This window comes from Micromonospora jinlongensis, from assembly GCF_013410645.1.
Classification (GTDB): Bacteria; Actinomycetota; Actinomycetes; order Mycobacteriales; family Micromonosporaceae; genus Micromonospora; species Micromonospora zamorensis.
Genome location: NZ_JACCHK010000001.1, coordinates 1424963 through 1481994, shown reverse-complemented (window position 1 = coordinate 1481994; position 57032 = coordinate 1424963). Strand labels below are relative to the sequence as shown.

Below are 57032 nucleotides of genomic sequence, written 5' to 3'. Positions count from 1 at the left end.
GCAGTCGGTCGGCCATCGACGCGACGTCGTCGTCGGGCAGCAGCGCGATGGCGACCGCCGCGCCGAGCTCCTCGGCGCGGGCCCGTGCCGAGGCAGAGCGGGCCACGGCGATGACCCGGCGGGCGCCGCCGAGCAGGGCCAGCTGGACTGCGGCCTGGCCGACCACACCGCCGGCCCCGAGCACGATGACCTGTTCGCCGGCCGCCAGGCCACCGCCGTGGGTCAGCGCCGCGTGGGCGGCCACCGCGGAGAGACCCAGGGCCGCGAGCAGGGTCAGCGGTACGCCGGACGGCAGCGCCACCACGTCGACGGAGGGCACCGCGACAGTGCTCGCCATGCTGCCGTCGACACCGGACCTCATCCCGGCCGACGTGCCGAACCAGACGGCCGCGCCGTCGGCGAGCCGGCCGACACCCTGCACACCCGGCACGTACGGGGTGCTCGGCGCGCCGAAGTAGCTGGTGCCGCTGGCGCAGAGCAGATCCAGCGGGGTGATCGGCACGGCCTCGACGGTGACCGCCACCTCGCCGTCGTTCGGCACGGGCGCCGGCCGCTCAGTGATCGTCGGCGGTGTGCCGCAGGCGTTGAGCACTGCCGCGCGGATCACGTCGCGATGTCCGGGTAGGGCATCGGAAAGTGCGCCAGCCGTGCGCCGTAGGACTTCTGGTACTCCAGCGGCTCGGTGTTGTCCCGTTCGAAGACGGCGATGAAGAGGGTCAGGGTGAGGAACGGGTGTGCCCCCAACTCGAACAGCTTCACGTGGTCGTGGGTGGCCAACGCCTCCCGCTCCACGTCGTCGAAGCGCAGCCAGGTGCTCGCCTCGCCGGTGTGGCAGTTCAGCACCGTGTTGGCGCACTCGGCCTCCCACCAGGTGACCAGCTCGCGCGGCTCGTTCCGGTAGCGCTCGACCAGCTCGGGGTCCCGGTCGACCATGAAGAGGAACTTGTTCAGCAGGTACCTGCTCATGCCGCCGGCGCTCCGTTCGGGTACCAGGTGAAGTACGCCTCCATGGTGTGGAACAGATCGAGGGTGTCGACGTGGTCGGCCTTCGCGCCGGCACCGGCTACGCCCATCATGAGCATGAAGTCCATGAAGCCGTGGGTGGCGTTGCCGGGGGAGTGCAGGCTGTCCAGGGTGACCTCGCGCAGGCACCCGTCCAGGTCACCGTTGGCGATCCACTCGACGGCCCGCTGGTCGAACTCCGGGTCCGGGCCGTGCGGGCCGAACTGCCGGGGGCCGCCCAGCTCCAGCGACAGGTGACCGGTGCCGATGACGGCCACCCGCAGGTGCGACGGCCACGACTCGACGATCTCCCGGATGGCCTCGCCGAGCTGCACGAAGCGCTTCGGCTGCGGCAGCGGCGGCGCGAAGATGTTCGTGTAGATCGGCACGATCGGCAGGTCGGCCTCGGGCCGCAGCGTGATGATCGGGCAGGTGATGCTGTGGTCGATGCGCAGCTCGTTGCTGAACGCGAGGTCGAAACCGGAGTCGAGCCCGGCCCGCAGGATGTGCCCGGACAGATCCTCCTGGCCCATGAGCAGCATCCGGGGCAGCCCGAACTCGCGTTCCTCGTTGTACCAGTTGGCGTCGTACATGGGTGCCTTGCCGACCAGGAACTGCGGCATGTTGTCCAGCCAGAGCTGGTGGAAGTGGTCGGAGCCGACCATCACCAGCACGTCGGGCCGGGCCCGGGTCAACGTCTCCCGGAAGGCCAGGATCTTGCTGGTCCACTCGTCGGCGAACGGCGGCCGATCATCGCCGGTGGCCGTGCTGGCCCGGTAGTAGAAGGGGTGGTGGGTGGAGGCGATGACCGCGACGACGGTGGCCATTGGGCTCCTTTCGCTGGCAACGGAGGGGGATCAGGGCTCGTAGACGGCGTTGCGGTCCACGGTGCGGTAGATGTCCATGCCGAGCGGGCGGCGCCGCTCCTCGGCGAGGTGTCCGAGCAGCCCCGCCGCGCGGGCCAGCAGGGCGAAGCCGCGCAGCATCTCGACGGGGAGCCCGAGGTCGGCGAGCGCCGCGCCGCAGACTCCGGCGCCGTTGAGGGGCAGGGTCCGGCCGAGCACCTGCGGGTGCACCCGCCCGATCGCCTCGAACAGCCGCAGGTGCGGGCCGTGCAGCCCTTCCTCGGTGGCGATCCGGATCAGCACGGGCGTGCGCGGGTCCTGCTCCTTGTGCACCGGATGCCCGAGCCCGGGGACCAGTCGGCGCTCCTGCTTGGCCCGGGTGACCGCGTCGAGCGCCAGCGCGTCGTAGTCGGTCACCTCGCCGGCCCCGGCGAGCGTGTCGGCGAGGAAGCGTCCACAGTCCTCGGTGACACCGAGGAAGCGGGAGCCGCCGCCGAGCAGGCCGGCGGCGAGCGCGCCCTGCAACGATTCCGGCGCCGACAGGTACGTCAGCCGGGCCGCGATCGCCGTCGGGGTGAAGCCGTGATCGGCGAGTGCCACCAGCACCGCCTCGAAGACCCGCACCTCACCCCGGGTGGGCCGGCGGCCGGCGACCAGCCAGTACGCCAGCTCGCCGAAGCCGACCTCGCCCATCAGGTCGCCGGCCAGGTCCTGCCCGAGCAGGGAGATGCTCGTCGGGTCGGACGTGCCGATCCCGGTCGGGAAGCTCAACTCTTCAGCCACGCGCGGATCTCCTCGCCGTGTTCGTCGAGCCCGGGCGGCGGCAGCTCGTAGCGCGCCGGGGTGTCGGAGAAGGTGATGGGGTTGCGGACGCCGGGCACGTCACCGACGGCCACGACCGGGTCGAGCCCCAGCTCCTCGGCGAGCGCCACGCCGCCGTCGATGGTGTTGATCGGCGCACAGGGGACGCCCGCGGCGAGCAGGTCCCGGAACCACTCGTCCTTGGTCCGCTGGGCGAGTCGTTGCACCAGCAGGGGTCGCAGCTCCTCGCGGTTGGCGGTGCGGTCCTGGTTGCGCCCGAAGCGCGGGTCGTCGGGCAGTTCGGGCAGGTCGAGCACCTGGCAGAGCTTGCGGAACTGCCCGTCGTTGCCGGCGATGACGATCAGCTCGCCGTCGGCGGTGGGCAGCGGCTCGTACGGGAAGAGGCTGGGGTGCGCGTTGCCCATCCGGAACGGGACGGTGCCGCCGGCGACGTAGCCGCTGGAGTGGTTGACCAGCCCGGACAGCGCCGAGCTGAGCAGGTTGACCTCGACGTGCTGACCCCGCCCGGTCTCGCCACGGTGGCGCAGCGCGGCGAGGATGCCGATGTTCGCGTGCAGCCCGGCCATCACGTCGAAGACGGAGATCCCGGCCCGGTACGGCGAGCCGTCCGGGTCGCCGGTGAGGCTCATCAGGCCCGAGATCGCCTGCACCATCAGGTCGTAGCCGGGAAAGTCCCTACCCGCGCCGGTGCCGAAACCGCTGATGCTCGCGTACACGATCCTGTTGTTGCTCGCGGCGACGCTGTCGTAGTCGAGGCCGAACCGGGCGAGGCCGCCCGGCCGGAAGTTCTCGATCATCACGTCGGCGCGGTGGGCCAGCTCCTGCGCGGCGGCCACGTCGTCCGGTTTCTTGAGGTCCAGGGCGACCGACCGCTTGTTGCGGTTGATGCCGAGGTAGTACGTCGAGACGCCGTCGCGGGTGGGCGGCATCCAGGTGCGGGTGTCGTCGCCACCGGGACTCTCCACTTTGATCACCTGTGCGCCCAGGTCGGCCAGGAGCATCGTCGCGTACGGCCCGGCGAGGATCCGGGAGAAGTCCGCGACGAGCAGGCCGGCCAGTGGCCCCGTCGATTGCTGCACCATGTTTCCGCCCGTCCTGCGGACACCTGTCCGCCCGCACAGCTTGCGATACCGCAGGGTGCGTGTCAACGGTGCGTTCATCGTGCGGAAACACATCCTTGACACGTCTCGTGACCGGGACCACACTTGCGCCACTCGGGCTGGCCGCACAGCGGACAACAGTCCGGACTCCCCTCGTACCCCGGAAAGGAATGGGTGGCGATGAGCGCAACCGACCGGCCGGTGGTCTTCCGAAACGGCCTGGTTCTCACCATGGACGACGCCCACACGGTGCTGCCCGGCGCCGACGTCCTGGTCGTCGGCGACCGGATCGCGGAGGTCGGCGTCGGCCTCACCGCGCCCGACGACGCCCTGGAGATCGACGCCACCGCCGGCATCCTCATGCCGGGCATGGTCGACACCCACCGGCACATGTGGCAGACCGCCATGCGCGGGTACGGCGCCGACTGGACCCTGACCCAGTACTTCGTCTGGTACTACCTCGAATCCGGCAAGCTGTTCCGCCCCGAGGACGTCTACGCCGGCAACCTGCTCGGTGCGATCGAGGCGATCGACGCGGGTGTCACCACCACGGTCGACTGGTCACACGGGCTCCAGACGCCCGAGCACGCCGACGCGGCAGTGGACGCCCTGGAGGCGGTCGACGGACGGTTCGTGCTCGCCTACGGCAACATCCAGCAGGGGCCCTGGCAGTGGGCCACCTCGCCGGAGTTCCGCGACTTCCACCGCCGCCGCATCGACGGCGGCAGGCTGGCCGGGTTCCAGATGGCGTTCGACGTCACCGGCGACCCGGCCTTCCCGGAACGGGCCGCCTTCGAGGTGGCCCGGGAGTTGGGTGCCGCGGTGACCACCCACGCCGGTGTCTGGGGCGCCACCAACGACGACGGCATCCGGCTGATGCACGAGAACGGGTTCATGACCCCGTCGACGGTCTACGTGCACGCGGCGACGCTCACCCACGACTCGTACAACCGGATCGCCGCGACCGGCGGCTCCGTCTCCGTCTCCACCGAGAGCGAGCAGAGCGCCGGTCAGGGCTACCCGCCCACCTGGCAGTTGCGCCACCACGACATCCCGGTGTCGCTGTCGATGGACACCAGCGTGTGGTGGAGCGGCGACCTCTTCTCGGCGATGCGGAGCACGCTCGGCGCGGACCGCTCCCGTGAGCACCTGGAGGCGCACGCCAAGCAGGAGACCGTCACCCACTGTCACCTGCGGGCCGAGCAGGTCGTCGAGTGGGCCACCCGAGGCGGCGCCCGCGCGCTCGGCATGGACTCCAGGATCGGCGCCCTCACCGCCGGCCGAAAGGCCGACGTGGTTCTGATCAAGAACGACGCCTCGCCGGTGATGTTCCCGATCCTGAACCCGCACGGTCACGTCGTCTTCCAGGCCCAGCGCGGCGACGTGCACACCGTGCTGGTCGGTGGGCGAATCGTCAAGCAGGACGGCCGCCTCGTCGGCGTCGACCTCGCCGCCGCGCGGGCCGCGGTGGCGTCGACCATCGACCACCTCCGCGAGACGATGGGGAAGGAGGCGTGGCAGCGGGGCATGAACCCGGACATCCCCGAGACCGCGATCCTGGAGAACCCGTACCAGTACACCGAGTGGGACGCCGGCTCGGCGCAATGGAAGCATTAGGACATGAGTGACAACGGAAGGGGCGCCGGGCCCGACTTCATCGAGGCTCTCGCCCGTGGCCTCGACGTCCTGCGCTCCTTCCGTCCGGCCTGCCCGTCGATGACGCTCAGCGAGATCGCCGCCGCCACCGGCCTCGCCCGGCCCACCGTCCGGCGCATCCTCATCACGCTCGAATCGCTGGGCTACGTCCGCGCGGTCGGCCGTGGCCACACCCTCACCCCGCGTGTCCTGGAGCTGGGGATGGCGTACGTCAACGCGTTGAACATGTGGGACGTTGCCCGCCCGCACATGGAGAAGCTGGTCGCGCAGACCAACGAGTCGACCTCGATGGCCCAGCTGGACGGCAGCGACATCGTCTACGTCGCCCGGGTGGCCGTCCCGAAGATCGTGACCCTCGGTGTCACCATCGGCACCCGCTTCCCGGCTCCCGCGACCTCGATGGGCAAGGTGCTGCTCGCGGCACTGCCACCGGAGACCCTGGCCGCCGTGCTCGCCGAGCCGACCCGCTCCGGCATCACACCCCGCTGGCAGCCCTCACCCGGTGAACTCGACGCCGTGCTGCGCGAGGTGCGGGCGAAGGGCTGGGCCCTCGCCGACCAGGACCTGGCCCCGGGAATCCGGTCCGTCGCGACCGGTGTACGCGACGGCGACGGGCGTGTCGTCGCCGCCATCAACGTGACAGTGCACGCGGCCGAGACCTCGCTGGAGACCCTGCGGGAAGAGCATCTGCCGAGGTTGCTGCGCGCCGCCGCCGACATCGGGCACGACTGGGCGCTGACCGCCGCCGTGCCGGTGGTCACCGTCTAGGGCATCCTGGTCTGCCGATCTTGTAGCGGTGGGTCGTTGACGATGTGCCGGTGGTGCGTCGTGGTGAGCTGACCGATGAGGCGTGGGCGGTGATCGCGCCGCTGCTTCCCGAGCCTGGTGGAGCGCGGGGGCGGTGGCGGGATCACCGCCAGGTCATCAGCGGGATTCTGTGGAAGCTGCGCACGGGGACACCGTTGCGTGACCTGCCGGAACGTTATGGGCCGTGGAAGACCTGCCACGAGCGGCTGCGCCGCTGGACCGCCGACGGCATGTGGGATCGGATCCTCGCCGCGGCGCAGGTCTACGACGACGGCACACCGGTGCAGTGGGCGATCAGCATCGACTCGTCGATCGTGCGGGCGCACCAGCGTGCCGCTGGCGCCCGCAAAAAAGGGGGCTCCCCGACAAGTTCGGCGACGCCTGGTGCGCAAGATGGCGAGGCAATCGGCCGATCACGCGGAGGACTGAGCAGGGAAATCCATCCCGCCGTCGACGGCCGCGGCCGGCCGCTGTCGATCCTGCTCACCCCCGGCCAGGCCGGCGACAACCCCCAGCTCCTCGCCCTGCTCGACGCGATCCGGGTCAACGAACTAGGACCCGGGCTGCCCCAAACGCCCTGAGGTGCTGATCGCGGACAAGGGCTACGCCCACGACTCCACCCGCCGAGCACTGCGGCAACGCGGGATCCGGCACGGGCTCAAGCAGTGGCGTGATCTGGCCACCCGCTACGCCAAACGGGCATCCCTCTACCGGTCGAGCCTGGCCCTCATCGCCGCTGTCATCCGGCTTCGATGATCAGCAAGGATGCACGTTAGTCGCCGGTCGTGCCGTCGATCTGCTCCCGGAGAACGTCGGCTTGGCCGCAGTGCCGTGCCAACTCACGGATCATGTGCACGTAGATGTAGCGCAGTGACACCCTGCCCAGGCGGGGATGAGGCACAGTGTCGTCGAGGGCGAAGCCGGCTGCGATCTGCCTCGATCGATCACAGACCGCGGCGTACTCCGCGATGACGTCTGCGACCGTCTCATCCGAGCCGACCTGCCAACTGGCGTCGTCACCGAACGAGTTACCAGTGATCTCTTCACGCGGCTGCTGTCCCAGGCAGTGCTGGAACCAGTTCCGCTCAACAGCGGCGGCGTGTTTGACGAGACCGATGAGCGTGGTGAGCGAGGGCACCAGGCTCCGGCGGGCGTCATCCTCCGACAACCCTCGGAGCTTGGCGATGATGACATCGCGGTACGCATCGATGAAGGCTTCCAGAAGCTCACGTTCCGGAGCCGTGCTCGCGAGTTCCTCGCTGTCGAGCGGCCGTGCAGTCGTCACATCGACACCCTAACCCTCTGAGGTTCCGTCTCGCCGCGCCAAGATCGGCAGAACACGCCTAGGCGTCCTGTCCTGCCGGGCATGAGCTCCGCGGATCGTCCGGGGCGGCGCCGACACCCGGCCGGATGCCATAGTGCCGCGATGAAGGCAGACCTGCACAGTTATTTGAGGGGCGGCCGCGACACGCTGCTGTGGAAGCTCGACGGGCTCGGCGAATACGATATTCGGCGTCCGTTGACCCCGACCGCGACCAACCTGCTCGGTCTGGTGAAGCACGCGGCGGCCATGGAGATCCTCTACTTCGGTGTCGTGTTCGGCCGACCGTCCGACCAGGAGCTGCCGTACGTCGGCGACGGAGCGGAGACCAATGCCGACATGTGGGCGACCGCGGATGAGACCCGCGAGGAGATCGTCGGGGTGTACCGTCGCGCTATCGCCCACGCCGACACCACCATCGAAGCCCTGGCACTGGACGACGTCGGCCGCGTGCCGTGGTGGGGTGACGCAGCGGTCACGTTGCACCACGTCCTGGTGCACGTCATCGCGGAAACACAACGGCACGCCGGGCACGCGGACATCGTGCGCGAACTCATCGACGGCGCGGCCGGGCTGCTGCCCAGCAACGACAATTTGCCCCCCGCGGACGAGTCGTGGTGGCTGGACCACCGCCAGCGAGTGGAGCAGGCGGCCCTCGACGTCAGCAAACGCAGCAACTAAGTCCTCTGTCGGTCATGGCAGCCAGACGGTGGCGGCGATGAGGGACCTGGCTGGGCCTGCTGTGGATCGATCATGATGACTGAAAGTGTCGTACACGTGTTCTAGATTCAGGTCATGGTCGAGGAGTTGCCGCAGGCTGAGGATGCCATCGCTGCCTGCGCCGACACGGCCATCTGGGCACTGCCCGAGGGCGAGCTGATCGCCGCGCTCGACACCGCGTACCGCATCGAGCAGCGTCTCGCGGCGGTGAAGCTGGCCCTGGTCCGTGAGCTCGACGGCCGGGGCACCGCCACCACGCAGGGTGCCTCATCCACCGCGGTCTGGCTCCGCGAACGGTTACGCCTCACCATCCCGGCCGCTCGCCGCCTCGTCGACCTCGCCGCCGTCCTGGACACCGGCAACCCTGGCGTACGCCACGCACTGGCCGATGGCCACATCACCGTGGAGCAGGCCCGGGTCATCACCGACACGATCGACACCGTGCAGACCGCCGCCGGTCCCGAGGCCGCTGACAAGGCCCTCGGAGTGCTCGTCGAGTGGGCCGGGCAATTCGACCCCACCCTTCTCCGCAAACTGAGCACCCGCATCCTCGACCACGTCGCACCCGACATCGCCGACGCCGCAGCCAAAGCCGCCCTGGACGCCGAAGCCCGCCGCGCCACCCGCGACCGCCACCTCACCCTCTCCACCCTCACCGACGGCCGCCTGCGACTCACCGGCATCCTCGACTCCGAGACCGCCGGGCTGCTCCGTGCCGCCATCGACCCCGTCAGCGCACCGTCGGGCCCTGATGACCAGCGCACTCCCGGGCAGCGTCGGCACGATGCCCTCAGCGACGTGTGCCGCCTCGCCCTGCGCACCGGCGAGCTGCCCGAGCACGGCGGTGATCCCGCCCAGGTCGTCGTCACCACCGGCTACGACGGGTTGACCCGGCAACTGGGCAGCGGAGCCCTCGACGCCGGCCTGCACCTCACCCCCGAGGCCGTGCGCCGACTCGCCTGCGACGCCGGCATCCTCCCCGCCGTCCTCAGCGGAGCCGGCCAGCCACTCGACCTCGGCCGGCAACGCCGCCTCATCACCGGCCCCCTCCGGCGAGCCCTGGTGCTGCGTGATCGTGGCTGCGCCTTCCCGGGCTGCGATCGACCACCGCGCTGGTGCGACGCACACCACATCCACCACTGGGCCGACGGCGGCGACACCAGCCTCACCAACGCCGTCCTGCTCTGCGGCCACCATCACCGGCACCTGCACCACAGTGACTGGACCGTGCGCCTGGCAGGCGACGGCCTCCCCGAATTCGTCCCACCGGCCTGGCTCGACCCCGAACAACTACCCCGCCGCAACCACTACCACCGACGAACGTGAGCACCACGAGCACAGAACGATCACCCCGGTCAGCAGGCTGACCGAGTGGCCAGCACAGCACGCCCTGGTTCCACCCGGCCACCGAGGTGAGGAGGGGCGCGGGACCAGGATCCGCACGCTGCTCTCGCCCTGACCCCGGCCGGCTCGTTGCTGCTGGTGGAAGGGTCGGGCTGCCCTCGACGCCGTCGACGCCGCCGTACCCGCCCGTACCCGCCCGTGCCGCCCGCGCCGCCGGTGCCGCCGGTGCCGCCGGTGCCCGCCCGTGCCGGCCGTGCCCGCCCGTGCCGCCGGTGCCCGCCCGTGCCGCCGGTGCCCGCCGGTGCCGCCGGTGCCCGCCGGTGCCGCCGGTGCCCGCCGGTGCCGCCGGTGCCCGCCGGTGCCGCCGGTGCCCGCCCGTGCCGCCGGTGCCCGCCCGTGCCGCCGGTGCCCGCCCGTGCCGCCGGTGCCCGCCCGTGCCGCCGGTGCCCGCCCGTGCCGCCGGTGCCCGCCCGTGCCGGCCGTGCCCGCCCGTGCCGCCGGTGCCCGCCCGTGCCGGCCGTGCCGCCGGTGCGCGCCTTGCCGCCTTCGCCGGTGCCGGTGGGGGTCGTGGCGATGGTGATCGCGTGGCCGCCGCACAGCCGATCCCTGGCCCTCGCCGGGCTGACCCGACCGCTGCCCGTCTGCTGGTGGTTCTGCTGTTGGTCGCCACCCCGACGAGTGGTTGTAAATGGACGGCCGTTCGGATACGCGGCCCGGCGGTCACGAAAACCGGCGGCGAATCGTCACAACCGGCAGTTAGTCTTCCTGCGCGCGTCGTCGTCCTGGCACGTCGCGCCCCGCGCCTGGTCGGCGCGGCATCGCCGCCACCGCCCACCATTGGCCGGCTCAATCGACTTCAGGAGAGTCAGTGACACAGCAATCCGTCGCGACAGCGGACAAACTCGACGCCGCAGTGCTCAAGGTGGCGGGCGTCGTCGTCCTCGGCGCGATCATGTCGATCCTCGACGTGACGGTGGTCAGCGTGGCGCTGCCCACCTTCCAGAGCGAGTTCGACGCGTCGTACGCCCGCGTCGCGTGGACGATGACCGCCTACACCCTGGCCCTGGCCACCGTGATCCCGCTCAGCGGCTGGGCGGCCGACCGGTTCGGCACGAAACGCCTCTACATGGTGGCGTTGGCCCTGTTCACCATCGGTTCGGGGCTCTGCGCCACGGCCGACACGATCGGCGAGCTGATCGGCTACCGCGTGCTTCAGGGCCTCGGCGGCGGCATGCTCATGCCGCTGGGCATGACCATCATGACCCGCGCGGCGGGGCCGCACCGGATCGGCCGACTGATGGCCGTCCTCGGCATCCCGATGCTGCTCGGGCCGATCGGTGGCCCGATCCTCGGTGGCTGGCTGATCGACACCGCGAGCTGGCACTGGATCTTCCTGATCAACCTGCCGATCGGCGTCGTCGCACTGATCTACGCGCAGATGGCGCTGCCGAAGGACGCCCCCGAGCCGTCCGAGTCGTTCGACTTCGTCGGCATGCTCATGCTCTCGCCGGGCCTGGCGCTCTTCCTCTACGGCGTCTCGTCGCTGCCGGAGGCGGGCACCTTCGCCGAGGCCAAGGTGTGGGCCCCGATGCTCGTCGGTGGCGCGCTGGTGGTGGCGTTCGTGCTCTACTCGTTCAAGCCCCGGCACCCGCTGCTCGACCTGCGGCTGTTCCGCAACCGCAGCCTGACCATCGCGTCGCTGACGCTGTTCGTGTTCATCATCGCGTTCATGGGCGCCGGCCTGCTGTTCCCGAGCTACTTCCTCCAGGTGCGCGGCGAGACGACGCTGGCCGCCGGTCTGCTGATGGCCCCGCAGGGCATCGGCGCGATGATCACCATGCCGATCGCCGGCACGTTGGCCGACCGGGTGCCGATCGGCCGTACCGTTCCGTTCGCGCTGGGGCTCATCGTCGTCGGGTTCTTCAGCTTCACCCAGGTCGACCCGCAGACCTCGTACTGGCTGCTCGGCGGGTCGCTGTTCGTGATGGGCCTGGGCATGGGCGGCACGATGATGCCGATCATGACGTCGGCGTTGCGGACGTTGCAGGCTCAGGAGGTGGCACGCGGTTCCACGCTGGTCAACATCCTCCAGCAGATCGGCGGGTCGGTCGGCGCCGCCGTGATGTCGGTGATCCTCACCAACGAGCTGAACGGCTCCCGGCCGATCCCCGGCCTGGTGGACGAGAGCGGCAAGCCGGTCACCGAGGCCGGGCTGGCCATCGCCTCCCAGCAGCGGCCGGAGCTGCTCCAGCAGATGCCGGTGGACCCGTCGATCATCGAACGCGGGCTCGACTTCGCCGCCAAGTCGTTCGCCACCACGTTCTGGGTCGCGTTCGCGCTGGTCGTGCTCACGTTCATCCCTGCGGCCCTGCTGCCGCGCCGACGTCAGCCGGCGCAGCTCGACGACCCGCAGGGCGAGCTGGTCAAGACGCCCGTCGTCATCCACTGAGCAAACCGCCCGCCGCGCTCACCATCCACGGATGGTGAGCGCGGCGCTGTCGGGCGATCGTCAGCGCAACGGGCCGTCGCCGGGGCCGTCCGGGTCCTCGACCACGTGGATCGCGGCCTCCTCGGCGCTGGCGGCACCCGCGTCGATGCCGGCGTCCCACGCCACCGACTCGGCCTCGTCGTCCTCGCGGACGCCCTCGTCGTACGCGACAAGACGGCCGGCGCGCGCCTCGGATTCGTACCCCCGACGGGTCAGCTCGTCCTCGTCGTCGCCGTCCTCGGCGTACGGGTCGACATCCGGCACCTCCTGGGCGAGGTACTGCTCCAGGGACTCGCCCGCCCGCTCCTCGGCCGGCGTGGTGCCGAACCGGTTCGCCGCCGTCCAGTGGTCCTCGGCGACGATGCCGGTGTCGAGGGGGTCGCCGACGCGGTCGTCGTCCAGGGTGTCCGAGGCGTCCAGGACCCCGTCGTCCTCGGCCACGTTCCACTCGTCGACGGAATCCATCCGTTCGGTCTGGCTCACGGCGGTCTCCTCTTCGTCACGGTGCACCAAAGTGCCCAGCCTATGACCGTGCAACGCCAGCGCAGCCCGAGGCCTGCCCGCTGTGACGAACGGACCTCGGGCTGCGACGCCGGTGCCGGGTCAGCGGCTCAGCAGACCCACCACGGCCTCGGTGAACTCCGTCGGCTGCTCGATGTGCCCGAAGTGCCCGCTGTGCTCGAGCACGACCAGCCGGGAGTCCTTGAGGCCCGCGTGCGCCTGCTCGGCCCAGCGGGGACCGCAGATGAAGTCGTACGCCCCCACGATCACCACGACGGGCACGGTGATCTCGCCGAGGTTGTCCCGGACGTCGAAGGGCGTGGGGTCCTGCGCGCCGGCCGGCGCCGACCAGATGCGTACGGCGGCCTGGAACGGGACGAACTCGTCCTGTCGGCCCCAGAAGTCCGCGAAGTACACCGGGAGGGCGGCGCGTAGGGCGGCCCCCAACGACTCGTCGTCCGTGGCAGCGCCGATCTGCCCGAAGGCGGCCGGAACCGCCGCCGCCTCCGGCCGGTCCGGGTGCCGCTGCGGGTACGCGGCCAGACCGGCCATCGCCTCGGCCCAGAACTCGGCGCCGGTGACGGGTGAGGTGTCGTACAGGGCGAGACCGGCGACCCGCTCCGGGTGTGCGAGGGCGTAGCGCTGGACGACGAAACCGCCGTGCGAGTGCCCGAGGAGGTGGACCCGGGGTGCGTCGACGTGCTCGACGACGGCATGCAGGAACCGGACGTACGTGTCGAGACGGTAGTCGGCAGGGTCGTCGAGGCGCCCCGAGGCGCCGGTGCCGACCGGCTCGACGTACACCATCGTGAAGTGCTCTTCCAGGCTCGGCGCCCGCAGGTAGGCCCACTCGATGCCGGGGCCGCCGGAGTGCGCCACGCAGACCGGGCCGGTGCCGGCGACGTGGTAGACCTGCCGGACGCCGTCGACGGTGAAGGTGTGGGCACCCGGTGCGAGGGCGCTGACGTCGTGGCTGGTGGAACCCATGAACTATCTCCCGTTCCGAGACCCGTGCGGCGAATGCCCGCACGGCAACTGGCGCATGACGCGGACCAGATGCGCGGGCCGTGGGAAAAGTTCGCTCGGTCGGGGAAGTGTTTTTCAGACCAGCGCCGGGACGGGGTGGAAGAGGGTGAGGCGGCGCACCCGACCCTCGCGCAGCACCTGCAGCCACAGCGCCGCGGGCGGGCAGTGCTCCGGGTCGTCGGGCGGGCTGATCAGGTCGGTCTCCCAGATCAGCACGTCGCCGCTGGCCGCCACGTTGCGCAGCTGTTGGCGTACCCCTGCGGTCAGGTCTCGGTTCATGCCCTGGATCGCCAGGTCACGACCGCCGCGCGGGCCGCCCGGCACGACCATCTCGGCGTCCGGCCACCAGCTCTCGCGAACCACCCGGTCGAAGTCGCCGCCCATCGCCGCCGCGATCATGTCGCGACCCTCCCGCCACCGCGATTCGGTCGCCGCGGTGACGTCGGCGTGCGCCGCGGTCGCCGCCGCGCGGAGGCCGCCGGCGAGCGCACGGCGGGCGTGGCTGAGGCGGCTGCGGACGGTGCCGACCGGCACGCCGCACACGGCCGCGATCTGCTCGTACGACGACGCGTCGCTGAAGTAGCGCAACAGGGTGACCAGCCGGTCCGGCTCGGACAACTGCCCGATGGCGTGCCACACCCAGTCGCGCATCGCGCCCCGGTCCAGTGCCTCCTCGGGGGTGGGTGTGTCGGCGGGGCGGGCGAACCACTCCGGTTCGGCGACCGGGACGGCTCTGGGCCCGCGCACCGTCATCCGACTGTTGTTGCGGACGATGGCACGCAGCCACGCGCCGACGGCGGCGGGGTCGCGAACCTCGCCGATGCGACGCAGCGCCACCACCATGGCGTCCTGCACCGCGTCCTCGGCGTCCGGTCCGTAACCGAGGACACCCAGCGCGACGGCCCGCATCTCGGCCTCGTGTCGGGCCAGCAGCGCTCCGAGTGCCGCCGCGTCTCCCGCCTGCGCGAGCGCGACCAGTTCCGCGTCACTCTGCGTCACGCCCACTTCCTCCCCGAAGCACCGATTCAAACGCTTGTGCTCGATCAAGCGTACGGCGGGTCGGCGGGTCGCTGCCCGGGTCGGCGGCCGTCCGACGCTGTGGATGGGCTGGCGGCGCGGGTGGCCCGGACGCCGAGCTGACGCAGGTGCGCGATCAACTCCGGCGGCTCGTGCACCTCCACGTCGCAACCGAGGGTGAGCAGGCGCCACGCCAGCCACTCCAGCGTGTCGGCGTTGCTGCGCAACCGGCAGGAGGTCGCGTCGATCGGCTCCAGATCGACGCCGACGCCACCGAGCGGGCCCGCCATCCGCTCGACCGGCGCGTACAGCGTCACCACCGCCCGGTAGACGGGCGTCAGCTCAAGCAGCTTCTCCGTCATGAACGAGGCGGCGTCCGACGACGGCAGTTGCCGGGCGGCGACCCGGGTCCGGGTGTGCCGCAGGTCGGTGATCCGGTCGACCCGGAAGATCCGCCAGTCGTCGCGGTGGTTGTCGTAGCCCACCAGATACCAGCGCCGACCCGCCGACACCAGCTTGTACGGCTCGACGAGCCGTTCGGTGTCCCCGCCGTCGCGACGGCGGTAGGTGAACCGCAGTTGCTCCCGGTTGGTGACGGCGCCGGCCAGCGCGCTCAGGTCCTCCGGGTCGACCGCTGGTCCCGCCCAGGTGAGCAGCGGTTCGGTGGCCGCCCCCAGCGCGCTGACGCGGTGCCGTAGCCGGGACGGCAGCACCTGTTCAAGCTTTGTCAGTGCTCGTACCGAGGCCTCCTCGATGCCGGCCACCGCGTGACCGGCGGCGGTGCGCAGACCGACAGCGATCGCCACCGCCTCGTCGTCGTCGAGCAACAGCGGAGGCATCGCCTTGCCGGCAACCAGGCGGTAACCGCCGATGGCGCCCATCGTCGCCTGCACCGGGTAGCCGAGGTCGCGCAGTCGCTCCACGTCGCGGCGAATGGTGCGCAGGCTGACGCCGAGGCGGGTGGCCAGTTCGCTGCCGGGCCACTCGCGCGGCGTCTGCAACAGCGACAGCAGGCCCAGGAGTCGGACATGGCCCCAGCATGCCAGCGATGTGTGCCAGCACCTGTCCTATATGGCCCGTAGCGTTTCCGGCATGACGCCATTTCGCATTGACGTACCGCAGTCGGACCTGGACGACCTGAGTGACCGGCTCGCCCGAACCCGGTGGCCCCGCTCGTTGCCCGGCACCGGCTGGAGCCGTGGGGTGCCGGTGGACTACCTCCGTGAGCTGACCGAACACTGGGCGAGCGGTTACGACTGGCGGGCGCACGAGGCTCGGCTGAACGACCTGCCCCAGTTCGTCACGCAGATCGACGGCTTGGATGTGCACCTGCTGCACGTCCGCTCGCCGGAGCCGGACGCGTTGCCGTTGCTGCTGACGCACGGCTGGCCGAACTCCGTGGTCGAGTTCACCGAGCTGATCGGCCCGCTGGCCGACCCGCGCGCCCACGGCGCGGATCCCACGCAGGCTTTTCACGTGGTGGTGCCATCGGTGCCCGGCTACGGTTTCTCGCAGGCGCCGCCGGCCGGGTTCACGATCGACCGGCTCGCCCGGATGTGGGCCGAGCTGATGGCCAACCTCGGCTACCACCGCTACGGCACGCAGGGCGGCGACCTCGGTGCGTACGTCGCGCCGCGGGTGGCGGCGGTGGCGCCGGAGCGGGTGGTCGGCGTACACATCGACGGTGGGTTCGGCTTTCCGACCGCCGCCGACGTGCCGGAGATGACCGCGGCGGAACGCGCCGAGTGGGAGCAGATGCAGCAGTGGATGAGCGGTGGCGTGGACCATCACGCCCTGCTGCGAGCGGCCCCGCAGACGTTCTCGTACGCCTGGAACGACTCGCCGGTCGGGTTGCTGGCCTGGATGATGCAGAAGTTCAAGGAGTTCACCATGACGGTGCCGACGCCGGAGCAGGCCATCGACCGGGACCATCTGCTCACCAATGTGAGCCTCTACTGGTTCACCGGCACGTCCGGAACGTCGTCGTGGCCCATGTATGAACGACTCACCGTCGCCGACGACGGCGGTTTCGCCTGGCCCACCGGCCAGCGGCGGGTGCCGTCCGGTGTGTACGGCGGCGGGTCCGCGCTGATGCGCCGCCTCGCCGAGCGGGACAACACCATCGTCCACTGGCCGCAGGGCAACCCGGGCAGCCATTTCGTGGCGATGGACGAGCCGCTGGCGCACGCGGCGGACATCCGCGCGTTCTTCAGGGGCCTGCGATGACCGAGCTGAGCTGGGCGCAGGTGTCCGCCCGACGTCTGCAGCGACACCGGCTCGGCACACCCGCGGCGGACGCGGCACCGGACGCCGGACGCGTCGCTGACGTGGTGTCGACGATCTGCGGCGCGCACGCCCAGATCGCATCCGCCGCCGAGTTGTCCATCGGGCTGCGGGCGCCGGGCGCGACCCGCGCCCTGGTGCGCCGGGCGCTGTGGACGGACCGCACGCTGGTCAAGACCCGTGGGCCGCGCGGCACCGTGCACCTGCTCGCCGCAGCGGACCTGCCGATGTGGGTCGGTGCGCTGACCGCGTTGCCGGCCCCGTCCTGGGAGCGGAGTGTGGTCCTGCTGACGGCCCGGCAGACCGAACAGGTCCTCGCGGCCATCGCCGACGCGGTTGCCGAGGCCGACCTGACCACCGCCGAGCTGACCGAGGAGATCGTCGCCCGTACCGGCCCGTGGGCGGGTGACCTGGTCATGGAGGCGTTCCAGGACATGTGGCCGAGGTGGGTCGCCGCGATGACCACCGCCACTCGGCGCGGAGTGATCTGCTTCGGTCCGAACCGCGGTCGGGCCAGCACGTACACCAGCCCGACCCGGTGGCTGCCCGACTTCGCGCCGATGCCCGGTCCCGCCGCCCTGGCCGCACTCGTCCGCAGCTACCTGTACGCGTACGGGCCGGCCACCCCGGCACAGTTCGCCCGGTGGCTGGCGGTGGCGCCGGGGTGGGCGACGTTGCTGTTCAATTCGCTGGACCTGACCGAGGTGACGGTGGAGGGCAGCCGGGCCTGGGTGGCCGCCGACGACACCGAATTTCCCGACGACCGGCCGTCCGGGTTGCGGCTACTGCCGTACTTCGACGCGTACGCGGTCGGCTGCCACCCCCGCGAAAGGCTCTTCCCCGGTGCCGCCGCCGAGCGGGCGCTCGCCGGTGGCCAGGCCGGCAATTATCCGGTGCTGCTGGTGGACGGGGTGGTCGCCGGTGTGTGGCATCAACGCCGCTCCGGCCGCTCGATCCGCGTCACGGTCGAGCCGTTGCGGACGCTCGACGCCGCCCGGCAGCGGGAGCTGGCGGAGGAGGTCGAACGGGTCGGCGAGATCCTGGAGGGTAAGGCTTCGCTGACCATCGGCACCGTCAGTGTCGGTCCGCATGCCTGAGACCACGCCGGCCCGCCGCGTGGGCCAGGATGAGACCGTGCACCCCGAACCGGTAGACCACTCGCCCCGGCAGTCGTTCCCCTGGGCGGTCCTCGGGCAGCGCTGGGAGGACCTCACCTTCCTGCACTGGGCCGTCGACCCGGCGCTCGTCGCACCGCTGCTGCCGGCCGGAACCCGTCCGGACACGCTGGACGGCGTCAGCCACGTCGGGCTGATCGGCTTCCGGATGGTCGGGCTGGGCTTCGGTCGGGGCCCCGGGGTGCCGTACTTCGGCACCTTCTGGGAGACCAACGTCCGGCTCTACTCCGTCGACGACCTCGGCCGGCGGGCCGTCGTGTTCCGGTCGCTCGACGCGTCCCGGCTGGTGCCGGTGCTGGTGGCGCGGGCGACGCTGCGGCTGCCGTACCTCTGGTCGTCGATGCGGATGGACCGCGACGGTGACCGACTCACCTACCGGTGCCGGCGACGCTGGCCCGGTCCGGCGGGCACGACGAGCCGGATGGTGGTGCGGGTGGGGGAGCAGGTCAGCGACCCGACGCCCCTCGAGCATTTCGTCACCGCCCGCTGGGGGCTGCACACCAGGGCGTACGGGCGCACGCTGCACCTGCCGAACTGGCACCCGCGCTGGCCGCTGCACCGGGCCGAGTTGCTGCACCTCGATGACGAGCTGGTTGCCGCCGCCGGGCTGCCGGCACCGGTCGGCCCGCCGGTCAGCGTGCTCTACTCGCCCGGTGTCGGGGTCAGGTTCGGCCCGCCCGTGGCGGTCCGGCGGCCCGACTGAGTGCAGCCGGGCCGCCGGGCTGTCAGTAGCGACCGCCCTCGGGTGCGGGCAGGGCGTCCAGGTCGGCCAGGTCCTCCGCGCCGAGCCGGACGTCGCCGGCGGCGCAGTTGTCCGCCAGGTACTTCGGGGTCTTGGTGCCGGGGATCGGAATGACCTGGTCACCCTGGGCGACCACCCACGCGAGCGCGACCTGCGCGGACGTGACGCCGGCCCGGTCCGCGAGCTCCCGGACCCGGGCGACGATGGCGAGGTTGGCGCGCAGCGCGTCCTGCTGGAAACGCGGCAGGCCACGGCGGAAGTCGTCGGCTGGCAGGTCGTCGAACGAGGTGAACCGGCCGGCGAGGAAACCGCGACCGAGCGGGGAGAACGGCAGGAAGGCGATGCCCTGCTCGACGCAGTACGGCAGCACCTCAGCCAGCGGGTCGCGGGTCCACAGCGACAACTCGGACTGCACCGATGCCACCGGGTGCACCGCCTGGGCTCGCGCGATCTGGGCCACCGTCACCTCGGACAGCCCGATCTGCCGCGCCTTGCCCGCGGCCACGACCTCCGCCATCGCGCCCCAGGAGTCCTCGATGGGCACCTCCGGGTCGACGCGGTGCAACTGGTAGAGGTCGACGTGGTCGGTGCCGAGCCGGCGCAGACTGTCGTCGATCGCCGCGCGGATGTGCTCCGGACGGCCGTTGTTGCCGATCTTCGGCGAGTTGCCGGGACCGCCGGTCGGGGAGGTCGCCACCAGGCCGACCTTCGTCGCCAGAACGGCACGCTCCCGGTGGCCACCGGCCAGCGCCCGCCCGAGGAGTTCCTCGTTGGTGTACGGCCCGTACACGTCCGACGTGTCGATCAGGGTCGCGCCCAGGTCGAGCGCCTGGTGGATGACCGAGATCGAGGTGTCGTCGTCGCGGGGGCCGCTGATGTCGTATCCGTGGCTCATGCCCATGCACCCGAGGCCGATGACGCCGACCTCGGGACCTGCGCTGCCCAGCGTGGTGGTTCGCATGCGCACCACGCTACGACCAGCGCCGCCGACCCGCACCCGCCCGGGTGCTCAGCGGCCTCGGGTCCTGGCGCCCCCGCCTTGCCCCCATTGGCGCCGATCGATATTGTGCGCGAAGGCGCCGCCCCGCCTCAGACCACCACCGTCGATCCGAAGCGGGTTCCGCATGCGCGCACTGAGACTTGTCACGACCCTGGCCGTCGCCGGCCTGCTGGCCGGTGGGGTGGCCATCGCCGCCACCCCGGCCAGCGCGGCGACCGCCGTGTTCTCCGTGACGAACAACTGGGGCAACGGCTACCAGGGGCAGATCACCGTCACCAACGACACCTCCGCACCGATCACCAGCTGGCGGGTCGAGTTCGACCTGCCGTCCTCCTCGACCGTCAGCCAGTCGTGGAACGCACAGCAGTCGACCTCGGGCAGCCGCTACACCTTCACCAACGTGTCCTGGAACGGCACGCTCGCCGCGGGCGCCTCGACGTCGTTCGGCTTCCTCGTCAACGGCTCCGGCACCCCGGTGAACTGCACAGTGAACGGCGCGTCCTGCGCTGGCGGCCCACCCCCGACCACGCCGCCCCCGACGACTCCGCCGCCCACGACCCCACCGCCCACGACCCCACCACCGACCACCGGCACCCCGGTCGAGCGGTACGGGCAGCTGCGGGTCTGCGGCACGACGATGTGCGACAAGACCGGCGCACGGGTGCAGCTGCGCGGCATCAGCAGCATGTGGCTCAACTGGGAGACCGCCCCGTACGCCGAGAACCTCTCCGCGCTGACCTGGATGCGGGACAACTGGAACCTCCAGGTGATCCGCGCGGCGATGGGCGTGGAGCCGGCGGGCGCGTACCTCAGTGACCCGGCGAAGGCGCGCGCGCAGGTGGAGACCATCATCAACAACGCGGTCACCGCCGGGGTGTACGTGATCGTCGACTGGCACGCCCACGAGGCGCAGAACAACCAGTCCCAGGCGGTGGCGTTCTTCGGTGACCTGGCCCGTCGCTACGGTCACCTGCCCAACGTCATCTGGGAGCCCTACAACGAGCCGTTGCAGGTGAGCTGGACCAACGTGATCAAGCCGTACCACCAGGCGGTGGTCTCCGCGATCCGCGCCGCCGACCCGGACAACATCGTCGTGCTCGGCACGCCGACCTGGTCGCAGGACGTGGACGTCGCGGCTGCCAGCCCGGTCACCGGCACCAACCTGATGTACACGCTGCACTTCTACTCGTGCACGCACGGCGCGTCGCTGCGCGCCAAGGGCGACGCGGCGATCCGCGCCGGCCTGGCGCTGTTCGTGACGGAGTGGGGCGCCAGCCACGCCGACGGTGGCCTGGACGGCCGATCCTGCCTGCCGGAGGCGCAGTCCTGGATCGACTGGATGAAGAGCAACGGCATCTCGTGGACCGCGTGGAAACTCGACGTCGGCACCGACACCACCAACCTGCTCAGCCCTGGCGCGCCGGTCACCGGCGGGTGGAACAACTACCTGCACGGCCACGCGCCGTTCGTGGTGGCGAACATGAGGTGACCCCGGCCGTTCCTTGACCGTGATAGATCAAATCCAGACTGTGATGTCGGGGTGTCCAGGCCGGAGGGGCACCCCGACATTCGCCGACTCCGGGTCGATCACAGTGCCTCGGCCTCGACCGGTCCAGCCGCGAGCGCCGGTGTCAGGGTGTGAAAGCCCGCCGGTACGCGGTAGGGGTGGTGCCAAAGGCCCGCTGGAAATGCGCGCGCAGGTTGGTCGCCGTACCCAGCCCGGTGCGCCGTGCGACCTCGTCGATGGTGACCTCGCCGTTCTCCAACAGGGTGCAGGCGGCGCGCAGCCGTTGCTGGATCAGCCAGGCTCTCGGGCCCATCCGGAACCGACTCTGGAAAGTGCGGTGCAGCGTACGGCTGGACATCACACCCTGCCGGGCAAGGTCCGCGACGGTGATCGGGCTGTGCAGGTTGTTGCTCGCCCAGGTGATGACCCCGGCCAACTCGTCGTCCTCACCCGGAACGCCAACCGGGATGAACTGTGCCTGACCGCCGGCTCGGTGCAGTGGGGTGACCATGTGGCGGGCCCGTTGGATGGCGGCAGCCTGCCCGTGGTCGCGGCCGACGAGGTAGAGGCACATGTCGAGACCGGCGGCGAGTCCGGCGCTGGTGACCACCTGACCTTCGTCGACGTACAGCGCACTCGCGTCCACGAACACCCCTGGATGCTCTTGAGCAAGCGCGTCGGCATGCGCCCAGTGGGTCGTCGCGCGGCGGCCGTCGAGCAGACCGGCCTGGGCCAGCGCGAAGGCGCCGGTGCAGATCGACGCGATGCGGGCGCCACGACGGTGGGCCTGCCGCAGCGCCCGGAGAGCACGTGGCGGTGCCGGGCCACGGCGGAATCCGGGCACGATCACCGTGTCGGCATCGTCGAGCGCGTCAAGCGTCGCGGCGACGGTCAGCTCCAGGCCGGCGGTGGTGGTGGAGACCGAACCACCGTCCAGTGCGCACACCGTCATCGCGTATCGACCGTGGCCCTCGTGGCCGAAGACCTGCGTCGCGATGGTCAGGTCGAAGGCGACGACCCTCGGTATTGCGAGGACGGCGACCCGGTGCGTGGCGGAGCTCTTACGCATGATGGCAAGAATGCCACTCGTCGCCGCCCGCTCCGCGGGAGATCCTGACCGAATGCGAATCAAGATCGTGGTGTTCGACGGCTTCGACGAACTGGACGTCTTCGGGCCGTTCGAGGTGTTGGCGATGGCCGGCTTCGATGTGGCGTTGGTCGCTGTCGAACGATCGGGGCCGGTCACCAGCATGCGTGGCGTCCAACTCCAGATCCCCGAGGTGCTGGGTCCGGCCGACGGAGTCATCGTTCCGGGTGGTGGATGGCTGAACCGGGCGGCTGAGGGTTCCTGGGCGCAGGCACAGCGAGGTGTGCTCCCGGAGAGGTTGTCCGCCCTGGCGCCATCCACGCGGTGGATGGCGTCGGTGTGCACCGGCGCGCTGCTACTCGCCGCCGCCGGCCTGCTGACCGGCCGGCGGGCGACCACCAACCGCAGCGCGTACGACGAGTTGCGTGCCCACGACGTCACCGTCCTCGACGAGCGGGTGGTCGACGACGGTGACCGGGTCACCGCCGGCGCCCTGTCGGCGGGGCTCGATCTGGGGTTGTGGCTCACGGAACGGGAACTCGGCGCCGCCACCGCCAACCGGGTCGCCGCCGCTATCGAGTACCGGGCTGCGCAGCGCTGAGCAGGCCGGACAGAACGGGCTCGTCACCTTAACGCGCTGGAAACACCCCCGGTACCAACCCTGGGAACGCTCGTCGGACAGCCGAGACCACCGACACGCGAACCGGGGTGACCATGGCCGACAACACCACGAACGCGCCGACGTTCGACGGGTCGATGGGTCGGTCCGGCAACGGCCGGACGCTGCCCACGCCCCGCACCAACCAGGTCGCGTCCCTGGACGACGGCGACCCGGCGGACCTGGCCACGATCGGCGTGGAGGAGGAGTTCCACGTCGTCGACCTGCACACCCGCGAACTGGTGCCCCGGGCTGGGGAACTGCTCGACCGGCTGCCGGCGACCTCGTTCACCGCCGAACTGCACCGCAGCGTGGTGGAGACCAACACCGCGGTCTGTCGCACCCTCGACGAGATCCGCGACGAGCTGACCCGGCTGCGTCAGCTCGCCGTCCGGGTCGCCGACCGGGCGGGGCTGGGCATCGTGGCGGCCGGTACGGTGCCGCTGCGCGCCGACGGCGACCCGAGCGTCACCCCCACCTCCCGCTACCGGCGGATGCTCGACGAATACCAGCTGCTCGCCCGGGAGCAGTTGATCTGCGGCGCGCAGGTGCACGTCGGGGTGTCCGACCGGGATCTCGCGGTGGCCGTCACCCGCCGGGTCCAGCCGTGGCTGCCGGTCCTGCTCGCCCTCTCCACCAGCTCGCCGTACTGGATGGGTCAGGACAGCGGTTACGCCAGCGTCCGGTCGCTGGTCTGGCAACGCTGGCCCACGGCGGGTGACCCGGGCGAGGTGACCAGCGCGGCGGACCACGAGGCGCTGGTCGCCGAGCTGATCTCCTCCGAGACCATCACCGACCCTGCCATGATCTATTTCGACGTCCGGCCGTCGGCCCACGTACGCACAGTGGAGCTGCGGATCACCGACGCCAACTCCGACGTGGAGACCATCGTCCTGCTCACCGGCCTGTTCCGGGCGCTCGTCCGGCGGGAGGTCGCCGCGCTGCGCGCCGGGGTCGAGCGCACCGGCGTACGACCACCGGTGCTGCGCGCCGCCGTGTGGAGGGCGGCAAGGTCCGGGCTGGAGGGTGACCTGCTCGACCTGCCCCGCTCGGCCCGGCCGGTGCCGGCCGCCGAGGCGGTCCGGCGCCTGGTGACCGACCTGCGTCCGCAGTTGGAGGCGACCGGTGACTGGGAGCAGGTCAGCGAGCTGACCCGGTACGCGTTGGAGCGCGGCAGCTCCGCCGCGCGGCAGCGGCGGGCGTACGAGCGGCGCGGCCGGTTGGCCGACGTGGTCGACCTGCTCCTCGACGAGACCCGGGGCCGGGTCCGGGGGCCACTGCCCGGGGTGTCGCCGCTGCCCGTCCTGCCCACGTACACCGACTCGTCCGACGAGGTCTTCGGGCCCGGTGGGCCGGAGCCCGCGTACCGTCCGCTGCTGGCCGCCCTGCGCGGCCTCGGCGCCGGCGGTCTGCGTCAGCGGGAGAACGACCGGGACGAGGAGCAGCGGGCCCGCGGGGTGACGTTCAGCGTTGCCGGCGAGGCGAGCACCCGGCTCTTCCCCGTCGACCTGGTGCCGCGCGTCGTGCCCGCCGCCGACTGGCGGACCCTGCGCACCGGCCTGGTGCAGCGCGCCCGCGCCCTCGACGCGTTCCTACGCGACGTCTACGCGGACCGGGCGGTGGTGGCCGACGGCGTCGTACCGGCATGGGTGGTGGAGTCCTCGCCCGGTCTGCGCCCGACCGGGGCGCTGATGGGCCGGCGGGGGACCCGCGCCCAGGTGTCCGGCACCGATCTCGTCCGGGACCCGGACGGCGGCTGGTACGTCCTGGAAGACAACCTGCGGGTGCCCTCCGGGATCGGCTACGCCGTGCAGAACCGCCGGTTGACCCAGGCGGTGCTGCCGGAGCTGCCGGTGCCGGCTGATCTGCTGCCCGCCGACGAGACGCCGGCGATGCTGTACCGGGCGCTGGTCGCCGCCGCGCCGGCGGCTGCCGACGATCCCGCCGTGGTGGTGCTCAGCAGTGGTCCCGGTGATCCCGCGTGGTTCGAGCACCGGCTGCTCGCCGACGAGATGGGCGTGCCCCTGACCGAGACCAACGACCTGCTGGTGGAGGAGGGCCGGGTCCGGCTGGTCCGCGAGGGCTGCCGCAGCGAGGTGGACGTGATCTACCTGCGGATGGACGAGGAGGCGCTGCTGCACGCGCCCGGCGCCGACGGGGTGCCGCTGGGCTGGCCACTGCTCGCCGCCGTGCACGCCGGGCGGCTCACGTTGGCCAACGCGCTGGGCAACGGTGTCGGCGACGACAAGGCGCTGTACGCGTACGTGCCCCGGCTGATCGAGTACTACCTGGGCGAGAAGGCTCTGCTGGGGGACGTGCCCACGTACCTGTGCGGGCTGCCCGAGCAGCGGGCCGAGGTGCTGGGCCGGCTCGACGAGTTGGTGCTCAAGCCGGTCGACGGGTACGGCGGCGACCGGGTGGTTATCGGCCCCCGGGCCGAGGCGGAGGAGCTGGACGCCGTCCGGGAGCAGATCCTCGCGGCCCCGCACCGGTGGATCGCCCAGGAAATGATCACGTTGACCACCCACCCGGTCTTCGACGGCACGGCCCTCGCCCCCCGTCACGTGGACCTGCGGGCCTTCGTGTTCCTCGGCGACACCGCCGAGGTCGCGCCGGTGGCGCTGACCCGGGTAGCGCCGGCCGGCAGCATGATCGTCAACTCGTCCCGAGGCGGCGGATCCAAGGACACCTGGCTGCTCGGTGGAGACGAGCAGCCGTCGGTGTAACCCACGCTTGACCCGCCCGTCATCGGGACGCAACCCGGTCCGCCAAGCCTGGACCAGTCAGCGGCCCGAGCGGACCCGAGCCGAACAGAGGTGCGTGGCATGTGCGGTATCGGAGGCGAGTTCCGCTTCGACGGGGCGCCACCGGACATGACGGCCGTCGAGCGGATGCTTCCCGCCCTGGCCTCCCGGGGCCCGGACGGTGAGGGCCGGTGGCAGCAGGGCCCGGCGGCCCTGGTGCACCGACGGCTGCGCATCATCGACCTCTCCGACGCGGGCGCCCAGCCGATGGTCGACGACGAGCTGGGCCTGGCCGTCGTCTTCAACGGCTGCATCTACAACTACCGGGAGCTGCGCGACGAGCTGATCGCCGCCGGTTACTCCTTCCGGTCCACCTCGGACACGGAGGTGATCCTCAAGGCGTACCACCGGTGGGGGACGGCCTGCGTCCAACGGTTCTACGGGATGTTCGCGTTCGCCCTGGTCGAGATGGCCACGCACACCCTGGTGCTGGCCCGCGACCGACTCGGCATCAAGCCGCTCTACCTGGCCGAGGGGCCGGGGCGGGTCCGCTTCGCCTCCACCCTGCCGGCGTTGCTCGCCGCCGGTGGTGTGGACACCGACCTCGACCCGGTGGCGCTGCACCACTACATGAGCTTCCACTCGGTGGTGCCCCCGCCGCGCACGATCCTCGCCGGGATCCGCAAACTCCCACCGGCGACCGTGCGGGTGATCACCGCGACCGGCCGGAGCACCGACACGCTGTACTGGCGGCCCGAGTTCACCCGGGCCGCGGCCGATCCGATGTCCGCCGGCGAGTGGCAGGAACGGCTCATGGCGGCGTTGCGCACCGCCGTACGCCGACGGATGGTCGCCGACGTGCCGGTCGGCGTGCTGCTCTCCGGCGGCCTCGACTCCAGCCTGATCGTCGCCCTCCTGGCCGAGCAGGGCCAGACCGGTCTTGCCACCTTCAGCATCGGCTTCGAGGCGGCGGCGGGGGAGAGCGGCGACGAGTTCCACTACTCCGATCTGGTGGCAGGCCACTTCGGCACCGACCACCACCAGATCCGCATCGGCGCGAGCCGGTTCGTCCCCGCCGTGCACGACGCCATCGCCGCGATGAGCGAGCCGATGGTCAGCCACGACTGCGTCGCGTTCCACCTGCTGTCCGAGGAGGTCTCGCAGCGGATCACCGTGGTCCAGTCCGGGCAGGGCGCCGACGAGATCCTGGCCGGCTACGACTGGTACCCGCCGATGGCCAACGTGGCCCGGGCGGACGCCGTCGAGGCGTACGCCCGGGTGTTCTTCGACCGTCGTCACGACGCGCTCGGCGGGCACCTGGCGCCCGAGTGGATGCTCGACCACGACGCGAGCCTGGAGTTCGTCGCCGCCCACTTCGCCGCACCGGGCGCGGACACCGCGCTGGACGCGGCCCTGCGGCAGGACAGCCTGGTGATGCTGGTCGACGACCCGGTCAAGCGGGTGGACAACATGACGATGGCCTGGGGGCTGGAAGCCCGGGTGCCGTTCCTCGACCACGAGGTCGTCGAGCTGGCCGCCGCCTGCCCGCCCGGGATGAAGCTGGCGCAGGGCGGCAAGGGCGTGCTGAAGGCGGCGAGTCGGGGCATCGTCCCGGACGCGGTGATCGACCGGCCGAAGGGCTACTTTCCGGTGCCCGCCATCCGGCACCTCTCCGGTCCGCTGCTGGACGACGTGCGCGACGCGCTGACCGCCCGGCCGGCCCGCGAGCGGGGCCTGTTCCGCAAGGACTACCTGGAGGAGTTGCTGGACACGCCCAATGCCCAGCGGACCACGCTGGGTTCCAACGCACTCTGGCAGCTCGGGCTGCTGGAGCTCTGGTTGCAGCGGATCGGGGTCTAGATGAGCGTACGGACCGAGGCGCCGCGCACCACCCGGCGGGCCCGACCGGCGAGCCACCGGCCGGTGTCACCGCCGGTGCCCGTGAGCGAGGACTTCGCCCCCGCGCCGTCCCCCGACGGCCGCCGGGTGGCGTTCCTCTCCGACCGGGCGGGAACGCCCGGCGTCTGGGTCTGCGAGGTCGACGGGGGTGCGCCTGTCGCGCTGCTCGTGAGCGACGAGCCGGTCCTCGCGCTGAGCTGGTCGCCGGACGGGCAGTGGCTGGCCTGCGTCGTCGCCCCCGGTGGCGCGCCCCGCACCGAGCTGTGGGTGCTGCGCCCGGACGGGACACGACGCCGCCAGGTCGCCGGTTTCGACCGTCGCAGCGCCACGTTGGCCGGCTGGCTGCCCGAGGGCGCGGTCCTGATGGTCACCGAGACCGACGAGCACTGTCGGGCCGTCCTGGTCGAAGCGGGCACCGGGCACCGGCGGGTGCTCGCCGAGGGTGACCTGCTCACGCTCCTGGACGTCACCCCGGACGTCGGCGTCGCCCTGCTGCGCCGCGGCCCGCGCAACGCGCGCTGGCTGGAACTGCTCGACGTGGCGACGGGCGAACGGCTGCGACTGTTTCCGGACACCGGCCAGGGCAGCACCGACCAGGGCTGGTTCGGCCCGGACGGGACCAGCGTGCTGGCCCGCACCGACGCGTTCTCGGAACTCGCCGTGCTGGTGCGGGTCGACCTGACCCGACCGGAGCAGCCGCCGACCCGGCTCGCCGGACGACCGGACGCCGAGCTGGAGCAGGCCGCGCCGAGCGCCGACGGCCGGCGGGTCGCGCTGCTGTGGAACACCTACGGTGGCCGCAGTGAGATGAGCCTGCTCGACCTCGCCGGCGGCGTACAGCGGGCCGTGGCGGCACCGGGTGAGGTGCTCGACGACGCCGTCTTCGCCGCTGGCGGTGACCTGCTCTGCCTCACCGCGCAGGGGCCGGTGCAGCCTCGGGAGGTCTGGCTGGTGGACCCGACCAGCGGGGCGCTGCGCCCGCTGCGGCCGGACACCGGTGTGGCGCGTACGGGCGACGGCGGTGTCGCGCCACACCTCGTCGACCTGCGTGCCCGCGACGCGTTGCCGCTATCCGGCTGGCTCTACCGCCCGGCCGGGCCGGGTCCCTGGCCGACCGCCATCAGTCTGCACGGAGGCCCGGAGGCGCAGGAGCGCCCCTGCTACAACCCGTTGTTCCAGGCTCTCGTCGCGCAGGGCGTCGCCGTGTTCGCGCCAAACGTGCGCGGCTCGTCCGGCTTCGGCCGGTCCTTCGTCGCGGCCGACAACCTTGCCGGCCGGTACGGCGCGATCGCCGACGTGGCGGCCTGCGCGGACTTCCTCGTCGACAGCGGCCTCGCCCGGCCCGGCCAGATCGGCTGCCTGGGCCGTTCCTACGGTGGTTACCTGGTCCTCGCGGTGCTGGTGAACTTTCCCGGGCTGTTCGCCGCCGGGGTCGCCGAGTGCGGGATCTCCGACTTCCACACCTTCTACGCCGGCACCGAGCCGTGGATCGCCGCCGCCGCCGTCAGCAAGTACGGCGACCCGCAGCGCGACGCGGAACTGCTTCGTGACCTCTCGCCGATGACCCACCTCGACCAGCTCGACGTGCCGGTGCTGCTCATCCACGGCGCCAACGACACCAACGTGCCGGCGGGCGAGTCGGCGCAGGTGGCGCAGGCCCTCGCCGCCCGGGACGTGCCGCACGGGCACCTGGTGCTCGCCGGCGAGGGGCACGACTTCCTGGCGCGCGCCAACGCCGAGGCGGCGCGTACGGCCACCACCGCCTGGCTGACCCGGCACCTCGCCGCGGCCACGACCACTGTCGGCTGAGGCGTTATCCTGCGCCGGTGGAGGTCACGGCGCAGGGCGAGCGGTTGGCGTCCGACCTCGGTCGCGCTCTGGCGGACCTGACCTTCGTCGACCTGGGCACCGACGAGGTCACCGCGCGGCTGATCGACTCGGTGGTGGGGTGGGCCGAGGCCCAGGGCTGGCGGGTCTACCGGCGCGCCCCGAGCGTGCTGCCGTTGCCGCCGCCGCTGGAGCAACGGCACTCGGTCCTGGACGTGGCGTGTGCCCGCCCGGACGGCCCGCCGGTCGTGGTGGAGGTCGACCACACCGACCGGGCCCGTACGGTGCAGAAGTTGCGGGCGGAGGCGGACGCCGGCCGGATTCCGATCTGGGTGCGGTGGGGGGTCGGGCGTTTCACCGCGCCGCCCGCGCCGGTGCGGATGGTGACAGTCGAGGTGACCCGGCGTGCCGGGCCGGCGGGGCACGGCCGCCTGCACAGCCGCATCGGTGACCGCCCCGCGCCGGCGCACTCGACCGGCGGTGGCACGGTGGCCACGCAGGCGCTGCCCATCCCGCTGACCGACCCGCTCCCGGAAGCGGCTTCCGGCTCGGCGCCAGGCGCGGCCGGGGACGCCGGTAAGGGCACCTGAAGCGAATCGTAAGCGGGCATTGGCAGAGTTCTGGGTGTCACCGGAGAGCACGACAGACAACCAGGAGATCCCGATGCGCAAGCTCATCAACTCGACCTACATCACCCTCGACGGCGTCATCGAGAACCCCATGTGGACCTCGCCGTACTTCGACGAGGAGGCCGCCAGCCTCGCCGGGGCGCAGACCACCGAGGCCGACGCGATGCTGATGGGCCGAGCCACCTACGACGGCATGTCCGCTGCCTGGCCGAACATGGACGAGAGCGATCCGACCACGGGCGCCGCGTACTTCAACAACGTCAAGAAGTACGTCGCCTCGACCACCCTGACCGACCCCACCTGGAACAACACGGAGGTGCTCCAGGGCGACCTGGTCGAGGCGGTCAGCGCGCTCAAGGCCCAGGAGGGCAAAAACATCATCCAGTACGGCTTCGGCTCGGTCACCGCGCAGCTGATCCGGGCGGGCCTGGTGGACGAGGTCCGGTTCTGGATCCACCCGGTGCTGGAAGGCGGCGCCAACCTGACGGTGCCGCTGACCGACTTCAAGGCCTCGTTCGACCTGATCGACACGCGGGTGCACAAGAGCGGCGTGATCGTCGCCTCGTACGCGCCGAAGACGCCGGCCTGACCGGATCAGAGCTGAGCCCGGGCCTCGCTCGGGCTCAGCTTCGCGCCCTCGGCGAGCAACGCGTCGAAGCGCTGCGGCCCCAGTTCGGCTCGCAGACGATCGCTCACCCGGTCGACGTCGTCGCGTTCGGCCGGCGCGGCGGGCGACTGCGTGGCGAGCCGGGCGGCGGCAGCGGCGCCCAGCAGCCGGGCGGCCACCTCGGGGGAGCGCACCGCCGCCGCCATCCCCTCAAGGGGGCCGACCGCGTCGCGCATCGTGGCCATCGCCGCGGCGACCTCGAACGCCTCGATGTGCAGGGCCAGCGCGGCATCGGGGTCACCGCCCTGCTCGACCGCGTAGCCCAACTCCACCAGGACCATCGGCAGGTAGAGCGCGGGCTGGCTCTCGCTCCGGCCCAGGTCGGCGAGGTGGCTGAGGTGGGTGACGGCCAGGTCGAGCTTGCCGTCGCGGCGGGCGGCCAGCCCGAGGCTCATCTCCGCGAAGACCAGCGCACCGGGCGACCCCTGCTCCACCGCCAGGGCGTACGCGCGTTCGGCCAGCTCCCGACCCTGGGCGTAGTCGCGGGTCTGCACGGCGAGCCAGGCCAGCCAGGACAGCTCCGCGCAGACCTGCGGCCACAGCGACAGTTCCTCGGCCCAGCGCAGCCCCTCGCGGTGCAGCGCGGCGGCGCGCTCGTGGTCGCCGCGCATGTCGGCCAGGCCACCCACCCACTCGGTCGCCCGGAGCCGACCCCACCGGTCGCCGAGGTCGGCGAAGAGCGCGGCGCTGCGGGTCGCGGTGTCCTCCAGGGTGGCCTGGTCACCGTTGGCGTGCGCGATGTGGGCCAGGGAGGTGAGCACCGCGGCCTCGGTCCACCTGTCGACGGCGGCGGTGGGCAGCAGCTCCGCCGCCAGGGCCAGGTCGCCGTGCTCGATCACCGCGTTGGCCGCGAACCACGCGGCGTGGCCGCCCGGGTCGGCGGCCACCGCGGCGCGTACGTCGTCCGGCTCGGTCGCCTCGCCCTGCGACAGGGCGAAGCCGACCCGCCAGGGGGCCGCCCGGGTCTCCTGTTCCGGGTCACCGGGCACGGCCAGGGCCCGCCGCGCCTCGGTGAGCCGGCCGCGCAGGTGCCAGTACCAGCTCAGCGCGACCGCCAGGCGCAGCCCTCCGCCGTGCACCAGTGCGGATCGCAGGTTGGCCATCTCGGCGTCCAGCAGCGCCAGCCACCGCTGCTGGTCGGCCCCGCGCAGCTCCGGGTCGGCGCGCTCGGCCAGCTCCGTGTAGTAGCTGGCGTGCCGGGTGCGCACGGCGTCGGCGTCGGTCAGGCGGTCCAGGCAGAAGGCCGCGACCGATTCGAGCAGCCGGTAGCGCGGGTCGGCGCCGGAGTCGTCGAGCACCACCAGCGACCGGTCCACCAGCCGGGCGAGGGTGTCCAGGTCGGTCCCGCAGACGTACTCGGCGGCTTCCGGGGTGCAGCCGTCCGGGAACACCGCCAGCCGGGCCAGCACCACCCGGTCGGTCTCGTCGAGGAGGTCCCAACTCCAACCGATCACCGCGGTCAGCGTCCGCTGCCGCGGCGTCACGTCCCGCTGCTGGGTGGTGAGCAGCCGGAAGCGGTCGTCGAGCCGTTCCACCACACCGCGCACACCCAGCGCGCGGACCCGTGTCGCGGCCAGCTCCAGCGCCAGCGGCAAGCCGTCCAGGCGGCGGCAGAGCTGCGCGACCGCGGCGGCGCTCTGCCCGTCGAGGCGGAACCCGCGCTGCTGCGCGGCGGCGCGGGCGGCGAACAACCGGGCCGCCGCCGAGCGCCGGACCGTGTCCAGGTCACCGTCGTCCGGCACGGGCAGTGGGGGTACCTCCCAGAGCAGTTCACCGGTCAGCCCGAGTGGCTCCCTGCTGGTGGCCAGCACCCGCAGCCCGGGGACCTCGCGCAGCAGCCGGGCGACCAACTCGGCGACCGGGTCGATGACGTGTTCGCAGTTGTCCAGCACGAGCAGCAGGTGTCGGTGCCGCAGGGTCGTCACCAGCCGGTCGGCGGGGGACATGCTCGTACCGGCCGCCTCGTAGCTGCCCAGAGCGGCGAGCACCTGCTCGGCGACGAGCGCGTCACCGGCGGGCAGCGGAGCCAGCTCGACCAGCTGGACTCCGTCGGGAAGGGACTGCGCGCGGGCCGTCTCGACGGCCAGTCTGGTCTTGCCGACGCCACCCGGCCCGACCAGCGTCACCAACCGCTGCCGGGGCAGCAGCTCGCGCAGCTCGGCCAGCGCCTCGGCGCGCCCGACCAGCTCGTCGAGCGGGGCGGGAAGGCTGGTGCGGATGACCGTGGCCTTCGGCGGCGCGCTGAGGGCGGCGTCCTGTTCGAGGATCCTGCGGTGCAGGGCGACGAGCTCGGGGCCGGGGTCGAGGCCCAGCTCCTCGGCGAGCCGGTCCCGCAGGTCGGCGTAGCTGTCCAACGCCTCGGACTGGCGGCCGGCCGCGTACAGCGCGCGGAGCTGCACCGCCCGCAGGCCCTCACGCAGCGGATGCCGGGTGACCAGCTCGGCGAGGTCAGCGGCGACCAGGTCGTGTTCACCCCGGGCCAGCCGGGCCTCGGCCAACCGCTCGTGGACGGCGAGGCGCTGCTCGGCGAGGCGGGCCGTCTCCGCGCGGACGAACTCGGCGTCGGCCACGTCGGCGTACGCCTCGCCGCGCCACAACGCGAGGGCCTCGGTCAACCGCTCGACGTCGGTGCACCGGGCCAGCTCGTCGAACCGGGCGACGTCGACCGCGTCGACCCGCAGCAGATAGCCCGGCGGCCGGGACTCGACCAGCTCGCGGGCGCCCGGCTCGGCGTCGTTGAGCGCCTTGCGCAACTGGGACACCCGCACCTGGAGGGCGCCGGCGGGGTTGGCGGGGGAGTCCTCGCCCCACAGGTCGTCGATGAGGCGGTCCGCCGAGACCACCTGGTTGCGGTTGACCAGCAGGTCGGCCAGCAGCGCGCGCACCTTGGTGCCGGGCACCACCACCGGCTCGCCGACGTCCGTGGTGACGGCGAGCGGCCCGAGCACCCCGAACTGCACGGCGGTCATCCTAGCGCCGGTAAGGCGGCCTGAAGCCGACCGCAAGCGCGCGGCCGCACCACGCCCTCCTTTCGCGATCTTGCGCTTGTTGTGGGGAAGATAAAAGGCGTGAAAGCCGCGTGTCGGCCGCACCTAGTGCGCGATCGCACGGGTTGCGGCCGAGATGGAAGATCCAGAGGGTGTTTCGCGGCTCGTTGCCCGGGGCAATCAGAGGCCGACGACATTCCCCTCGCAAAGGACGACTCCCGTGGAAATTACCGGCTTCTTCGCCGCCATCATCATCGGTCTGATCATCGGCGTGCTGGGCCGGCTGGTGGTGCCGGGCAAGCAGAACATCCCCATCTGGCTGACCCTGCTCATCGGTGTGGTCGCGGCGCTCCTCGGCACCCTCGTCGCCGGCGCCCTCGGTGTCGACGACACCAGCGGGATCGACTGGATCGAACTGCTCCTGCAGGTCGTCTTCGCCGCTGTCGGCGTGGCGATCGTCGCCGGTGCCTACGGCCGCCGCCGGGTGCGCTGACCTCTCACGCCATCGTGCCGGCCCGCCCTCCTCAGGAGGGCGGGCCTCGCCGTATCCGGACTTCGAGATGGATCGACCGGTGGTCACCCGAAACCCGGCGCATGTCGAACCGGCGGCGAGTGGTCGTGCCCCGGACGTGACGGGGTCGGTGGCGCGCACCAGGCGGGCGTACCCGGTCGTGCCGGCACGAAGTTCTCCGTCCATGGTCGTGGCGGGCGGCCGGATTAACGGGTAGAAACATGTCAACCCCTTCCGGTCCGGCCCAACCTCCGGCGGCAGGGGTCAGAGAGCGCTCTCACCGCCCCCAGCTGCGCCGGAAGCATGTCCGGCCAGCGGAGAGGACGAACCACATGACAAGCCCGTCCCGACGTACCCTCACCCTTGCTCTCCTGGTGACCGCCGCCGTCACCATGACCAGCACCGCCGCCACCGCCGGCCGCCCGACCCACGGCGCTCCCGACTTCGGCCCGAACGTCACGATCTTCGACCCGGGCATGCCGGTCGCCGAGATCCAGCAGACCCTGGACGCGGCCCACGCCCGGCAGGTCGACAACGAGATGGGCACCGAGCGGCACGCCTACCTGTTCAAGCCGGGCACGTACGGCACGGCCGAGCAGCCGTTGCAGGCCAAGGTCGGCTACTACACCGAGGTGTCCGGTCTGGGCGCCTCGCCCACCGACGTCACGGTGAACGGCAAACTCGAGGTCTACAACCGCTGCCTGGCCGACGGCGGCACCGGCAACTGCCTCGCGCTGGTCAACTTCTGGCGCACCCTGTCCAACCTGTCGCTCACCATCAACGCCTCCGGTCAGGACAGTTGCCGGTCGACGGCGAACTTCTGGGCGGTGTCCCAGGCGGTCTCGATGCGCCGGCTGAACATCAACGGCGGCGGCCTGTCGCTGATGGACTACTGCACTGCCGGCCCGCAGTTCGCCAGCGGCGGCTTCATCGCCGACTCGCGGCTGCCGGCCACCACCAACGGCTCACAACAGCAGTGGCTGACCCGCAACAGTGAGGTCGGCAGCTGGTCCAACGCGGTGTGGAACCAGGTCTTCGCGGGCGTCGAGGGCGCGCCGGACGACGCCACGTTCCCCGACCCGCCGTACACCACCCTGGAGACCACCCCGCTGAGCCGGGAGAAGCCGTACCTCTTCGTCGACGGCAAGGGTCGCTACAACGTGCGGGTGCCCGCCGCGCAACGTGACACCCGGGGAATCTCCTGGGCAGACGGCATGACGCCGGGACGGACGATCGGGATCGACGACTTCTTCGTCGCCAAACCGTCCGACCCGGTACGCGTCATCAACGCCCAACTTGCGCGCGGGAAGCACCTGCTGCTGACCCCCGGCACGTACGACATCGCCCGCAGCATCGAGGTCCGGCGGCCCGGCACCGTGGTGCTCGGAATCGGCCACGCGACGCTCACCGCGGTGAACGGCGCCATCCCGCTCGACGTCGCCGGCGTCCCCGGCGTGATCGTCGCCGGTGTCACGATCGACGCCGGTCTCGTCGAGTCGCCGGTCCTGTTGCGGGTGGGGCGCCAGCACGGCCACAACGCCAGCAGCCCGCACAACCCGACCACGCTGTCCGACGTGTACTTCCGGGTCGGCGGCCCGCACATCGGCCGGACGAACACCGCGCTGGAGGTCAACAGCGACAACGTGCTCATCGACCACACCTGGGTCTGGCGCGGCGACCACGGTGTCGAGGGCTTCACCGAGGGCGTCAACGGTGACACCGACCGCTGGCGCACCAACACCGGTCGCTACGGCGCCGTCATCAACGGCGACCACGTGACCGCTACCGGGCTGTTCGTCGAGCACTTCCAGCGCTACAACACGGTCTGGAACGGCGAGCACGGCACCACGATCCTGTACCAGAACGAGCTGCCGTACGACCCGCCGACGCAGGCCGACTGGATGAACGGCGCGGTCGAGGGCTGGGCCGGGTACAAGGTCGGTGACCGGGTGCGTCACCACACCCTGCACGGCGGCGGGGTGTACGTCTTCAACCAGAACAACCCGTCGATCCACACCGAGAACGGCTTCGAGGTGCCGAACCGGCCGGGCGTGAAGCTGCACCACGTCATGACCGTCAACCTCAGTGCCGGCACGATCGACCACGTGGTCAACGGTGTCGGCGACGCGGCCGACATGACCAAGGTCGGCGCGCCGGTCTACCTCGCGCAGTACCCGACTCCCTAAGGATCTCGGGTGTACCGACGGGGCCGGAGCCGGCGCGGCTCCGGCCCCGTCGGCTGTGGAACGGTCAACGGATCCAATCCGCGCGCGAACGGTCTTGAATTCCTATCGCGTCGGTAGGAAAATAGGTGAATGCCGGTCGGTCCGCTCCTCACCTCGCGCCGGGTCGTGGACCTGATGCGCATCGCCTCCGAGCTCTGTCCGGGCTCACCGGCGATCGACTGAGCGCCACCACCACTCATCCGACCGTCCTGGCCGGATCGTGCGCCGCCTGCGTGGCTCCGGCCCCCGGCGCTTTCCCCGCGCGGTCGTCGATGCCCTCGCGTTTTCCGTGTCCCGCTCCTCAGCCGATCCGGCACGGCCGGATCCGGTCACCCTGGAGGTACGCCATGACCACCGACCCGTCACCGCCCACCCCGCCGACAGCCGGGGAGTCCCGGCTCTCGTTCAACGAGGACTGGGTGGCGACCATCCTCGGCCTGGCCCTGCTCGCACTGGTCCTGCTCGGTGCCATCCCCGCCGGGCTGGTGCCCTGATGACCACCGACGCGACCCGCACCGGTGACGAGCCCCGTACGGCCGACGCCACCCCGGTCGGCGCGGCGCCCGCCGACGCCGTCGTGCCCGCCTCGGACAGCGGACCGCCGACCGCCGGTGACCCCGCCGACCCGACCACCCCGGCTCGTGGCGGCGGGTTCTGGGCCTGGACCCTGCTCGGCCTGGTGATCGTGGTCGGTCTGGCCGCGCTCACCCGCTACCTGGAGCAGAACGTTCCCGGCTGGGCCGAGGGCACCGCGGTCGAGGATGTCGGCGCGGCGATCGAGTACCCGGTCTACGCCATCCTGTTGGGGCTGCTGGGCAACGTCGCCGTCACGCTGCTCGGATGGCGGGACCGGATCGCCGCGGCGTTCCGGACCGAGTTCTTCATCAAGACCGGCCTCGTGCTGCTCGGAGCCTCGATCAACCTGGCCGTCATCGCCAGCGCCGCCGGGCCGGCGATCGCCCAGGCGATCCTGCTGATCAGCGGGGTGTTCCTGTTCACCTGGTGGCTGGCCGGCAGGTTCGGCCTCGACGACAAGCTGCGCGCGTTGCTCGCGTCGGCGGTGTCGATCTGCGGCGTGAGCGCGGCGATCGCTGCGGCCGGTGCGGTTCGTGCGCGCCGGGAGCAGTTGGCCTACACGGCGAGCCTGGTCATCATCTTCGCGCTGCCATCGATCTTCATCCTGCCCTGGCTGGCCGACGTGTTCGGGTTGTCCGACGCGGTGGCCGGCGCCTGGATCGGAGGCAACATCGACACCACCGCCGCGGTCACCGCCGCGGGGGCGCTCGCCGGCGAGGAGGCGCTCCAGATCGCCAGCATCGTCAAGGTCACCCAGAACGCGTTGATGGGTGTCGTCGCGGTCGCGCTGACCGCGTACTTCACACTGCGGGTGGAACGACGGCCCGGCGCGGCCCGACCGGGCCTCGGTGAGCTGTGGACGCGGTTTCCCAAGTTCGTCCTGGGCTTCATCGCCGCCTCGGTCATCGCCACCTGGTACCTCGACGCGGCGGGTGCGGACGGCAAGGCCACCATCGCCATCGTCAACGACCTGCGTGTCTGGTTCCTGATCCTGGCCTTCGTCAGCATCGGCCTGGAGGTCCGGGTCGCGTCGTTGCGGGAGGCCGGTTGGCGGCCGGTGGCGGTGTTCGCCAGTGCCACCGTCTTCAACCTGGCGTTGGCGCTCGGCCTGGCGTCGCTGCTGTTCCGCGACTTCTCCGCCTGAATCTGGGCCCGACACCGCGTTCCGATAGCGGGACGGGCCGGCGGGGTCGGTGCGAGAGTGGCGCCGGCCCCGCTGGTCCTCCTTCCGGCGGCGTCGTCGATCGCGCCGCGTCGTGGTGGGCGCGAGCGCTACCGGCCGACCGTCGCCGCGACGAACCCTCATGTCCGCTCCGCTGCATTAGGCGAAAAGTCTCTTTCGTGATTATTTGGTGGGTTACTGTCGTGTCTGGCCGTCTTGGTGTGCGAAGCGGGCCGACAGGCTCTGTCGTCCAAGGAGTTCCAGGTGGACCTGCCAGTTACTGCCGTCGGCGTCGACCCGGCGACCGATCTGACGCCCCGGCGTGTTCTGGTCACGGGAGGTGCCGGCTTCATCGGCAGTCACGTGGTCGCCCGGCTGATGCTGATGGGCAGCCAGGTCCGGGTGCTCGACAACTTCTCCACCGGCCGGCTCGAGAATCTGGCGGACGCCGTGTGTGGCGGTCTGACCGATGCGGACGTCGTCTCCGGTGACATCCGTACGCCGGAGGGTGTCGAGGTCATCCACCAGTGGCAGCCGGACGTCGTGGTGCACCTCGCCGCGCAGGCGAACGCTCCGGTGGGTCGCCGTTCACCGCTGTACGACGCCGACGTGAACGTCTTCGGCACCGCCAACGTGCTGGACGCGTGCGCCCGCGGCGGCGTACGACTGGTGGTCAATGCGGCCGGTAGCGCCATCTTCGGCAGCGTCCCCGCCCACGACCTGCCGGTCCGCGAGGACCACCCGATCGCACCGGTGGACCCGTACGGCATCAGCAAGGCCGCCGGCGTGCACTATCTCGACTGGTACGGACGCCAGCACGGCCTGGCGTACACGTCGATGGTCTTCGGCAATGTCTACGGGTCCCGGCAGGAGGGCGGCGACTACGGCGTCGTGTCCCTGATGGTGGATGCCCTGCTCGGTGGCCGCCAGGCGGTGATCTACGACGACGGCACACAGACCCGGGACTTCATCCACGTCAGCGACGTCGCCGAGGCGGTGGCCGTTGCCTGCCACCACAGCGGGGTGGGGATGGTCAACATCGGTTCCGGCCAGCAGACGAGCATCAACGAGGTGTACGACACCGTCCGGGAGGCGTCCGGTGCCGACAACACGGCCCGCTACGAGCCGTTGCCCTGGCCGGGCGAGGTGCGCAACATGGCGCTGGACACCAGGAAGGCGCGCGAGCTGCTCGGTTGGCGGCCGAAGCTCGGCTTCACCGAGGGCGTACGGATGACGGTGCGCGACGCCCGCCGTTGGCAGGCCGGCAGCCGGATCCTGTCCCCGGTGCGCGCCCTGGACCAGGCACTGACCCACTGATGACCCAGCGTGAAATTCCCGTCATCTGATCTGGAATTTCATCGATCAGTCTAACTCTTGCGGGTTGGCATCCACTGCTGCCACGATGACCGTCAATGCCTTCCGTCCCGAAGGAGTGGTCGTCATGGCGGTCTCCCGCCGCAGGTTCGTCACGTCCGTGATGGCGGGGTCCGCCCTCGCCGCCGCCTCCAGCACCGAGCTGCTCACCACCCTGGCCAGCCCCGCCTCCGCCGCCAGCCCTCCCGGGGACGTGGTCGGCAAGGTGACGGTCGGCTACCAGGGCTGGTTCAGCGTCCCCGGTGACTCGGCGCCGATCGGCGGTTGGTGGCACTGGAGCCGCGACCGTTTCCAGCCGCCCTCGCCCGCCAACACCACCATCGTGTCCTGGCCGGACATGCGCGAGTACACGCGCACCTATCCCACCGCGTACCCCAACCTGGGTAACGGCCAGCCGGCCACCCTGTTCTCCTCCTACGACCAGCAGACCGTGGACACCCACTTCCGGTGGATGCAGGAGTACGGCTGCGACACCGCGGCGTTGCAGCGGTTCAACCCGATGGGCGACGAGGGGCCGACCCGCGACGCGATGACGCAGAAGGTCCGCTCCTCCGCCGAGCGCTACGGCCGCAAGTTCTACATCATGTACGACGTCACCGACTGGTTGACCTTCCAGTCGGACATCAAGACCGACTGGACGACGAAGATGTCGGCGCACGTCGCGTCCTCCGCGTACGCCCGGCAGAACGGCAAGCCGGTCGTGTGCATCTGGGGCTTCGGTTTCAGCGAGCCCAGCCGACCGTTCACCCCCGGGCCCTGCCTGGAGGTCATCAACTGGTTCAAAGCGCAGGGCTGCTACGTCATCGGTGGCGTACCCACCTGGTGGCGGCAGGGCATCGAGGACTCCCGCCCGGGCTTCCTCGACGTCTACCACGCGTTCAACGCGATCTCGCCGTGGATGGTCTACCGGGCCAGGACGGTGGAGGAACTCGACTCGTACTACAACAACGTCAACGTCGGCGACATGGCCGACTGCGCGGCACGCGGCATCGACTACCTGCCCTGCGTGATGCCCGGGGATCTCGCCGGTGGTCACCGCAGGCACGGCGACTTCTACTGGCGGCACATCTACAACATGGTCCGACTCGGCTCCCAGGGCCTCTACGTGTCCATGTACGACGAGTACAACGAGGGCAACCAGATCGCGAAGACCTCCGAGACCCAGGCCACCACCCCGGCCGGCGCGAACATCCGCGCCCTGGACGAGGACGGCGTGGCCTGCTCCTCCGACTACTACCTGCGGATCACCGCCGACGGCGGTCGGATGCTCAAGGGCCAGCTGGCGCTCACCGCGGTCCGTCCCACGCCACCGATGATCGGCACCCCGCCACCGACCGGCGGGAACCTGGCCGCCGGCCGGCCCACCTCGGCGAGCAGCCAGGGCGGCGGGTTCCCGGCGTCGAACGCGGTGGACTCGAACGTCGGCAGCTACTGGGAGAGCAGCGGCGGCGCCTTCCCGCACTGGTGGCAGGTCGACCTCGGCGCCAGTCACCAGGTCAACCGACTGGTGCTGCGGCTGCCCGGCGGCTGGGGCGCGCGTACCCAGACCATCACCGTGCAGGGCAGCGTCGACGGGGGCTCCTTCGCCACCATCACGCCGGCCGCCGGGTTCGCCTTCGACCCGGCGACCGGCAACACCGTCACCCGCACGCTGCCGACCACCACCGCCCGCTACGTCCGCCTCAGCATCGGCGCCAACACCGGCTGGCCGGCCGCCCAACTGGCCCAGGTCGAGGTGTACGCGGGCACCACCTCACCGGACAACCCGCCCACCGCGCCGAGCGGGCTGACGGTCACCGGCAAGATGTCGACCAGCGTGTCGCTGGCGTGGACGGCGTCGACCGACGACACCGGCGTGACCGGTTACCAGGTGCGCCAGGGCGGCACGGTCGTCGCCACCGTCACGGGCACCACGGCGACCGTGAGCGGGCTCAACCCGTCCACCGCGTACACCTTCACGGTCACCGCGCGCGACGCCGCCGGCAACACGTCCGGCGCGTCCAACACGGTCACCGCCACCACGGACGCCCCGACCAACGCGGACCTCGCCCGGGGTCGACCCACCAGCGAGAGCAGTCACGTCCAGAGCTACGCCTCCGGCAACGTGGTCGACGGTGACCCGAACAGCTACTGGGAGAGCGCCAACAGCGCGTTCCCGCAGTGGGTCCAGGTCGACCTCGGTGCGACACGCACCGTCGGGCGGGTGGTGCTCAAGCTGCCTCCGGCCACCGCCTGGGCCAGCCGTACGCAGACCCTGGCCGTGCACGGCAGCACCGACGGCGGCAGCTTCGGCACCCTGGCCGGCTCGGTCGGACGTACGTTCAACCCGGCCACCGGCAACCAGGTGAGCATCACCTTCACCGCCGCGCAGACCCGGTACGTACGCATCACGGTCACCGGCAACACCGGCTGGCCGGCCGGGCAACTGTCCACCCTGGAGGTCTACCAGAGCTGACCGACGAGCAGCGCGGCCGTCGGGGGAGCGGCGGCCGCCCTGGCTCGTGTCGTCCGGCTCGTGTCGGCAGCTCGTGTCGGCTGGTTCGTGTCGCGCGGCTCGTGTCGGCTGGTTCGTGCCGGCTGGTTCGTGTCGCGCGGCTCGTGTCGGCTGGTTCGTGTCGCGCGGCTCGTGTCGCCCGGCTCGTGTCGCCCGGCTCGTGTCGCCCGGCCCGTGGCTGCGGCCCCGGCTGCCATGCTCACCTCGCCTGGCTCGTGTCCTCAGTGACCGGGCCCGCAGTCCCGCCGTCGAATGTGCGGCGGTGCCACGGTCTGGCCGGGTGGTCTGTCCAGCATTCGGTCAAGGCCTCCTGCCTGGCGGGACGGCGGCGATGATCGACTCGGGTTTCTTGAAATCGGGGTATCCAGGTCGTCGGGACACCCCGATTTCACCAAACCCGTGATGATCTCGCCATGCGAAGCCAGCTCAGGCTCCGTGCCCCGCTCGTGCTCCCGCTCGCCGCTCGCACCGCACCGCTCCGCTCGCCGCTCGCACCGCACCGCACCGCTCCGCTCGCCGCTCGCACCGCTCCGCTCCGCTCGCCGCTCGCACCGCTCCGCTCCGCTCGCCGCTCGCACCGCTCCGCTCCGCTCGCCGCTCGCACCGCTCCGCTCCGCTCGCCGCTCGCACCGCTCCGCTCGGGGCCTCGGTGACCGGGTCTGCAGTCCGGCCTTCGGATTGGGGCGATGCCACGGTGTGGCCGGCTGGTCCGTCCAGCATTCGGTCAAAGCCTTCCGCCTGTCGGGACGGCGGCGATGATCGACTCGGGTTCCTTGAAATCGGGCTATCCAGGTCGCTAGGACACCGCGATTTCAGTAAACCCGTGTTGATCTCCGCAGGCGACGCCCGCCATCCTCGTGCCGACGCCGCACAACTCGACGCCGCGTAAGTCGACGCCGCGCAAGGCCGACGCCGCGCAAGGCCGACGCAGTACAAGCCGATCCCGCGCATGCCGCGGCTCGCTTGGTCAGCCGGCGGGCAGGGTCCACCGACGGGCGGGGGTCAGCAGAACCAGCCGTCCTGCACCCAGCCGCGCCGGTTGATGTGCCCGTAGGCGAAGCCGTAGACGTAGCCACCGCTGCGGGGGCCTTCGACCAGGAACGTCTGACCCTGGTAGAGGGTGCCCATCCAGGCGCCGACGGGTTGGGTGCGGACGAACAGGTCGCTCGCGCACACCGTCTCCCGTTGGCCGATCGTGCCATTGGCGGCCTGCGCGGAAGCCGGCAGGGCGACTGTCGCGGCGATAACCCCGGCGAGCAGACCGGTGAGTGCCCGGCGCCGGGTCACCATGAGTCGTACCCGCCGATGCACTCGGCGCGCAGGTAGCCCCAGTCGTTGGGCCCGAAGTCGAACGATGCCGCCCACCCGTTGTAGACCGGGTGCGCGCCCGGCGTATGACCGATCTTGTTGCCGTAGGCGAGGGTGCGCTTGAGGCCGGTGGGGCCGCCGGCGGAGTCGTAGTTGGCGTAGAAGCTGGCGCTCTGGCACACCACGACGGCGTGCCGTGGCACCACCGGGTCGGCGTGGGCCGGCGTGGCGCTCAGCGCGGCCGTTGCTGACACGACGGCCAATGCGGCGACCGTCGTGCGGATTCGTCGGGGCATGCCCACCTCCCGTACGCCGAAACTTTCCTACCGCCGACCCTACCGAGAGCGTCGATATCTGTCGATGGCTGAGGGGTCGGGTGTGCTGTCGACGGCCGGCATATCCGCCGACCCGGCGGGAAAGCGCGCTGACGTCCGACAGCCCGATACCGGAGCAGGAGACAAACATGCCTTTCATCACCGTGGGGACGGAAAACTCCGCGCCCATCGACCTGTACTACGAGGATCACGGGTCCGGTAAGCCGGTGGTGCTGATCCACGGCTTCCCGTTCAACGGCGCCACCTGGGAGAAGGTGACCACCCAGCTGCTCAACGCCGGATACCGGACGATCACCTACGATCGGCGCGGTTTCGGCAACTCCGCCCAGCCGACCTTCGGGTACGACTACAACACGTTCGCGGCGGACCTGGACGTGCTGATGACCGAGCTGAACCTGAGCGACGTGACCCTGATCGGTCACTCGATGGGCACCGGCGAGGTCATTCGCTACCTGGGCAACTACGGCTCCCGGCGCGTGAGTCGGGCCGTGGTGCTCAGCCCGCTGCAACCCATGCTGGCCAAGGCCAACGACAACCCGGAGGGTGTCGACCGGAGCCTCTTCAAGGGTTTCCAGGACGCCATCATCAAGGACCGGTTCGCCTACCTGACCCAGTTCTGCGACGCGTTCTTCAACTACAGCGAGAACAAGGGCAAGCTGGTCAGCGAGGAGGCGTACCGGGCGCACTGGCAGATCGGCGCGATGGCCTCCGCCAAGGGCACCCACGACAGCGTCACCGCCTGGCAGGAGGACTTCCGCCCCGACCTGCCGAAGATCGACGTGCCACTGCTGATCGTGCAGGGTGACAAGGACAACGTGCTGCCCTACCCGGTGACCGGCCAGCGGCTCGGGCCGATGATGCCGACCGGCAAGCTCATCACGCTCAAGGGCGCGCCGCACGGCCTCCCGTGGACCAACGCCGACGACGTCAACAAGGCGATCCTGGACTTCATGAAGCAGCCGGTCAAGGCTCGCGCCTGACCCGTACCGGTAGCCGATCGGACGCCAGCGCCGTGAGGCGCCGCGACACCCGGCCCACGGTTCGCACCGGGGCCGGGTGTCGTCGTCGGTCAGGCCCGCTGGGCAACCACAGCGCCGTTGGCACCGGGGGCGTCGAACGGCACGGTACGCACGTCGACGAAACCGGCATCGGTGAGCCAGGCGGCGTACTCGGCGCCCGAGTAGTTGCGGCCACCCTCGGTCTCGACCAGCATGTTCATCCCCATCAGCGCGGCCTCCGGCGGCCCGGTCCGCTCGTCGTTGAGCAGCAGTTCGCAGACGACGATCGCCCCGCCGGGCGGCAGCGCCGCGTGGCACCGGGCCAGCAGCGCCCGGTTCGTCGGCTCGTCCCAGTCGTGCAGGATCATGCTGAGCAGGATGACGTCGTGCCCGTCCGGCAGCGCCGGGTCGGCGAGGAAGTCGCCGCCCACCGCGTCGATCCGCCCGGTCAGGCCGGCCTCCGCGATCCGCTCCCGTGCCCGTACACAGACGTGCGGCAGATCCAGGACGGTGGCCCGCAGCTCGGGCAGGCGGCGGCAGAACTCGATCGGGAACGCCCCGGCCCCGCCCCCGACGTCGAGCAGCCGGCGGTGCGCGGAGAAGTCGTACGCGTCGGCCAACGCGGCCGCGGTGAAGCTGGACGTGGAGAACATCGCGTCCCAGAACTGCGTCAGCATCTCCGGATCGGCGGTGTCGAACATCGACTGTTGTGTCTCCGGGTCCCAGGTCAACGGCCGATCGGTGCGCAGGGCCTCGCCGATGCGGTGCCAGGGCAGATAGGTGCGCAGGTCCGAGTAACGGACCTGCGCGCCGAAGTAGTACGGGCGACCCTCGACCAGGAACTGCTCGGCCAACTCGGAGTTGCGGTAACCGTCGCCGGCCTTCTCGAGCAGGCCGAGCGAGGCACTGGCGGCCAGCAACAGGTCCGCGGGCCGGTCCGGCAGCCCGAACTCGGCGGCGGCCTGCTCGACGGTCATCGTCCGACCCCCGGCGAGCCGGGTGAACAGACCGAGTTCGACGCCGGCCGCGAGGGTCTTGAACCCCCACACACCGGCCACCAGACGCATGAGGGGAGTCGGAGTGATCATGCCGCCATGAGACCACAGATCGGCTCCGTCCACGATGGTCGGTTCACGCCCGGAGCAACGTGACCAACCCGGCGGCGACCAGCACCCCGGCCCAGAGCCGGTCGACGTTGAACCAGGCCCGGCGCAGCACACCGACCCCGAGCACCTGGTAGACCAGAATCGCGATGACCAGCGCGGTGCCGAGCATCGCCACTGTGTGCACGCCGGCGGCGGCGAGCCCGGACAGGGCACCCACCGGCGCGCTGGCCAGGTGCCCGGAGTGGCCCCCGGGCACCGGCTCGGCCACCAGCACCGGCAACAGCATCAGTCCCGCCCCGTGGGCCGACGACATGAGGAACGACCAGCCCGCGAGCTGCGCCGCGGACAGCCGCATCCCCGCCCAGCGGAAGTGTCGCTCGGAGAGCAGTCGCCACAAACCGAACGCGACCAGCAGCACGCCGCCGACCACCGCGAGGGCGGTGCTCGCCGTCACCGAACGGGTCGCGGTGACCAGTGCCGCGACGATCCCCACCGAGGCGAGGTGCCCGGCCGCGATCGGCGACAGGGCACGCAGCAGCGCCGCCCGGCTGCGCTCCTGCAGGCCCCGGGCCACCGCGAACAGCCAACCCATCGCCGGGTTCAGACCATGGAACGCGCCGAGCGCGGCAAGCGTCGCCACTGTGGAGACGGTCACGGAAAGCAGTACGAGTCGGAAGACGCGTCCCCGCCCTGCAACCGGGTCTGGTGCACCCGCAGGCCCCGGAACTCCTCCCCGTGGGGAAAGAACCGCTCGTCCGGGGTGAGCCCACCGGCCTCGACGTCCACGTCGAGCTTGGCCAGCCAGGCACCCACCCCGTCGGGGTAGAACTGGTCGTCCCACGCGCCGTAGAGCGAGTTGCTGACGTAGACCCGCCGCCCGTCCCGGCTCACCTCCACCATCTGCGGGCCACCGGCCAGGGCCTCGTCCGGCGCGGACGGGTGCGCCGTGCGACGCACGACCCCACCGAGATGCACGGAGCCGGTCAGCACGGGGTGCAGCGGGTCGCTGACGTCGTACTGGCGCAGCTCTCCCGTGCCCCAGCAGGAGACGTAGAGGAACCGGTCGTCGACGGACAGGTCGATGTCGGTCACCAGTGGCGGCACCGCCCCGAACGGCTTGAGCAGGTCGGGCAGGTCCGCCGGGTCCGCCGGCTCGGCCGGGATGTCGATCACCTTGGTGACCGCCCAGGCGTCCCCGTCGCGGTGCCACAGCCAGACCGACGCGGACAGGTCCTCGACGCTGATCACCACCCCGACGAACCCGTACGACTTCGACGGGTCGTGCGCCGGGCGCAGCTCCAGCGGCATCTGATATTGGTCGCCCAGGTCGACCCGCTGGACGTGCCGACGTTTCGCGAGGTCCCAGAAGTGGATGGCGTGACCGTAGCGCCGGCCCAGCAGCAGCTCACCGATGATGCCGTCCTCGATCATCGACGGGGTGCCCCACTCGCTGGTGACCAGCACGTCCTGGGTGAGGTGCCACCACAGGTCGTACGCCAGGAACTGTGGACCCCGGTCGGCCTCCCACGCCCCGCGTACCTCGAACGTGGTGTGGTCGAGGATGGCGATGCCTCCCGGGCCCTCCGCGCCGTCCGCGCCCCCGAGAGCGGAGAGGTAGATGCCGTCCGGCCCACAGTGCACCGTGTGCGGGCGCGAGTAGCCGGCGCGCTTCGCCAGCTCCTCGGGGCCGATCACCTTGACCACCTGCGGCTGACGCGGGTCGGGTTGGGTGTCGACCACGTGGATCCGTGACGACCGCAGGCCGGGAACGATCAGGTAGCGCCGCTCGACGTGCGGGTGCGGGGCGGTCGGACAGAGCGCGCTGCTGCACGCGTTCCAGCCGAAGTGGTGCAGCTCGTCGCCGACGTAGGGCAGGTCGGTCCAACCCACCACCCGGCCGTAGTCGGGGGATTCCGGGTCGGTGTCCAGTACCACGATGGCGTCCGGACGGCTGGCCGTACGGTCGAAGGCGGCCACGTAGGCGAGCTTCTCCGCCGGTGCGGTCACCGCCTCCCGGGGCGAGGGGTAGAACGTGGGGTCGGGGGTCCAGCGGGTCATCACAGCTCCGCTCGTCAGGTGGTGGGAACGCCCAGTCGGTCGAGCAGGTGGCGGCGCAGCGCGCCGAAGGCCGGGTCGTCCGGCGTGCGGGTGGGGGCCAGGTCGACGGGCAGCTCCGCGGCGATACGGCCCTCGTCGAGCAGCAGGATCCGGTCGGCGAGCAACAGCGCCTCCTCCACGTCGTGGGTGACCAGCAGGGCGGCGAAGCCGTGCTCGGCGCGCAGCCGGCGCAGCAGGATCTGCATCCGCAGGCGGGTCAGCGCGTCCAGGGCGCCGAACGGCTCGTCGAGCAGCAGCACGTCCGGTTCGCGGACCAGTGCCCGTGCGACGGCCACCCGTTGCGCCTGCCCGCCGGACAGCTCCGCCGGCCAGGCGCGGTGCCGATCGGCGAGCCCGACCTCGGCCAGCGCCCGCCGGATCCGCTCGTGGGCGTCCGGACCGAACAGACCCAGCCCGACGTTGTCCGCCACCCGCTTCCAGGGCAGCAGCCGGTGTTCCTGGAAGACCACGGCGGCGGTGCCGTGCACGACGCTCGTGCCGCTGGCCTCGCCGTCGAGCCCGGCGAGAATCCGCAGGAGTGTGCTCTTGCCGGAACCGCTGCCGCCCAGCAGGGCCACCACTTCGCCACGTGCGATCCTCAGGTCGACGCCGGCCAGCACGACCGTCGGCCCGAACGCCCGGCGCACCGCGTGGGCGGTCAGCACCGGTGCGGCGTCGTTCAGGTGGTCCGCAGTCCGCGACGCCATGTCAACATCCTCCTCTCCAGGACGCGCAAAGCACTGTCGGATATCAGCCCGAGCAGCGCGTAGACGAGCAGTCCCAGCACCACCACGTCGGTCTGGCTGAACTCCCGTGCCTCCATCATCAGAAAGCCGATCCCGGTCTGGGCATTGACCTGCTCGCCGACGACCAGGCTGAGCCAGGCGGCCCCGATCGCCAGGCGCAGGCCGAGGAACAGGGCCGGCAGCGCGCCGGGCAGCACCACGTGCCGCAGTCGGGCGGCCTGCCCCAGACCGCAGGTGCGGGCCGCCTCCACCAGCCGCTCGTCGATGTCCCGGATGCCGGCGTAGGTGTTGAAGTAGATGGGGAAGAAGGCGCCCAGCGCCACCAGGCTGATCTTGAGTGACTCACCGATGCCGACCCAGATGATCAGCAGCGGGACCAGGCCCAGGTGTGGCAGCATCCGGGCCATCTGCACCGGTGGGTCGACCAGGTCGTCGCCGAGCCGCAGCAGCCCTGCCAGGGTGCCCAGGGCAAGGGCCAGGACGCCGCCGGTCAACAGCCCCGCCCCGGCCCGGGTGAGGGAGTCCAGCAGATGGACGCCGAGCGTTCCGTCCCTGCTCAGCCGCCAGCCGGTGGCCAGGACGTCGCTCGACGCGGGCAGCTTCTCGGGTGCCAGCAGGCCGGTCCGCGAGGCCAGCTCCCAGCCCAGGACCAGTGCCACCGGGCTGACCAGCCGCCACCACCGTCGGGTCGGCCGAAGACGTCGGGGCGCGACCGGCGGCGCCGCCGCGATCTCGGCGGGCGCCTCGACCAGCGTCGTACGGCTCACTGGAACACCTCGCCGAACCGGCCGTCGACCCGGGACCGGATGTCGACCGGCCCGGGGATGAGGTCCAGGGCGATGAAGCTGTCGGTGATCGCCTGGAGTTCGTCGCCGATGGCCGGGGTGACGGGGGCGAGAGGTCTGGCGCTGCGGGCCAGGGCCCGGCTGGTGACGTCCTGCGGGATCTTCAGCTCCGGCGCGAGCGTGCTGGCCCGCTCCTCGGGATGGGCGATGCCCCAGTCGGTCACCTCACGGTAGCGCTGGAGGAAGGCCCGGATCTCGTCCGGCTGCTTCGTGACGGCGTCCGGGGCGGCCAGGACGTACTCGCGGTTGCTCGCCAGCCCGGTCGCGTCGGCGAGCACCTGGACCCCCGGTTGCTCGGCCAGCGCGAAGTACGGGTCCCAGATCACCCAGGCGTCGACCTGGCCACCGTCGAACGCGGGCCGCCCCTCCGCGGGCTTGAGGTACTTGACCTGGATGTCCTTCAGGGTCATGTTGTTGGCCTTGAGCAGCTGGACGAGCAGCCAGTGCACGTTCGACCCCTTGTTGAGGGCCACCGTCTTCCCCTTGAGGTCGGCGAAGGTGCGGTAACCGCGATCGGCCTTGACGAGCACGGCCTCGCCCTGCGGGATCGGCGCCGAGGTGCCGATGATGGAGAACGGGGTCTTTCCGGCCGCGGCGAAGACGGGTGGCGCCTCGCCGACCTGTCCGATGTCGATGGAGCCGGCCTTGAGCGCCTCGGTGAGCGCCGGCCCGCTCTCGAACAGCGACCACTCCACATCCGGCGCCGCACCGCGCGCCTTGACCAGGCTCAGTCCGCCGAAGCGCTGGTAGCCGATCCGGAGTTTGCTGGCGGAGCCGCCGGCATCGGCGGACCCGCCGCATGCGCTCACCGTGGCCGTGGCGAGCAGCGCCACTGTGGTGAGGGCGGCCGTCAGGAGGCGGCGATGCGGTGGGCGGCTCGTCGATGGGGTGGGCATGGCGGCTCCTCGGGTCGGGCATGCGGGTCGGGACGCATCGACAGGTGTCGGCGCCGTGGCCGGTAGCCTACTAACCCGATAGGTTTTATGGGTAGGCTGTCGGCGGGATCGTCCCACCCCTCAGGAGGTGCCCGCCGGCGGCGCGCGCACCCGTACCCGCACCCGCCGCACACTGGAGGAAAGAGCCGCGATGACCCTCACCTTCCACTGGTTTCTGCCCACCAACGGCGACAGCCGGGACATCGTCGGGGGCGGCCACGGCGTACCGACCGGTGCTGCCGGAGGCGCCCGCCCGGCCAGCGTGGCGTACCTCGGGCAGATCGCCCGCACCGCCGAGCAGCTCGGCTTCGTCGGCGCCCTCACCCCGACGGGTGCCTGGTGCGAGGACGCCTGGCTGAGCACCGCGATGCTCACCGAGGTGACCGAGCGACTCAAGTTCCTGGTCGCGTTCCGACCCGGGCTGCTGGCCCCGACGCTGGCCGCCCAGATGGCCTCGACCTTCCAGCGGCTGTCCCGGGGCCGACTGCTGCTCAACGTGGTCACCGGCGGCGAGTCGCAGGAGCAGCGGGCGTACGGCGACTTCCTGGACAAGGACTCCCGGTACGCGCGGGCCGACGAGTTCCTGCACGTGGTGCGCGCGCTGTGGCGGGGTGAGACGGTCGACCACACCGGCACCCACCTGCGCGTCGAGCAGGCGCGGCTGCACCGGCTGCCCGACCCGGTCCCGCCGGTCTACTTCGGTGGCTCGTCCGCCGCGGCCCTGCCCGTGGCGGTGCGGCACAGCGACGTCTACCTCACCTGGGGCGAGCCGCCGACCCAGGTCGCCGACAAGCTGGACCGGGTCCGGGCGCTGGCCGCCGACGCCGGGCGCGAGCTGCGATTCGGCATCCGGCTGCACGTCATCGCCCGGGACACCTCCGACGAGGCGTGGGCGCAGGCGCGCCGCCTGCTCAACGGCGTCGACGAGGCCGACATCCGGGCGGTGCAGGACGGGCTGCGCCGCAGTGAGTCCGAGGGGCAGCGCCGGATGCTCGACCTGCACGGCGGCTCCCGCGACAGCCTGGAGGTCTCGCCCAACCTGTGGGCCGGGGTTGGGCTGGTCCGGGGCGGGGCCGGCACCGCGCTGGTCGGCAGCCACCGCGAGATCGCCGATCGGATCGCCGAGTACCACGCGCTCGGCATCGACGAGTTCATCCTCTCCGGCTACCCGCACCTGGAGGAGGCGTACTGGTTCGGCGAGGGCGTGCTGCCGATCCTGCGCGACAGGGGCCTGTGGCGGCACCCCGACGGCCAGCCCGGGCCGACGGACCGCGTCGACATTCCCTTCGCCGGTGTGCCCCGGCCGGCGGCGGCACCCGTCGCGACCCGCTGAGCGGGCGGGGTCCCGGCCGGCGGCGGCACCCCGTCGCCACCCGCTGAGCGGGCGGGGCCCCGGTCAGCGGCAACGGGGCAGCGGCTAGCTGGGTCGGCCGGCGACGCGTCGGCCGACCCGCCGGGCGACGAGGCTCACGGCCGTGCTGCCGGCCGCCATCCCGACCAGCACCAGCACCGCCCCGACGGCCCACAGGCCGGTGTCGTCGGTGGACGCGGCCCGCCACCCCCAGGCCGCCGTGAAGGCGACCGTCATCACCGTCGCCACCAGCCACGGACTGAGTCGCGTGGCGGCGAGCGCGGCCAGCAGGACGAGCGTCAGCACACAGCCGACCACCTGCCACGGCTCGTACGGGCCGCTGCTCGCGCCGGTCTCCGCATCGACCGTGTAGTCGGTGTCCCAGCCCAGCCAGAGCAGCCACGCCCCGACCGTGGCCGCCGCCAGGAACAGAACACCGAGCAGTGCCCGCGTACCCCTTGTCGCCGTCATCCGGCGATCATGCCCTGGGTCGTACGCAAGGGGAATGAGCACCGGCACCCAGAAGTGGGCCGGCGCGAACCCGGATGGACTGTTGCCCCGCCCGGTGGTGATCCTCTACGGTCGGCTCAGCGGTGGGCGGTGCGGTCCGCATCCGACCGGACACCGCCGGTTGCCCGTCACGCGGGCCGGGATGGTGGAGTCCCGGGTCGCCCCGTCGGCGGGACTCGGCGGTCGTGTGACTCCAGCTCGTACCCCGGGTGTCTGCTGCCCGGCGCGCGGCCCCCTGCGGGCCGACGGCGAGCCGGGCACGCCCACCCCACCGGGAGAAGCCCGTGTTTCTCAGCCCGCACGAGCAGGACCGCCTGCTCGTCCACGTCGCGGCCGATGTCGCCCGCGCCCGCCGCGAGCGCGGCCTGCGCCTCAACTACCCCGAAGCCGTCGCGGTGATCACCGCGTTCCTGCTCGAAGGGGCCCGCGACGGCCGGTCCGTCGTCGACCTGATGTCGGCCGGCCGCGGTGTGCTCGGCCGCGACGACGTCCAGGACGGCATCCCCGAGCTGCTGAGGGAGGTGCAGGTGGAGGCCACGTTCCCGGACGGCACCAAGCTCGTGACGGTGCACCACCCGATCCCGTGATCCCGGGGGAGATCCTGCCGGCGGCCGGCCCGGTCGAGATCAACGCGGGCCGCCCGGTGATCACGCTGGTCGTGGTCAACACCGCCGACCGGCCCGTGCAGGTGGGCTCGCACTACCACTTCGCCGAGGCCAACCCGGCCCTGGCGTTCGACCGGGACGTCGCCTGGGGGCAGCGGCTCGCCGTGCCGGCGGGCACCTCGGTCCGGTTCGAGCCGGGCATCAGCCGCAGCGTCGACCTCGTCCCGCTCGGCGGCGCGCGTGTCGTGCCGGGGCTGCGTGGCGCGTGTGCGGGCCCGCTGGACCCGCCGACGGCCGACGGGTCACCGGAGTGAGCACCGTGCGGCGGGACCGCTACATCGACCTTTACGGGCCGACGACCGGCGACCGGATCCGGCTGGCCGACACCAACCTGCTCATCGAGGTGGAGACCGACCACTGCGTCGGAGGTGACGAGGCGGTCTTCGGCGGCGGGAAGGTGATCCGCGAGTCGATGGGGCAGTCGCGGGCCACCCGCGCCGAGGGGGCACTGGACACCGTCATCACCGGTGCCGTGGTGCTCGACCACTGGGGAGTGGCCAAGGCCGACGTGGGGCTGCGCGACGGGCGCATCGTGGCGCTCGGCCGGGCCGGGAACCCGGACACCATGCCCGGTGTCCATCCCGACCTGGTCATCGGCCCGTCCACCGAGGTGATCGCCGGCAACGGACGGATCCTCACCGCCGGCGCGGTCGACACTCACGTGCACTTCATCTGCCCGCAGATCGTCACCGAGGCCCTGGCCAGCGGCGTCACCACACTGGTCGGCGGTGGCACCGGGCCGGCCGAGGGGACCCGGGCGACCACGGTCACCCCGAACGGCTGGCACCTGGCCCGGATGCACGAGGCGCTGGACACCATGCCGGTCAACGTGCTGCTGCTCGGCAAGGGCAACACCGTCTCCGGCGAGGCGCTCTGGGAACAGTTGCGGGCCGGTGCGGGCGGTTTCAAGCTGCACGAGGACTGGGGCACCACGCCGGCGGCGATCGACGCCTGCCTGCGGGTGGCCGACGAGTCCGGGGTCCAGGTGTCGATCCACACCGACACGCTCAACGAGGCCGGCTTCGTCGCCGACACCCTGCGCGCGATCGGCGGTCGGGCGATCCACTCGTACCACACCGAGGGGGCCGGCGGCGGGCACGCACCGGACATCATCACGGTGGCCAGTGAGCCGAACGTGCTGCCGTCGTCGACCAACCCGACCCGCCCGTACACCGCCAACACCCTCGCCGAGCACCTGGACATGTTGATGGTGTGCCACCACCTCAACCCGTCCGTGCCGGAGGACCTGGCCTTCGCCGAGAGCCGGATCCGACCGTCCACGATGGCCGCCGAGGACCTGCTGCACGACCTCGGCGCGATCTCCATCATCGGCTCCGACGCGCAGGCGATGGGCCGGGTCGGCGAGGTGATCCTGCGGACCTGGCAGAGCGCGCACGTGATGAAGGATCGGGTGGGCGCGCTGCCGGGCGACGACGCCGCCGACAACCACCGGGCCCGGCGGTACGTGGCGAAGTACACCATCTGCGCGGCGATGGCCAACGGGCTGGAGCACGAGGTCGGCTCGGTCGAACCCGGCAAGCTCGCCGACCTGGTGCTCTGGGACCCGGCGTTCTTCGGCGTACGACCGCACCTGGTGCTCAAGGGCGGCATGATCGCGTACGCCCAGATGGGTGACGCGAACGCCTCGATCCCGACGCCGCAGCCGATGCTGCCGCGGCCGATGTTCGGGGCGTACGGTGCCGCGGCGGCCGCCACCAGTCTGGCGTTCGTGGCCCCGGCGGCCCTGGACGCAGGGCTTCGGCTGGACGTACGACGCCGGGTGGTGCCGGTGAGCGACGTGCGGTCGCGGGGCAAGGCCGACCTGCCGGAGAACAACGCGATGCCGCGCATCGAGGTGGACCCGGACACCTTCACGGTGCGGATCGACGGTGTGGTGGTCGAACCGGACCCGGTGACCCGGCTGCCGATGGCCCAGCGGTACTTCCTGTTCTGATGGCCACGCCGAGCCTGCTGTTGCTGGTGGCCGACGGACGCTTCCCGGCCGGGGCGCACGCGCACTCCGGCGGTCTGGAGGCGGCCGTCGCCGCCGGCCGGGTCACCGACCTGGCCTCGTTGGAGGCGTTCCTGACCGGACGGTTGGCCACCGCCGGTCTGGTCGGTGCGGCGTTCGCGGCGGCCGCACACCGGGCCGCGGCACTTGCTGAGCCGGCCGTTCGGTCGAGCACGCTGGCCCAGCTCGACGTGGAGCTGGACGCGCGTACCGCGGCGCCGACGTTGCGGACGATCTCCCGCCGGCAGGGCCGAGCGCTGCTGCGCGCCGGCCGGACCATCTGGCCGGACGCTCCGTTCGACGACCTGCCCAGGACGCCCGCCGGCGCACACCAACCGCTGGTGCTCGGGCTGCTCTGCGCGGCGGCGGGGTTGTCCCGTCTCGACACCGCCACGGTCGCCGCCTACGGGACGGTGACCGGGGCGGCCAGTGCCGGCGTACGCCTGCTCGGCCTCGACCCGTACCAGGTCCAGGCCCTGCTGGTCGGCCTGGCCGACGCCTGCGACGGCACGGCTGCCGACGCGGCCCGGGCCGCCGACGACCCACCGGAGCGGCTGCCGGCCGCCGCCGCTCCACTCGCCGACATCCATGCCGAAATCCACGCCACCTGGGAGGTGCGTCTCTTTGCGTCCTGAGACTGTTGTGCCGAGCGCTGCGCCCGTCGACCCGACCACGCCACCACCGACCGCCCCACCGCACGACGAGGCCGTCCCGCACACCCATCCCGAGCCGGGGGTCGACCCGCACCCTCCGCTGGCCCGCGCCGGTCGTGCCCTGCGGGTTGGCATCGGCGGCCCGGTCGGGTCCGGCAAGACGGCCCTGGTGGCCGCGCTCTGCCGGGCCTTCGCCGATGAGCTGCGGCTCGGCGTGGTGACCAACGACATCTACACCACCGAGGACGCCGACTTCCTGCGGCGGGCCGGAGTGCTGGACCCGGCCCGGATCCGCGCGGTGGAGACCGGCTGCTGCCCGCACACCGCGATCCGCGACGACATCGGCGCCAATCTGGACGCCGTCGACGAGCTGGCCGAGGCGGTCGGCCCGTTGGACCTGGTCCTCGTGGAGAGCGGAGGGGACAACCTGACAGCGACCTTCAGCCGTGGCCTGGTCGACCGGCAGATCTTCGTGGTCGACGTGGCGGGCGGGGACAAGGTGCCCCGCAAGGGCGGTCCGGGGGTCACCGCCGCCGATCTCCTCGTGATCAACAAGACCGACCTGGCGCCGATGGTGGGCGCGGACCTTGCCGTGATGGACCGTGACGCGCGGGCTCGACGCGGCGACCTTCCGACCCTCTTCCTGTCCATCGTGGGAGACCCGACGGCGAGCCGGGTCGCCGACTGGATCCGGCACGAGCTGGCCCACCACGCGGCCCTGCACCCGCTCGTCGCACCGGCCGGACCCGTCTGATGCGGGCGCTCGCCCGGCTGGTCGCCCGGGCCGACGGCCGGGGTGGCACTGTCCTGGTCGAGCTGCACGGCGAGACGCCACTCCTGCTGCGCCAGACCCCGTCCGACGGTGGTGTCGCCACGGTGCACCTGGTCGGCGGGGCGGCCGGCCCGCTGGCCGGCGACGACCTGCGGTTGGAGATCGAGGTGGGACCGGGCGCCGCGGTGCGGGTGCACACCGTGGCGGCGTCGATCGCCCTGCCGGGACGACCGGGCGCGGTGTCCCGGATGGCGGTGTCGGCGGTGGTGCACGCCGGTGCCACGCTGCACTGGCTCCCCGAACAGCTGGTCGCGGCGGCCGGCTGCGCGCACCTCGCCGAGTCCCGCGTCGCGGTGGCCGCCGGCGCGAGCCTGCGCTGGCGCGACGAGCTGATCTGTGGCCGGTACGGCGAGGCGCCCGGTGGTGCCGTCGTGCACACGCAGGTCGACTACGCGGGTCGGCCGCTGCTGCGCCAGTCCCTCGCCGTGGGGCCGCGCGCCCCCG

Annotated in this window: 51 protein-coding genes and 1 pseudogene (2 of these 52 running past the window's edge); 30 read left to right on the top strand and 22 right to left on the bottom strand. The window is 71.7% G+C overall.

The window, feature by feature from the left end; genetic code table 11:
* The 5 genes in view from HNR22_RS06320 to HNR22_RS06300 are tightly spaced (at most 30 nt apart) and all read right to left on the bottom strand, a layout consistent with a single transcriptional unit that may run on beyond the window.
* Positions 1–607, bottom strand: the 5' portion of a protein-coding gene (locus HNR22_RS06320; protein WP_179779515.1) for a zinc-binding dehydrogenase. The gene continues 359 nt to the left of window position 1, outside the view; only the first 607 of its 966 coding nucleotides appear in the window; its start codon is at positions 605–607; the stop codon falls past the left edge of the window.
* On the bottom strand, positions 604–966 hold the full coding sequence (locus tag HNR22_RS06315; protein ID WP_179779514.1) for a hypothetical protein: 363 nt from the start codon (positions 964–966) through the stop codon (positions 604–606). Before HNR22_RS06315 ends, HNR22_RS06320 begins: the two co-directional genes overlap by 4 nt.
* Complete coding sequence (locus tag HNR22_RS06310; RefSeq protein ID WP_179779513.1) at positions 963–1829, bottom strand: DODA-type extradiol aromatic ring-opening family dioxygenase; 867 nt, start codon at positions 1827–1829, stop codon at positions 963–965. Before HNR22_RS06310 ends, HNR22_RS06315 begins: the two co-directional genes overlap by 4 nt.
* Before the next feature lie 30 nt (positions 1830–1859).
* A complete protein-coding gene (locus tag HNR22_RS06305) occupies positions 1860–2630 on the bottom strand; it encodes a citryl-CoA lyase (protein WP_179779512.1) in 771 nt (256 codons plus the stop codon).
* Complete coding sequence (locus HNR22_RS06300) at positions 2615–3751, bottom strand: CaiB/BaiF CoA transferase family protein (protein WP_179779511.1); 1137 nt, start codon at positions 3749–3751, stop codon at positions 2615–2617. Before HNR22_RS06300 ends, HNR22_RS06305 begins: the two co-directional genes overlap by 16 nt.
* A 198-nt stretch (positions 3752–3949) precedes the next feature.
* Here HNR22_RS06300 and HNR22_RS06295 point away from each other — a divergent pair, with 198 nt between their 5' ends.
* From HNR22_RS06295 to HNR22_RS06285, 3 genes and pseudogenes are all read left to right on the top strand, one after another.
* Positions 3950–5386: an amidohydrolase family protein gene (locus tag HNR22_RS06295; RefSeq protein WP_179779510.1), complete on the top strand. Its 1437-nt coding sequence runs from the start codon at positions 3950–3952 to the stop codon at positions 5384–5386.
* A gap of 3 nt (positions 5387–5389) precedes the next feature.
* Positions 5390–6193, top strand: coding sequence for an IclR family transcriptional regulator domain-containing protein (locus HNR22_RS06290; protein ID WP_179779509.1), 804 nt, complete (start codon positions 5390–5392; stop codon positions 6191–6193).
* Between the two features lie 53 nt (positions 6194–6246).
* Positions 6247–6988, top strand: a pseudogene (locus HNR22_RS06285) (IS5 family transposase).
* A 16-nt stretch (positions 6989–7004) separates the two neighbouring features.
* Here the strand turns inward: HNR22_RS06285 and HNR22_RS06280 are convergent.
* Entirely contained in the window at positions 7005–7517 is a 513-nt protein-coding gene (locus HNR22_RS06280; protein WP_179779508.1) for a mycothiol transferase, read from the bottom strand.
* A 141-nt stretch (positions 7518–7658) separates the two neighbouring features.
* Between HNR22_RS06280 and HNR22_RS06275 the strand changes: the two genes are divergently transcribed.
* The 3 genes from HNR22_RS06275 (at position 7659) to HNR22_RS06265 (ending at position 12066) form a co-directional block, all read left to right on the top strand.
* Complete coding sequence (locus HNR22_RS06275; protein ID WP_179779507.1) at positions 7659–8234, top strand: DinB family protein; 576 nt, start codon at positions 7659–7661, stop codon at positions 8232–8234.
* 114 nt (positions 8235–8348) lie between these two features.
* On the top strand, positions 8349–9599 hold the full coding sequence (locus HNR22_RS06270) for an HNH endonuclease signature motif containing protein (RefSeq protein ID WP_179779506.1): 1251 nt from the start codon (positions 8349–8351) through the stop codon (positions 9597–9599).
* A gap of 886 nt (positions 9600–10485) precedes the next feature.
* The gene (locus tag HNR22_RS06265; RefSeq protein ID WP_179779505.1) at positions 10486–12066 is read left to right on the top strand and encodes a DHA2 family efflux MFS transporter permease subunit; all 1581 of its coding nucleotides are present in this window, start codon (positions 10486–10488) and stop codon (positions 12064–12066) included.
* Between the two features lie 60 nt (positions 12067–12126).
* On the opposite strand, the gene HNR22_RS06260 is transcribed toward HNR22_RS06265, so the two are convergent.
* The 4 genes from HNR22_RS06260 to HNR22_RS06245 form a co-directional block, all read right to left on the bottom strand.
* Entirely contained in the window at positions 12127–12588 is a 462-nt protein-coding gene (locus HNR22_RS06260) for a DUF5709 domain-containing protein (RefSeq protein ID WP_343059703.1), read from the bottom strand.
* A 120-nt stretch (positions 12589–12708) separates the two neighbouring features.
* Positions 12709–13593, bottom strand: coding sequence for an alpha/beta fold hydrolase (locus tag HNR22_RS06255; protein ID WP_179779504.1), 885 nt, complete (start codon positions 13591–13593; stop codon positions 12709–12711).
* Between the two features lie 114 nt (positions 13594–13707).
* Positions 13708–14631, bottom strand: a complete 924-nt coding sequence (locus tag HNR22_RS06250) for a sigma-70 family RNA polymerase sigma factor (protein ID WP_179779503.1) — start codon at positions 14629–14631, stop codon at positions 13708–13710.
* A gap of 44 nt (positions 14632–14675) precedes the next feature.
* Positions 14676–15650, bottom strand: coding sequence for a helix-turn-helix transcriptional regulator (locus tag HNR22_RS06245; RefSeq protein ID WP_246380698.1), 975 nt, complete (start codon positions 15648–15650; stop codon positions 14676–14678).
* 91 nt (positions 15651–15741) lie between these two features.
* On the opposite strand from HNR22_RS06245, the gene HNR22_RS06240 reads away from it, so the two are divergent.
* Genes HNR22_RS06240 through HNR22_RS06230 form a run of 3 tightly spaced genes read left to right on the top strand, consistent with a single transcriptional unit; the run spans position 15742 to position 18810 of the window.
* Complete coding sequence (locus tag HNR22_RS06240; RefSeq protein WP_179779502.1) at positions 15742–16875, top strand: epoxide hydrolase family protein; 1134 nt, start codon at positions 15742–15744, stop codon at positions 16873–16875.
* A complete protein-coding gene (locus tag HNR22_RS06235) occupies positions 16872–18029 on the top strand; it encodes a winged helix DNA-binding domain-containing protein (protein ID WP_179779501.1) in 1158 nt (385 codons plus the stop codon). The genes HNR22_RS06240 and HNR22_RS06235 overlap by 4 nt, the downstream gene beginning before the upstream one ends.
* The gene (locus tag HNR22_RS06230) at positions 18022–18810 is read left to right on the top strand and encodes a YqjF family protein (protein ID WP_218906214.1); all 789 of its coding nucleotides are present in this window, start codon (positions 18022–18024) and stop codon (positions 18808–18810) included. Before HNR22_RS06235 ends, HNR22_RS06230 begins: the two co-directional genes overlap by 8 nt.
* Before the next feature lie 22 nt (positions 18811–18832).
* Here the strand turns inward: HNR22_RS06230 and HNR22_RS06225 are convergent, their stop codons facing one another.
* Complete coding sequence (locus tag HNR22_RS06225; RefSeq protein WP_179779500.1) at positions 18833–19810, bottom strand: aldo/keto reductase; 978 nt, start codon at positions 19808–19810, stop codon at positions 18833–18835.
* A gap of 163 nt (positions 19811–19973) precedes the next feature.
* Between HNR22_RS06225 and HNR22_RS06220 the strand changes: the two genes are divergently transcribed.
* Entirely contained in the window at positions 19974–21338 is a 1365-nt protein-coding gene (locus HNR22_RS06220; RefSeq protein ID WP_179779499.1) for a cellulase family glycosylhydrolase, read from the top strand.
* 142 nt (positions 21339–21480) lie between these two features.
* On the opposite strand, the gene HNR22_RS06215 is transcribed toward HNR22_RS06220, so the two are convergent.
* Entirely contained in the window at positions 21481–22425 is a 945-nt protein-coding gene (locus tag HNR22_RS06215; protein WP_179779498.1) for a GlxA family transcriptional regulator, read from the bottom strand.
* 52 nt (positions 22426–22477) lie between these two features.
* Here HNR22_RS06215 and HNR22_RS06210 point away from each other — a divergent pair, with 52 nt between their 5' ends.
* The 6 genes from HNR22_RS06210 to HNR22_RS06185 all read left to right on the top strand — a co-directional run bounded on the left by HNR22_RS06210 (position 22478) and on the right by HNR22_RS06185 (position 30789).
* Entirely contained in the window at positions 22478–23044 is a 567-nt protein-coding gene (locus HNR22_RS06210) for a DJ-1/PfpI family protein (RefSeq protein ID WP_179779497.1), read from the top strand.
* Positions 23045–23157: 113 nt separating this feature from the next.
* On the top strand, positions 23158–25827 hold the full coding sequence (locus HNR22_RS06205; RefSeq protein WP_218906213.1) for a carboxylate--amine ligase/circularly permuted type 2 ATP-grasp protein: 2670 nt from the start codon (positions 23158–23160) through the stop codon (positions 25825–25827).
* Positions 25828–25926: 99 nt separating this feature from the next.
* A complete protein-coding gene (locus tag HNR22_RS06200; RefSeq protein WP_179779496.1) occupies positions 25927–27705 on the top strand; it encodes an N-acetylglutaminylglutamine amidotransferase in 1779 nt (592 codons plus the stop codon).
* Positions 27706–29553, top strand: a complete 1848-nt coding sequence (locus HNR22_RS06195) for a S9 family peptidase (protein ID WP_179779495.1) — start codon at positions 27706–27708, stop codon at positions 29551–29553. It begins immediately after the preceding gene.
* 17 nt (positions 29554–29570) lie between these two features.
* Positions 29571–30161 (top strand): hypothetical protein, encoded by a 591-nt coding sequence (locus HNR22_RS06190; RefSeq protein WP_179779494.1) that lies wholly within the window; start codon positions 29571–29573, stop codon positions 30159–30161.
* A gap of 73 nt (positions 30162–30234) precedes the next feature.
* Positions 30235–30789 (top strand): dihydrofolate reductase family protein, encoded by a 555-nt coding sequence (locus tag HNR22_RS06185; RefSeq protein WP_179779493.1) that lies wholly within the window; start codon positions 30235–30237, stop codon positions 30787–30789.
* Positions 30790–30794: 5 nt separating this feature from the next.
* Here HNR22_RS06185 and HNR22_RS06180 read toward each other — a convergent pair whose 3' ends face one another.
* The gene (locus tag HNR22_RS06180) at positions 30795–33836 is read right to left on the bottom strand and encodes an AfsR/SARP family transcriptional regulator (protein WP_218906211.1); all 3042 of its coding nucleotides are present in this window, start codon (positions 33834–33836) and stop codon (positions 30795–30797) included.
* Between the two features lie 238 nt (positions 33837–34074).
* On the opposite strand from HNR22_RS06180, the gene HNR22_RS06175 reads away from it, so the two are divergent.
* The 6 genes from HNR22_RS06175 (at position 34075) to HNR22_RS06150 (ending at position 42157) form a co-directional block, all read left to right on the top strand.
* A complete protein-coding gene (locus HNR22_RS06175; RefSeq protein WP_179779492.1) occupies positions 34075–34347 on the top strand; it encodes a GlsB/YeaQ/YmgE family stress response membrane protein in 273 nt (90 codons plus the stop codon).
* Positions 34348–34697: 350 nt separating this feature from the next.
* Positions 34698–36551, top strand: a complete 1854-nt coding sequence (locus tag HNR22_RS06170) for an adenylyl cyclase (protein WP_179779491.1) — start codon at positions 34698–34700, stop codon at positions 36549–36551.
* A 386-nt stretch (positions 36552–36937) separates the two neighbouring features.
* On the top strand, positions 36938–37084 hold the full coding sequence (locus HNR22_RS06165) for a hypothetical protein (RefSeq protein WP_179779490.1): 147 nt from the start codon (positions 36938–36940) through the stop codon (positions 37082–37084).
* Positions 37084–38310: a YeiH family protein gene (locus tag HNR22_RS06160; RefSeq protein WP_179779489.1), complete on the top strand. Its 1227-nt coding sequence runs from the start codon at positions 37084–37086 to the stop codon at positions 38308–38310. Before HNR22_RS06165 ends, HNR22_RS06160 begins: the two co-directional genes overlap by 1 nt.
* 282 nt (positions 38311–38592) lie before the next feature.
* A complete protein-coding gene (locus HNR22_RS06155; protein WP_179779488.1) occupies positions 38593–39645 on the top strand; it encodes an NAD-dependent epimerase/dehydratase family protein in 1053 nt (350 codons plus the stop codon).
* A 124-nt stretch (positions 39646–39769) separates the two neighbouring features.
* A complete protein-coding gene (locus HNR22_RS06150) occupies positions 39770–42157 on the top strand; it encodes a glycoside hydrolase family 99 protein (RefSeq protein WP_179779487.1) in 2388 nt (795 codons plus the stop codon).
* 1041 nt (positions 42158–43198) lie between these two features.
* Here HNR22_RS06150 and HNR22_RS06145 read toward each other — a convergent pair.
* Both HNR22_RS06145 and HNR22_RS06140 read right to left on the bottom strand, forming a co-directional pair.
* On the bottom strand, positions 43199–43486 hold the full coding sequence (locus HNR22_RS06145; protein WP_218906209.1) for a hypothetical protein: 288 nt from the start codon (positions 43484–43486) through the stop codon (positions 43199–43201).
* Positions 43480–43800: a hypothetical protein gene (locus tag HNR22_RS06140; protein WP_179779486.1), complete on the bottom strand. Its 321-nt coding sequence runs from the start codon at positions 43798–43800 to the stop codon at positions 43480–43482. Before HNR22_RS06140 ends, HNR22_RS06145 begins: the two co-directional genes overlap by 7 nt.
* 167 nt (positions 43801–43967) lie before the next feature.
* On the opposite strand from HNR22_RS06140, the gene HNR22_RS06135 reads away from it, so the two are divergent.
* Positions 43968–44819: an alpha/beta fold hydrolase gene (locus HNR22_RS06135; protein WP_179779485.1), complete on the top strand. Its 852-nt coding sequence runs from the start codon at positions 43968–43970 to the stop codon at positions 44817–44819.
* A gap of 89 nt (positions 44820–44908) precedes the next feature.
* Here the strand turns inward: HNR22_RS06135 and HNR22_RS06130 are convergent, their stop codons facing one another.
* From HNR22_RS06130 to HNR22_RS06105, 6 genes are read right to left on the bottom strand one after another with little or no spacing between them, the layout of a single operon-like run.
* Entirely contained in the window at positions 44909–45925 is a 1017-nt protein-coding gene (locus HNR22_RS06130; protein ID WP_179779484.1) for a methyltransferase, read from the bottom strand.
* Positions 45926–45968: 43 nt separating this feature from the next.
* The gene (locus tag HNR22_RS06125; protein WP_179779483.1) at positions 45969–46598 is read right to left on the bottom strand and encodes a hypothetical protein; all 630 of its coding nucleotides are present in this window, start codon (positions 46596–46598) and stop codon (positions 45969–45971) included.
* Entirely contained in the window at positions 46595–48001 is a 1407-nt protein-coding gene (locus HNR22_RS06120) for a selenium-binding family protein (RefSeq protein WP_179779482.1), read from the bottom strand. Before HNR22_RS06120 ends, HNR22_RS06125 begins: the two co-directional genes overlap by 4 nt.
* A gap of 14 nt (positions 48002–48015) precedes the next feature.
* Complete coding sequence (locus HNR22_RS06115) at positions 48016–48747, bottom strand: ABC transporter ATP-binding protein (protein ID WP_179779481.1); 732 nt, start codon at positions 48745–48747, stop codon at positions 48016–48018.
* Positions 48720–49553 (bottom strand): ABC transporter permease subunit, encoded by an 834-nt coding sequence (locus HNR22_RS06110; RefSeq protein WP_179779480.1) that lies wholly within the window; start codon positions 49551–49553, stop codon positions 48720–48722. The genes HNR22_RS06115 and HNR22_RS06110 overlap by 28 nt, the downstream gene beginning before the upstream one ends.
* On the bottom strand, positions 49550–50527 hold the full coding sequence (locus tag HNR22_RS06105) for an aliphatic sulfonate ABC transporter substrate-binding protein (protein ID WP_179779479.1): 978 nt from the start codon (positions 50525–50527) through the stop codon (positions 49550–49552). The genes HNR22_RS06110 and HNR22_RS06105 overlap by 4 nt, the downstream gene beginning before the upstream one ends.
* Positions 50528–50717: 190 nt before the next feature.
* Between HNR22_RS06105 and HNR22_RS06100 the strand changes: the two genes are divergently transcribed.
* Positions 50718–51899: an LLM class flavin-dependent oxidoreductase gene (locus HNR22_RS06100; RefSeq protein ID WP_179779478.1), complete on the top strand. Its 1182-nt coding sequence runs from the start codon at positions 50718–50720 to the stop codon at positions 51897–51899.
* A gap of 84 nt (positions 51900–51983) precedes the next feature.
* On the opposite strand, the gene HNR22_RS06095 is transcribed toward HNR22_RS06100, so the two are convergent.
* Positions 51984–52388 carry a hypothetical protein gene (locus HNR22_RS06095; protein ID WP_179779477.1) on the bottom strand — a complete coding sequence of 135 codons (405 nt, stop codon included), beginning with the start codon at positions 52386–52388 and terminating at the stop codon, positions 51984–51986.
* Positions 52389–52711: 323 nt separating this feature from the next.
* Between HNR22_RS06095 and HNR22_RS06090 the strand changes: the two genes are divergently transcribed.
* The 6 genes in view from HNR22_RS06090 to HNR22_RS06065 are tightly spaced (each overlapping or abutting the next) and all read left to right on the top strand, a layout consistent with a single transcriptional unit that may run on beyond the window.
* The gene (locus HNR22_RS06090; protein WP_179779476.1) at positions 52712–53014 is read left to right on the top strand and encodes an urease subunit gamma; all 303 of its coding nucleotides are present in this window, start codon (positions 52712–52714) and stop codon (positions 53012–53014) included.
* On the top strand, positions 53011–53346 hold the full coding sequence (locus HNR22_RS06085; protein WP_179779475.1) for an urease subunit beta: 336 nt from the start codon (positions 53011–53013) through the stop codon (positions 53344–53346). Before HNR22_RS06090 ends, HNR22_RS06085 begins: the two co-directional genes overlap by 4 nt.
* Positions 53343–55046, top strand: coding sequence for an urease subunit alpha (locus tag HNR22_RS06080; protein ID WP_179779474.1), 1704 nt, complete (start codon positions 53343–53345; stop codon positions 55044–55046). Before HNR22_RS06085 ends, HNR22_RS06080 begins: the two co-directional genes overlap by 4 nt.
* Positions 55046–55738, top strand: a complete 693-nt coding sequence (locus HNR22_RS06075) for an urease accessory protein UreF (protein ID WP_179779473.1) — start codon at positions 55046–55048, stop codon at positions 55736–55738. The genes HNR22_RS06080 and HNR22_RS06075 overlap by 1 nt, the downstream gene beginning before the upstream one ends.
* A complete protein-coding gene (gene ureG / locus HNR22_RS06070) occupies positions 55728–56510 on the top strand; it encodes an urease accessory protein UreG (protein ID WP_218906207.1) in 783 nt (260 codons plus the stop codon). The genes HNR22_RS06075 and ureG overlap by 11 nt, the downstream gene beginning before the upstream one ends.
* Positions 56510–57032, top strand: partial view of an urease accessory protein UreD gene (locus HNR22_RS06065; RefSeq protein ID WP_179779472.1) — the 5' portion only. The gene runs 194 nt beyond the window's last position; only the first 523 of its 717 coding nucleotides appear in the window; its start codon is at positions 56510–56512; the stop codon falls past the right edge of the window. Before ureG ends, HNR22_RS06065 begins: the two co-directional genes overlap by 1 nt.

What these genes read in the sequence shown, in the direction of transcription:
- HNR22_RS06315 (WP_179779514.1), bottom strand. Translation starts at nt 966, where the DNA reads ATGAGCAGGTACCTGCTGAACAAGTTCCTCTTCATGGTCGACCGGGAC.
- HNR22_RS06310 (WP_179779513.1), bottom strand. Translation starts at nt 1,829, where the DNA reads ATGGCCACCGTCGTCGCGGTCATCGCCTCCACCCACCACCCCTTCTAC.
- HNR22_RS06300 (WP_179779511.1), bottom strand. Translation starts at nt 3,751, where the DNA reads ATGGTGCAGCAATCGACGGGGCCACTGGCCGGCCTGCTCGTCGCGGAC.
- HNR22_RS06295 (WP_179779510.1), top strand. Translation starts at nt 3,950, where the DNA reads ATGAGCGCAACCGACCGGCCGGTGGTCTTCCGAAACGGCCTGGTTCTC.
- HNR22_RS06290 (WP_179779509.1), top strand. Translation starts at nt 5,390, where the DNA reads ATGAGTGACAACGGAAGGGGCGCCGGGCCCGACTTCATCGAGGCTCTC.
- HNR22_RS06275 (WP_179779507.1), top strand. Translation starts at nt 7,659, where the DNA reads ATGAAGGCAGACCTGCACAGTTATTTGAGGGGCGGCCGCGACACGCTG.
- HNR22_RS06270 (WP_179779506.1), top strand. Translation starts at nt 8,349, where the DNA reads ATGGTCGAGGAGTTGCCGCAGGCTGAGGATGCCATCGCTGCCTGCGCC.
- HNR22_RS06255 (WP_179779504.1), bottom strand. Translation starts at nt 13,593, where the DNA reads ATGGGTTCCACCAGCCACGACGTCAGCGCCCTCGCACCGGGTGCCCAC.
- HNR22_RS06240 (WP_179779502.1), top strand. Translation starts at nt 15,742, where the DNA reads ATGACGCCATTTCGCATTGACGTACCGCAGTCGGACCTGGACGACCTG.
- HNR22_RS06235 (WP_179779501.1), top strand. Translation starts at nt 16,872, where the DNA reads ATGACCGAGCTGAGCTGGGCGCAGGTGTCCGCCCGACGTCTGCAGCGA.
- HNR22_RS06230 (WP_218906214.1), top strand. Translation starts at nt 18,022, where the DNA reads ATGCCTGAGACCACGCCGGCCCGCCGCGTGGGCCAGGATGAGACCGTG.
- HNR22_RS06225 (WP_179779500.1), bottom strand. Translation starts at nt 19,810, where the DNA reads ATGCGAACCACCACGCTGGGCAGCGCAGGTCCCGAGGTCGGCGTCATC.
- HNR22_RS06220 (WP_179779499.1), top strand. Translation starts at nt 19,974, where the DNA reads ATGCGCGCACTGAGACTTGTCACGACCCTGGCCGTCGCCGGCCTGCTG.
- HNR22_RS06215 (WP_179779498.1), bottom strand. Translation starts at nt 22,425, where the DNA reads ATGCGTAAGAGCTCCGCCACGCACCGGGTCGCCGTCCTCGCAATACCG.
- HNR22_RS06210 (WP_179779497.1), top strand. Translation starts at nt 22,478, where the DNA reads ATGCGAATCAAGATCGTGGTGTTCGACGGCTTCGACGAACTGGACGTC.
- HNR22_RS06205 (WP_218906213.1), top strand. Translation starts at nt 23,158, where the DNA reads ATGGCCGACAACACCACGAACGCGCCGACGTTCGACGGGTCGATGGGT.
- HNR22_RS06200 (WP_179779496.1), top strand. Translation starts at nt 25,927, where the DNA reads ATGTGCGGTATCGGAGGCGAGTTCCGCTTCGACGGGGCGCCACCGGAC.
- HNR22_RS06195 (WP_179779495.1), top strand. Translation starts at nt 27,706, where the DNA reads ATGAGCGTACGGACCGAGGCGCCGCGCACCACCCGGCGGGCCCGACCG.
- HNR22_RS06185 (WP_179779493.1), top strand. Translation starts at nt 30,235, where the DNA reads ATGCGCAAGCTCATCAACTCGACCTACATCACCCTCGACGGCGTCATC.
- HNR22_RS06180 (WP_218906211.1), bottom strand. Translation starts at nt 33,836, where the DNA reads ATGACCGCCGTGCAGTTCGGGGTGCTCGGGCCGCTCGCCGTCACCACG.
- HNR22_RS06170 (WP_179779491.1), top strand. Translation starts at nt 34,698, where the DNA reads ATGACAAGCCCGTCCCGACGTACCCTCACCCTTGCTCTCCTGGTGACC.
- HNR22_RS06165 (WP_179779490.1), top strand. Translation starts at nt 36,938, where the DNA reads ATGACCACCGACCCGTCACCGCCCACCCCGCCGACAGCCGGGGAGTCC.
- HNR22_RS06160 (WP_179779489.1), top strand. Translation starts at nt 37,084, where the DNA reads ATGACCACCGACGCGACCCGCACCGGTGACGAGCCCCGTACGGCCGAC.
- HNR22_RS06150 (WP_179779487.1), top strand. Translation starts at nt 39,770, where the DNA reads ATGGCGGTCTCCCGCCGCAGGTTCGTCACGTCCGTGATGGCGGGGTCC.
- HNR22_RS06145 (WP_218906209.1), bottom strand. Translation starts at nt 43,486, where the DNA reads ATGGTGACCCGGCGCCGGGCACTCACCGGTCTGCTCGCCGGGGTTATC.
- HNR22_RS06140 (WP_179779486.1), bottom strand. Translation starts at nt 43,800, where the DNA reads ATGCCCCGACGAATCCGCACGACGGTCGCCGCATTGGCCGTCGTGTCA.
- HNR22_RS06135 (WP_179779485.1), top strand. Translation starts at nt 43,968, where the DNA reads ATGCCTTTCATCACCGTGGGGACGGAAAACTCCGCGCCCATCGACCTG.
- HNR22_RS06130 (WP_179779484.1), bottom strand. Translation starts at nt 45,925, where the DNA reads ATGATCACTCCGACTCCCCTCATGCGTCTGGTGGCCGGTGTGTGGGGG.
- HNR22_RS06120 (WP_179779482.1), bottom strand. Translation starts at nt 48,001, where the DNA reads ATGACCCGCTGGACCCCCGACCCCACGTTCTACCCCTCGCCCCGGGAG.
- HNR22_RS06115 (WP_179779481.1), bottom strand. Translation starts at nt 48,747, where the DNA reads ATGGCGTCGCGGACTGCGGACCACCTGAACGACGCCGCACCGGTGCTG.
- HNR22_RS06105 (WP_179779479.1), bottom strand. Translation starts at nt 50,527, where the DNA reads ATGCCCACCCCATCGACGAGCCGCCCACCGCATCGCCGCCTCCTGACG.
- HNR22_RS06100 (WP_179779478.1), top strand. Translation starts at nt 50,718, where the DNA reads ATGACCCTCACCTTCCACTGGTTTCTGCCCACCAACGGCGACAGCCGG.
- HNR22_RS06095 (WP_179779477.1), bottom strand. Translation starts at nt 52,388, where the DNA reads ATGACGGCGACAAGGGGTACGCGGGCACTGCTCGGTGTTCTGTTCCTG.
- HNR22_RS06075 (WP_179779473.1), top strand. Translation starts at nt 55,046, where the DNA reads ATGGCCACGCCGAGCCTGCTGTTGCTGGTGGCCGACGGACGCTTCCCG.